General features: G+C 66.7%; 56 protein-coding genes, 2 pseudogenes and 1 other annotated feature (1 of these 59 running past the window's edge). Of the genes and pseudogenes, 21 read left to right on the forward strand and 37 right to left on the reverse strand.

All coding sequences use genetic code 11. The features are described 5' to 3' along the window. Positions 1–1,342 precede the first annotated feature (1,342 nt). A pseudogene (locus JUB11_RS23240) lies at positions 1,343–1,852 on the forward strand (transposase); the annotation flags it as partial. Positions 1,853–1,894: 42 nt separating this feature from the next. Here the strand turns inward: JUB11_RS23240 and JUB11_RS23245 are convergent. The 6 genes from JUB11_RS23245 to JUB11_RS23270 form a co-directional block, all read right to left on the reverse strand. Then, positions 1,895–2,206 carry a hypothetical protein gene (locus tag JUB11_RS23245; RefSeq protein ID WP_207461167.1) on the reverse strand — a complete coding sequence of 104 codons (312 nt, stop codon included), beginning with the start codon at positions 2,204–2,206 and terminating at the stop codon, positions 1,895–1,897. A 54-nt stretch (positions 2,207–2,260) separates the two neighbouring features. Further along, a complete protein-coding gene (locus JUB11_RS23250; protein WP_207461168.1) occupies positions 2,261–3,052 on the reverse strand; it encodes a DUF3891 family protein in 792 nt (263 codons plus the stop codon). Between the two features lie 2 nt (positions 3,053–3,054). Next, positions 3,055–3,246 (reverse strand): DUF3008 family protein, encoded by a 192-nt coding sequence (locus tag JUB11_RS23255; RefSeq protein ID WP_207461169.1) that lies wholly within the window; start codon positions 3,244–3,246, stop codon positions 3,055–3,057. A 59-nt stretch (positions 3,247–3,305) separates the two neighbouring features. After that, a complete protein-coding gene (locus JUB11_RS23260; protein ID WP_207461170.1) occupies positions 3,306–4,520 on the reverse strand; it encodes a zinc-dependent alcohol dehydrogenase in 1,215 nt (404 codons plus the stop codon). Positions 4,521–4,650: 130 nt separating this feature from the next. Next, on the reverse strand, positions 4,651–5,655 hold the full coding sequence (locus JUB11_RS23265) for an SMP-30/gluconolactonase/LRE family protein (RefSeq protein ID WP_207461171.1): 1,005 nt from the start codon (positions 5,653–5,655) through the stop codon (positions 4,651–4,653). A gap of 130 nt (positions 5,656–5,785) precedes the next feature. Further along, the gene (locus JUB11_RS23270; RefSeq protein WP_207461172.1) at positions 5,786–6,688 is read right to left on the reverse strand and encodes a BON domain-containing protein; all 903 of its coding nucleotides are present in this window, start codon (positions 6,686–6,688) and stop codon (positions 5,786–5,788) included. Between the two features lie 184 nt (positions 6,689–6,872). On the opposite strand from JUB11_RS23270, the gene JUB11_RS23275 reads away from it, so the two are divergent. Beyond that, positions 6,873–8,348 (forward strand): FAD-dependent oxidoreductase, encoded by a 1,476-nt coding sequence (locus tag JUB11_RS23275; protein ID WP_207461173.1) that lies wholly within the window; start codon positions 6,873–6,875, stop codon positions 8,346–8,348. A 117-nt stretch (positions 8,349–8,465) separates the two neighbouring features. Here the strand turns inward: JUB11_RS23275 and JUB11_RS23280 are convergent, their stop codons facing one another. Together JUB11_RS23280 and JUB11_RS23285 are read right to left on the reverse strand one after the other, a co-directional pair. Then, positions 8,466–8,966, reverse strand: a complete 501-nt coding sequence (locus JUB11_RS23280) for a YetF domain-containing protein (RefSeq protein ID WP_207461174.1) — start codon at positions 8,964–8,966, stop codon at positions 8,466–8,468. A 506-nt stretch (positions 8,967–9,472) separates the two neighbouring features. Beyond that, positions 9,473–10,597 carry an alpha/beta hydrolase gene (locus JUB11_RS23285; RefSeq protein WP_207461175.1) on the reverse strand — a complete coding sequence of 375 codons (1,125 nt, stop codon included), beginning with the start codon at positions 10,595–10,597 and terminating at the stop codon, positions 9,473–9,475. 297 nt (positions 10,598–10,894) lie between these two features. Between JUB11_RS23285 and JUB11_RS23290 the strand changes: the two genes are divergently transcribed. Continuing rightward, on the forward strand, positions 10,895–11,353 hold the full coding sequence (locus tag JUB11_RS23290) for a BLUF domain-containing protein (protein WP_207461176.1): 459 nt from the start codon (positions 10,895–10,897) through the stop codon (positions 11,351–11,353). 296 nt (positions 11,354–11,649) lie between these two features. Continuing rightward, positions 11,650–12,657, forward strand: a complete 1,008-nt coding sequence (locus JUB11_RS23295; protein ID WP_207461177.1) for an SDR family oxidoreductase — start codon at positions 11,650–11,652, stop codon at positions 12,655–12,657. A gap of 110 nt (positions 12,658–12,767) precedes the next feature. On the opposite strand, the gene JUB11_RS23300 is transcribed toward JUB11_RS23295, so the two are convergent. Together JUB11_RS23300 and JUB11_RS23305 are read right to left on the reverse strand one after the other, a co-directional pair. Beyond that, positions 12,768–12,950, reverse strand: coding sequence for a CsbD family protein (locus tag JUB11_RS23300; protein WP_207461178.1), 183 nt, complete (start codon positions 12,948–12,950; stop codon positions 12,768–12,770). Positions 12,951–13,080: 130 nt separating this feature from the next. Then, the gene (locus tag JUB11_RS23305) at positions 13,081–13,884 is read right to left on the reverse strand and encodes an SDR family NAD(P)-dependent oxidoreductase (protein WP_207461179.1); all 804 of its coding nucleotides are present in this window, start codon (positions 13,882–13,884) and stop codon (positions 13,081–13,083) included. Between the two features lie 217 nt (positions 13,885–14,101). On the opposite strand from JUB11_RS23305, the gene JUB11_RS23310 reads away from it, so the two are divergent. Genes JUB11_RS23310 through JUB11_RS23330 form a run of 5 tightly spaced genes read left to right on the forward strand, consistent with a single transcriptional unit; the run spans position 14,102 to position 20,186 of the window. Beyond that, positions 14,102–15,214, forward strand: a complete 1,113-nt coding sequence (locus JUB11_RS23310) for an L-dopachrome tautomerase-related protein (RefSeq protein ID WP_207461180.1) — start codon at positions 14,102–14,104, stop codon at positions 15,212–15,214. Between the two features lie 34 nt (positions 15,215–15,248). Next, on the forward strand, positions 15,249–16,364 hold the full coding sequence (locus JUB11_RS23315) for an NAD(P)-dependent alcohol dehydrogenase (protein ID WP_207461181.1): 1,116 nt from the start codon (positions 15,249–15,251) through the stop codon (positions 16,362–16,364). Between the two features lie 23 nt (positions 16,365–16,387). After that, complete coding sequence (locus JUB11_RS23320; protein WP_207461182.1) at positions 16,388–16,870, forward strand: (2Fe-2S)-binding protein; 483 nt, start codon at positions 16,388–16,390, stop codon at positions 16,868–16,870. After that, positions 16,870–17,895, forward strand: coding sequence for a xanthine dehydrogenase family protein subunit M (locus JUB11_RS23325; RefSeq protein WP_207461183.1), 1,026 nt, complete (start codon positions 16,870–16,872; stop codon positions 17,893–17,895). Before JUB11_RS23320 ends, JUB11_RS23325 begins: the two co-directional genes overlap by 1 nt. A 14-nt stretch (positions 17,896–17,909) precedes the next feature. Further along, complete coding sequence (locus JUB11_RS23330; RefSeq protein ID WP_207461184.1) at positions 17,910–20,186, forward strand: xanthine dehydrogenase family protein molybdopterin-binding subunit; 2,277 nt, start codon at positions 17,910–17,912, stop codon at positions 20,184–20,186. A 247-nt stretch (positions 20,187–20,433) separates the two neighbouring features. Here JUB11_RS23330 and JUB11_RS33420 read toward each other — a convergent pair whose 3' ends face one another. Next, positions 20,434–20,607, reverse strand: a complete 174-nt coding sequence (locus JUB11_RS33420) for a hypothetical protein (protein ID WP_348771495.1) — start codon at positions 20,605–20,607, stop codon at positions 20,434–20,436. Next, positions 20,535–21,713: a Gfo/Idh/MocA family oxidoreductase gene (locus tag JUB11_RS23335; protein ID WP_247887274.1), complete on the reverse strand. Its 1,179-nt coding sequence runs from the start codon at positions 21,711–21,713 to the stop codon at positions 20,535–20,537. Before JUB11_RS23335 ends, JUB11_RS33420 begins: the two co-directional genes overlap by 73 nt. Positions 21,714–22,045: 332 nt before the next feature. On the opposite strand from JUB11_RS23335, the gene JUB11_RS23340 reads away from it, so the two are divergent. Further along, positions 22,046–22,570: a sigma-70 family RNA polymerase sigma factor gene (locus JUB11_RS23340; RefSeq protein WP_207461185.1), complete on the forward strand. Its 525-nt coding sequence runs from the start codon at positions 22,046–22,048 to the stop codon at positions 22,568–22,570. Positions 22,571–22,914: 344 nt separating this feature from the next. Here the strand turns inward: JUB11_RS23340 and JUB11_RS23345 are convergent, their stop codons facing one another. From JUB11_RS23345 to JUB11_RS23370, 6 genes are all read right to left on the reverse strand, one after another. Continuing rightward, positions 22,915–23,379 (reverse strand): PRC-barrel domain-containing protein, encoded by a 465-nt coding sequence (locus JUB11_RS23345; protein ID WP_207461186.1) that lies wholly within the window; start codon positions 23,377–23,379, stop codon positions 22,915–22,917. Positions 23,380–23,592: 213 nt separating this feature from the next. Beyond that, positions 23,593–25,872 carry a xanthine dehydrogenase family protein molybdopterin-binding subunit gene (locus tag JUB11_RS23350; protein WP_207461187.1) on the reverse strand — a complete coding sequence of 760 codons (2,280 nt, stop codon included), beginning with the start codon at positions 25,870–25,872 and terminating at the stop codon, positions 23,593–23,595. Position 25,873: 1 nt separating this feature from the next. Then, positions 25,874–26,896 (reverse strand): xanthine dehydrogenase family protein subunit M, encoded by a 1,023-nt coding sequence (locus JUB11_RS23355; RefSeq protein ID WP_207461188.1) that lies wholly within the window; start codon positions 26,894–26,896, stop codon positions 25,874–25,876. A 1-nt stretch (position 26,897) separates the two neighbouring features. Further along, entirely contained in the window at positions 26,898–27,530 is a 633-nt protein-coding gene (locus tag JUB11_RS23360) for a (2Fe-2S)-binding protein (protein WP_207461189.1), read from the reverse strand. 253 nt (positions 27,531–27,783) lie between these two features. After that, entirely contained in the window at positions 27,784–28,395 is a 612-nt protein-coding gene (locus JUB11_RS23365; protein WP_207461190.1) for a vitamin K epoxide reductase family protein, read from the reverse strand. 66 nt (positions 28,396–28,461) lie between these two features. Further along, positions 28,462–28,803 (reverse strand): cupin domain-containing protein, encoded by a 342-nt coding sequence (locus JUB11_RS23370; protein ID WP_207461191.1) that lies wholly within the window; start codon positions 28,801–28,803, stop codon positions 28,462–28,464. 872 nt (positions 28,804–29,675) lie between these two features. Here JUB11_RS23370 and JUB11_RS23380 point away from each other — a divergent pair. Further along, the gene (locus tag JUB11_RS23380) at positions 29,676–30,365 is read left to right on the forward strand and encodes a phosphoribosyltransferase (RefSeq protein ID WP_207461192.1); all 690 of its coding nucleotides are present in this window, start codon (positions 29,676–29,678) and stop codon (positions 30,363–30,365) included. After that, complete coding sequence (locus tag JUB11_RS23385) at positions 30,362–30,694, forward strand: cation transporter (RefSeq protein WP_247887275.1); 333 nt, start codon at positions 30,362–30,364, stop codon at positions 30,692–30,694. Before JUB11_RS23380 ends, JUB11_RS23385 begins: the two co-directional genes overlap by 4 nt. Positions 30,695–30,840: 146 nt before the next feature. On the opposite strand, the gene JUB11_RS33275 is transcribed toward JUB11_RS23385, so the two are convergent. Beyond that, positions 30,841–30,972: a hypothetical protein gene (locus tag JUB11_RS33275; RefSeq protein WP_282189149.1), complete on the reverse strand. Its 132-nt coding sequence runs from the start codon at positions 30,970–30,972 to the stop codon at positions 30,841–30,843. A 348-nt stretch (positions 30,973–31,320) separates the two neighbouring features. Here JUB11_RS33275 and JUB11_RS23390 point away from each other — a divergent pair, with 348 nt between their 5' ends. From JUB11_RS23390 to JUB11_RS23405, 4 genes are all read left to right on the forward strand, one after another. Continuing rightward, positions 31,321–31,803 carry a hypothetical protein gene (locus tag JUB11_RS23390; RefSeq protein WP_207461193.1) on the forward strand — a complete coding sequence of 161 codons (483 nt, stop codon included), beginning with the start codon at positions 31,321–31,323 and terminating at the stop codon, positions 31,801–31,803. A gap of 12 nt (positions 31,804–31,815) precedes the next feature. Then, positions 31,816–32,406, forward strand: coding sequence for a hypothetical protein (locus tag JUB11_RS23395; RefSeq protein ID WP_207461194.1), 591 nt, complete (start codon positions 31,816–31,818; stop codon positions 32,404–32,406). Beyond that, complete coding sequence (locus JUB11_RS23400) at positions 32,388–32,741, forward strand: hypothetical protein (RefSeq protein WP_207461195.1); 354 nt, start codon at positions 32,388–32,390, stop codon at positions 32,739–32,741. Before JUB11_RS23395 ends, JUB11_RS23400 begins: the two co-directional genes overlap by 19 nt. A 100-nt stretch (positions 32,742–32,841) precedes the next feature. Next, on the forward strand, positions 32,842–33,273 hold the full coding sequence (locus JUB11_RS23405; protein ID WP_207461196.1) for a septal ring lytic transglycosylase RlpA family protein: 432 nt from the start codon (positions 32,842–32,844) through the stop codon (positions 33,271–33,273). An 85-nt stretch (positions 33,274–33,358) separates the two neighbouring features. Here the strand turns inward: JUB11_RS23405 and egtD are convergent, their stop codons facing one another. The 4 genes and pseudogenes from egtD to JUB11_RS23425 form a co-directional block, all read right to left on the reverse strand. Further along, a complete protein-coding gene (gene egtD / locus JUB11_RS23410; RefSeq protein WP_207461197.1) occupies positions 33,359–34,327 on the reverse strand; it encodes an L-histidine N(alpha)-methyltransferase in 969 nt (322 codons plus the stop codon). Next, positions 34,327–35,607: an ergothioneine biosynthesis protein EgtB gene (gene egtB / locus JUB11_RS23415; protein WP_207461198.1), complete on the reverse strand. Its 1,281-nt coding sequence runs from the start codon at positions 35,605–35,607 to the stop codon at positions 34,327–34,329. Before egtB ends, egtD begins: the two co-directional genes overlap by 1 nt. Positions 35,608–35,857: 250 nt before the next feature. Then, a pseudogene (locus tag JUB11_RS23420) lies at positions 35,858–37,110 on the reverse strand (IS3 family transposase). Further along, positions 36,711–36,827: a sequence feature (AL1L pseudoknot), on the reverse strand. (Overlaps the previous pseudogene by 117 nt.) Before the next feature lie 171 nt (positions 37,111–37,281). Continuing rightward, positions 37,282–37,749, reverse strand: a complete 468-nt coding sequence (locus JUB11_RS23425) for a DUF305 domain-containing protein (RefSeq protein ID WP_207461199.1) — start codon at positions 37,747–37,749, stop codon at positions 37,282–37,284. 22 nt (positions 37,750–37,771) lie between these two features. Here JUB11_RS23425 and JUB11_RS23430 point away from each other — a divergent pair, with 22 nt between their 5' ends. Beyond that, the gene (locus JUB11_RS23430) at positions 37,772–38,578 is read left to right on the forward strand and encodes an IS5 family transposase (RefSeq protein WP_207461200.1); all 807 of its coding nucleotides are present in this window, start codon (positions 37,772–37,774) and stop codon (positions 38,576–38,578) included. A 215-nt stretch (positions 38,579–38,793) separates the two neighbouring features. On the opposite strand, the gene JUB11_RS23435 is transcribed toward JUB11_RS23430, so the two are convergent. The 4 genes from JUB11_RS23435 to JUB11_RS23450 all read right to left on the reverse strand — a co-directional run bounded on the left by JUB11_RS23435 (position 38,794) and on the right by JUB11_RS23450 (position 42,893). After that, on the reverse strand, positions 38,794–40,011 hold the full coding sequence (locus tag JUB11_RS23435; RefSeq protein ID WP_207461201.1) for a hypothetical protein: 1,218 nt from the start codon (positions 40,009–40,011) through the stop codon (positions 38,794–38,796). A gap of 210 nt (positions 40,012–40,221) precedes the next feature. Continuing rightward, positions 40,222–41,022: a VacJ family lipoprotein gene (locus tag JUB11_RS23440; protein WP_207461202.1), complete on the reverse strand. Its 801-nt coding sequence runs from the start codon at positions 41,020–41,022 to the stop codon at positions 40,222–40,224. Positions 41,023–41,058: 36 nt separating this feature from the next. Then, complete coding sequence (locus JUB11_RS23445; RefSeq protein ID WP_207461203.1) at positions 41,059–41,376, reverse strand: hypothetical protein; 318 nt, start codon at positions 41,374–41,376, stop codon at positions 41,059–41,061. 65 nt (positions 41,377–41,441) lie between these two features. Then, positions 41,442–42,893 carry an HlyD family secretion protein gene (locus JUB11_RS23450; protein WP_207461204.1) on the reverse strand — a complete coding sequence of 484 codons (1,452 nt, stop codon included), beginning with the start codon at positions 42,891–42,893 and terminating at the stop codon, positions 41,442–41,444. Here JUB11_RS23450 and JUB11_RS33280 point away from each other — a divergent pair. After that, positions 42,892–43,020: a hypothetical protein gene (locus JUB11_RS33280; RefSeq protein WP_282189150.1), complete on the forward strand. Its 129-nt coding sequence runs from the start codon at positions 42,892–42,894 to the stop codon at positions 43,018–43,020. The genes JUB11_RS23450 and JUB11_RS33280 overlap by 2 nt on opposite strands. Before the next feature lie 36 nt (positions 43,021–43,056). Continuing rightward, positions 43,057–43,575: a hypothetical protein gene (locus tag JUB11_RS23455; RefSeq protein ID WP_207461205.1), complete on the forward strand. Its 519-nt coding sequence runs from the start codon at positions 43,057–43,059 to the stop codon at positions 43,573–43,575. A gap of 37 nt (positions 43,576–43,612) precedes the next feature. Here JUB11_RS23455 and JUB11_RS23460 read toward each other — a convergent pair whose 3' ends face one another. The 4 genes from JUB11_RS23460 to JUB11_RS23475 form a co-directional block, all read right to left on the reverse strand. Then, complete coding sequence (locus JUB11_RS23460) at positions 43,613–44,053, reverse strand: hypothetical protein (RefSeq protein WP_207461206.1); 441 nt, start codon at positions 44,051–44,053, stop codon at positions 43,613–43,615. A gap of 163 nt (positions 44,054–44,216) precedes the next feature. Next, entirely contained in the window at positions 44,217–44,693 is a 477-nt protein-coding gene (locus JUB11_RS23465; protein ID WP_207461207.1) for a hypothetical protein, read from the reverse strand. Between the two features lie 57 nt (positions 44,694–44,750). Then, positions 44,751–46,292: an ATP-binding cassette domain-containing protein gene (locus tag JUB11_RS23470; protein ID WP_207461208.1), complete on the reverse strand. Its 1,542-nt coding sequence runs from the start codon at positions 46,290–46,292 to the stop codon at positions 44,751–44,753. Continuing rightward, positions 46,289–47,443 carry a hypothetical protein gene (locus JUB11_RS23475; protein ID WP_207461209.1) on the reverse strand — a complete coding sequence of 385 codons (1,155 nt, stop codon included), beginning with the start codon at positions 47,441–47,443 and terminating at the stop codon, positions 46,289–46,291. The genes JUB11_RS23470 and JUB11_RS23475 overlap by 4 nt, the downstream gene beginning before the upstream one ends. Before the next feature lie 102 nt (positions 47,444–47,545). Here JUB11_RS23475 and JUB11_RS23480 point away from each other — a divergent pair, with 102 nt between their 5' ends. Then, entirely contained in the window at positions 47,546–47,977 is a 432-nt protein-coding gene (locus tag JUB11_RS23480; protein WP_207461210.1) for a DUF6524 family protein, read from the forward strand. A gap of 25 nt (positions 47,978–48,002) precedes the next feature. On the opposite strand, the gene JUB11_RS23485 is transcribed toward JUB11_RS23480, so the two are convergent. Next, positions 48,003–48,512, reverse strand: coding sequence for a hypothetical protein (locus tag JUB11_RS23485; protein ID WP_207461211.1), 510 nt, complete (start codon positions 48,510–48,512; stop codon positions 48,003–48,005). 111 nt (positions 48,513–48,623) lie between these two features. After that, positions 48,624–49,085, reverse strand: coding sequence for a hypothetical protein (locus JUB11_RS23490; protein ID WP_207461212.1), 462 nt, complete (start codon positions 49,083–49,085; stop codon positions 48,624–48,626). A gap of 85 nt (positions 49,086–49,170) precedes the next feature. Between JUB11_RS23490 and JUB11_RS23495 the strand changes: the two genes are divergently transcribed. Continuing rightward, complete coding sequence (locus JUB11_RS23495) at positions 49,171–49,365, forward strand: hypothetical protein (RefSeq protein ID WP_207461213.1); 195 nt, start codon at positions 49,171–49,173, stop codon at positions 49,363–49,365. Between the two features lie 50 nt (positions 49,366–49,415). Here the strand turns inward: JUB11_RS23495 and JUB11_RS23500 are convergent, their stop codons facing one another. The 4 genes in view from JUB11_RS23500 to JUB11_RS23515 are tightly spaced (at most 16 nt apart) and all read right to left on the reverse strand, a layout consistent with a single transcriptional unit that may run on beyond the window. Next, a complete protein-coding gene (locus JUB11_RS23500; RefSeq protein WP_207461214.1) occupies positions 49,416–50,498 on the reverse strand; it encodes a hypothetical protein in 1,083 nt (360 codons plus the stop codon). Positions 50,499–50,514: 16 nt separating this feature from the next. Continuing rightward, complete coding sequence (locus JUB11_RS23505; RefSeq protein WP_207461215.1) at positions 50,515–53,628, reverse strand: efflux RND transporter permease subunit; 3,114 nt, start codon at positions 53,626–53,628, stop codon at positions 50,515–50,517. Positions 53,629–53,640: 12 nt separating this feature from the next. Continuing rightward, complete coding sequence (locus tag JUB11_RS23510; protein ID WP_207461216.1) at positions 53,641–54,471, reverse strand: metal ABC transporter permease; 831 nt, start codon at positions 54,469–54,471, stop codon at positions 53,641–53,643. Further along, positions 54,458–54,953, reverse strand: partial view of a metal ABC transporter substrate-binding protein gene (locus tag JUB11_RS23515; RefSeq protein WP_207461217.1) — the 3' portion only. Its footprint extends 413 nt past the window's final position; the window shows 496 of its 909 coding nt (coding positions 414–909); its start codon lies beyond the right edge, outside the window — the gene reads right to left on this strand; its stop codon occupies positions 54,458–54,460. Before JUB11_RS23515 ends, JUB11_RS23510 begins: the two co-directional genes overlap by 14 nt.

Below are 54,953 nucleotides of genomic sequence, written 5' to 3' on the forward strand. Positions count from 1 at the left end.
ACGCTATGACAAGCTCGCCAGAAACTATGTGTCAGCCATAACCATTGCAACCATTGTAGCGTACTGGCTCTGATTGAGTCTGGAGCCTAAGGGGCGAAAACCTGTTACCTAAGGTGAATTGTGGCGTCATATTCCGAGACGGCATTGAGGTTACCGATGCCTTGTCGCAGAAAGCCTCCTAACCAAACCGTCGCCCCTCTCGCCGCATATCTCTCTTTTTTGCAAAACTTTATTGCCACCCGATAAGTACTCCACAGAGGGAGTATGCTAACTGTTAATGCTCTATTGCCTAGGTTGTGCGCACGAAAGACCCGGCACAAAATGCATCAATATGTGCCGATCACAATGCCAAGTCCCAGAGAGCATACGAGAGAGGCCGAGTATGACACCGAGAGCGCATTTCACGTACGTCGTGGAGCAGAAGGGGAAACACTGGACCGTCGGCTTCGGACCGGGCACTCATATTGGACAGTTCCCGTCGCGCCGTCAGGCGCTGGAATCGGCGGTTCGCGATGCCGTTCGCGTCCGAGTCCTTGGGGCTCAAGTCGACGTTCTTGCCCGCCGAAAGGACGGCTCGTTACGAAAGATACCGGAGGGGATTTCGCTCCAGTGACCGATTGCGAACGACAGATTGCTCGATCTGGGCCATGTATGCCCCCTTACTGCAGCGGGAACACACGTCTCTCATTCGCCCACAGCCAGGATTATGGTGGGCGATAGGAATCACTTATAGCCTCGGGCCGCCGCCTGCAATCCGCCATTAGGGAGAGCAGAAGCTCGACAGAGCCTTTCGGCCTGTGGGCAATGCCTATCGAACCAAGCGACCTATCCCCGGCCAGAGCTCCCCTTTTGCTGGCGGTGCTCGCAAGGGAGTTCCACATCCTTCCTGGCTGCGCCAAGATCCCATTGAAGGCTTTTTGGCCCACTACGCGTCAGCCCGTCAGTAAATTGATAGCATCCTTGACGATTTCCCTGACGGCGCTCGAAGGCAAGGTAGCCCGTGAGAAATTTCCTCTTGGGCTGTTGAATGGGAAGGAGAGTCACTTAGAGGAGGTTTGCCATGTTCAAATGGATTGCGCGTTACGCGATGCTGAAAGGTGTATGGAAGATGTTTCGCCGAAACCGCCAGCATCCGTAACAAACCATGGGCAGGGTTCCTGGTCCAGTATGATCCGGTGCCCGTTGTTCAACCAATGCACAAAGGCTAATGTTAACTGAGGCGCGCGCCATTACCGGCGCGCCCCTTCCTGCCTGCCAAATTTTTCACTTGGTAGCGGGCTCTCGGGGACTATCCGGAATTTCGTGCTCGGCGGGGGTATGCTGAGAACGGAAGGAGCCCTCGATGGCACGACGCAAAGAACCGATTATCCCCGATGCGATCCTCGACCAGCTGCTGGCCGGAGCGGACGCCAAGACGGCGTTTGATCAGAACGGGCTGCTCGACCAGCTGAAGAATGCGCTGACGGAACGAGCCCTGCGCGCGGAGCTGGATCATCACCTGGCCAGCGACGAGAGCGGCAACCGCCGCAACGGCTATGGCCGCAAGACGGTGCTGATCGGCAAGTACCAGCGGCGTTTCCCCGGCTTCGACGAGAAGATCATCTCGATGTACGCGCGGGGCATGTCGACGCGGGAGATCACGGGGCATTTGCGGGAGTTCTACGGCATCGAGGTGTCGGCCGACCTGATCTCGACGGTGACGGATGCGGTGATCGAGGAGGTGGTGGCCTGGCAGAACCGGCCTCTGGAGGCTGTCTACCCGCTGGTGTTCCTGGATGCCATCCGGGTCAAGATCCGTAACGAGGGCTTCGTGCGCAACAAGGCCATCCACGTGGCCATCGGCGTGCGGGCCGGTATCCCTGCACCACGCTGGCTGATAGGAACAACGGGCTTTTCAGCCACGCTGCCAATGACGGCGCAAGGCCACCCACTTCTGCTCCAGCCAAATCATGAACCGGCCAACCGGTCGCCGTAGGAATGGCACATCCTGCGCAATGAGCAGCAAACCCAATGGCAGCATCTCAATCCCGACCACCGGCAGGAACCACAGCATGCTGGCGATGATGAACAGCACCCCCAGCGGTATGCGGATCCAGCGCGCCTTCGGGTCGCGGAGCCAGCGGATGGCGCGCGCCACGCGGTCGGGCGCCTCCTTCTCCAGCCCCTCATAGGCTCGATCGAGCGTTTTCTGCCCCTCGTCCGTCATGGCAATTCAACACTCCCTTCGTGATCCGGCGCGCTGCGGGATGGCCAATGCGAACTACCGCGGCGATAGGACGGTCAGGATCGTGACGGGCTCCGCCTCCTCGAGCGCTCGGCGCATTGCGGATTCCTCAGTGAAGCGTCCGCGCAGGCGGCGCCCCTCGCAGACCACCTCGATGCATGCCGCCTGGAAAGGCCAGGGCTCGACGCGCAAATCGGCCGGGTTTCCGCCTGTCGCGCTGAGACGAAGTTCGGCGTTGTCCTTGCCGTCGGTCGGCACGTCGGGGATTACCGCCTCCTTTCCGACGCCCCAGCCGATCTCCAGCGACATGCGGTCGACGGCGGCAATGAGCAGCCGGTTGCGCTCGAGCGCGTCCGGCGTCAGGTCCGCCGCATAGCGGGGATTGGCCGCCAAGGCCGCGACGCAGTCGCGCTGGAAACGGTGCTGCCCCTCCAGGAAGCGCCGGACGAGCGCCGCGTCCTCCCGCGACGCCTTGTCGAAGTCGAAGAAGGTTCCGTAGATCGTGTCGGCGTGCAGGGAAACCATGAGGGCTGGGTAGCGCCCGAAGGCGAGCGCGCGGCGCACGCCCTGCGTCCATATTCCGGTGTGCGTCCCTGCATCGAGTTCCTGAAAGCCGTGCGGGCGGCCGGTTCGCGGGTTCAGCGTCGGCTCGGATTCCCAGGACAGCCAGCCGATGTCGTGCTGCTCCGCTCCCAGGCAGACCTCCTCGCGGGGCGACGGCGGGTGGAAGGCATCGTTTCCCCAAACCCGCATCAGTTGGCCCGACAGCCAGGCATGACTCGGCTGCGGGATGGCGATCACGCCGTCGCCGTCGTCCCGGAACAGCATGGCTAATCCTTCGACTCGCGCATCGGGAGATCCTTGCGTTTGGTGGCGGCCAGGTCGTGGAGTTCCTTCTCGCTCATCGACTTGGCCATCTCCTTCGACGCGCCTTTGAGGCTGGACGCCGGCTTGTCACCACGCTTTGCGGCGAGCGCGGCACCGGCCGCCATCTGCTGCTTCTTCGACTCCGCCTTGGGCATGTCCGTTCTCCGTGAAGGTTCAGGCATCGTCCACAACAGGGCAGCCGTGGCCGCCGGCACTACCGGCCGGGGACCAGTTCCACCTTCACCCACCCCGGCTTGCGCAGGTCGAACTGCTTGTAGGCCTCGATGACGTCGCTCATCGGTTCGACGTGCGACAGGATCCTGGCCGGATCGACGGTGCCGGCCTCGACCATCGAGACGAGACGGGGAATGTATTTGCGGTGGTTGCAATTGCCCATATTGATGGTGACGTTCTTGTTCATCGCCATCCCGATGGGGAAGAACTTGTCGGTCTGCGGATAGACGCCGATGATCGAGAGCGTTCCCGCCTTCGCCAGCGAATCCAGGGCCCAGGTCACCGCCTGGGACGGACCGTCGCCGGGCTTCCACTGGTCGCCCCGCGGGTTGGCGTCCGGCGCGATCTGCTGGACCTCCTGTGCGAACTGTCCAGCCTGCTGGTTTGCCTGCTCCGCCGCCGGGCCGGTCTTGGGCCGTTCGGAATCCACACCCACCGCGTCGATGGCCCGGTCGGGGCCGGCGCCGCCGGTCAGGTCACGGATCGCCTGGACCGGGTCTTCCTGATTGTAGTTCACCGTCTCGGCGCCGAGATCGCGGGCGCGGTCCAGCCGGCCTTCGATCCCGTCCACCGCGATGACCCGGCTGGCGCCGAGTTGGAAGGCACTGAGGATTGCGAACAGGCCGACCGGGCCGCAGCCCCAGACCGCGACGATGTCGCCCGCCTTGATCTCGGCCAGTTCGGCGCCGAAATAGCCGGTCGGGTAGATGTCGGAGATCAGGATGGCCTGATCGTCGGTGACTTGGTCCGGCAGCTTCACAAGTCCGACGTTGGCGTAGGGAACGCGAGCGTATTCGGCCTGAAGCCCGTCGAAGGGACCGGTCATCTCCGGACCGCCGAAAAAGGCGGTGCCGGCTGCCGGGCCGTTCGGGTTGGCCTCGTCGCACTGCGCGAAATAGCCGGAGCGGCAGTAATTGCACGAGCCGCAGCCGATCGTGGACGGAATCACCACGCGGTCGCCCCGCTTCAGGTTGCGCACCATGGGCCCGACCTCCTCGACCACGCCCACTCCTTCGTGCCCAAGGATGGTGCCGGGCTTCATGCCGGGCAGCGTGCCGCGGATCATGTGCAGGTCGGTACCGCAGATGGCGCTCGCCGTGATGCGGACGATCGCGTCGTGCGGGTCCTTGATCTTGGGCTGGGGCACTTCGTCGACGCGGATGTCGCCCACGCCATGGAAAACGACGGCTTTCATGAACATCTCCCGGAAAAGAGGAAGCCGGCCGCGGGAACATCGGGAAGCCGGCCGAGGATCTCCGCACTCCAACCCCTCGCCTTCCAAACTGTTGCGCGATCCCTTCTCCACCTGTTCCGGGACGGCGGAATCAAATGATCGCCGCACCTCGGGTCGCCAGTTCCATGGAGTAGACCGTGTCCATGGCGCATATGAGCAGCGTGGAGCCGTGAACGCCGCCGAAAGCGAGGTTCGCAGCGGTGCGAGGGGTGGGGATTCGCCCCAGTTCCTCGCCCTCGGGGGAAAGGATATGCACCCCGTCGCCGGCCGAGGTGAACAGGTTCCCCTTCACGTCGAGGGCAAAGCCGTCCGGAACCCCCGGATCGATTTCGGCAAAGACCCGGCGCCCCGAAAGTTTGCCGTCGGCCCCGACGTCGTAGGCGAGGATCGCGTGCCCGTTCGAGCCCTGCTCCAGCGACCGCGCCGTATCCGACACATAGAGCACGGACTCGTCCGGCGAAAAGGCGATCCCGTTCGGCTGCCCGGCTTCTTTGGCAACGGCGTCGATGCCGCCGGTCGCAGGGTCGAACCTGTAGACGAAGGCGCCCGGCAGTTCCATCCTGCCCCCGCCCCCCTCCGCCGGGCTTTTGAGGCCGAAGACCGGATCGGTGAACCAGATCGTCCCGTCGGATTTCACGGCCACGTCGTTCGGCGAGTTGAAGCGCCGCCCCTGATAGCTCTCCACCAGCATCCGGTTCACCCCATCCTTTCCGGTCAGGCTGACGCGGCGGCCGCCATGCTCGCAGACGACGAGCCGGCCCGCCCGGTCCACGGCATGGCCATTGGCGAAGCCGCTCGGCTCACGCAATGTCCGGACCGTGCCGGTGGCGGGATCGATGACGTGTTCCCGGTTCGCCTTGACGTCGCTGAACACGAAGCCGCCGAAGGCGGGCGCCCAGACCGGTCCCTCGCACCAGGCATACCCGCCCGCAAGGCGCCGCAGCCGTGCGCCGCGGGGCACCAGGGCATCGAACCGCTCGACCCGTCCAGCCGCTGGCTTGGGCGGCGCCAAGCCGTCCTGGCCAGCCTGGGATGGGGTGAGAGGACAGCCCACCGCGGCGAGGCCTGCCATTACGGCGCGACGCGACAGTTCCATGATCTTTCCCATCGGTGGCAGGGCGCGACCCGCAGCCCTTCCCAGATTCCTGTCGCCCGGGCAGGGTATCGGGAACCGGGATATCCCCCGCGTGCCGACGCGGGGGATATCCCTGGAGGACCGTTCAGGATCAGCCCTGGCTGGTGACCTTGCTGTTGCTGTTGCCGCTGGGCATGAAACCGCTTCCGGTTCCCGTACCGCCGCCCATGCCGGCCATGGCCGAAGCACCGGCATTCGTGCCGCCCGTGCCAAAAGCGCCCTGCTGGACGCGCAGGTTGTTCTGCACGTGGCGGACGCCGGAAACGGATTCCGCGACATCCTCGGCACGGCGCTTGGCGTCGCGGTGGTCGACCGTGCCGGACAGCGTGATTTCACCGCCGCTGACGCTGACCTCGATCTCGCTCGCGTCGATGTAGGGGTCGTCGGTCAGCCGGTCGTTGACGTCCTCGCGGATGCGGTCATCGGAACGGGTGTAGCCGCGCGGCCCGCGCCCGCGATGGTGCTGGGCGCCGGAATCACCACGCATCGCGTCCATGCGGCGGCGGCGCTCCGCGTCTTCGCTGCCGAACCAGGTCGCCATCTCGTCGCCGGCCCGCTCGAAGAAGCCGCGCTCCTCATCGCCACGCTGGCGCCCCGAGCGGTCGCCATAGCCCGAGCGGTCGCCGTAGTTCGCGAACCCGCCACGCTGGCTGCCGAAGACGCGATCCTCGCCGAAGCGCCCCTGGCCGCCACGTCCGCCGGAGCGCTGGTCACCCGGCCACGCGCCAGCCATGCCGGAGAGGCTCCTCTCCCCATAAATGCGGGCGCCGTGGTCCTCGCGCCCCTGATCGCCACGATCATAGCCACCCCGGCCGTAATCGTCGCGTCCGTATCCAAAGGCGCTCCGGTCCTGGAATTCATCGCGGAAATGGTTGCCACGCAGCGGGCCGTCATACTCACGTTCTTCGAAACGGTTGTCGCGGCCTTCGTCGCGCCAGTTCCGGTTCTCATTCCTCCAACGGTCTTGCCTCCAACGGTCTTGATCGTACGCCATGGTCTGAACTCCCGGTCGTTTGTTGACGCGCCGTTCGGGATGCTTCGCCGAAGACGCACCTAGGGAACAGCCCTCGGCAGGGTGCGTCCCGCCCCCGGCCCTGAATGGCACGGTTGCGTGGCCGGAACCTCCCTTGTGTTCCCATGGTTGCCTGGGTGTCCTCGCCCCGATCTGGAGTCGCCTCATGCGGATCTTCCCCGGCACTGCCGAATCCTGCTGGATCGCCGACGCGCCAAGCACGGCCTACCCGGCCCTGCCGGGGGATGTGGTCGTGGATGTCGCGGTGATCGGCGGCGGCATCGTGGGCCTGACCGCAGCGTTGCTGCTGAAAAGGGCGGGCAAACGGGTGGCGGTGCTGGAAATGCGGCGTGTCGGCCGTCAGGTCACCGGTCGTTCAACGGCCAAGATCACCTCCCTGCACGCGCTGATTTACCGCCACCTGACCGACTGCTTCGGCGCGGAGACGGCACGCCTGTACGGCGAGGCGAACCAGGCCGGGCTGGCACTGATCCGCGATCTCGCGCGCGAGTTGCGCATCGACTGCAACCTGGAGACCAAGAACGCCTACACCTACGCCACCGGGAAGGACGGGCTCGACGCGTTGCGCGACGAGGCCGAGTTGGCCCGGCGGCTCGGGCTGCCCGCCGACTTCACCGCGGAGGTGCCCTTGCCCTTCCCCACCGCAGGCGCGGTGCGCTTCTCCGATCAGGCGCAATTCAATCCGGCGACGTATCTTGTGGCGCTCGCCGCCGCCATCGAGGGCGACGGATGCTCGGTGTTCGAGGACACGCTGGTGACAAAGGCGGAGGAGGGAGAGCCCTGTACCGTCGAGACGAGCCGAGGCACCGTCCTCGCGCGCGACGTGATCGTGGCGAGCCACACTCCCATCGCCGGGCACGGGCATTTCCACAGCAAGACCCGTCCGCGCGGCCATATGGCCATCGCCGCCCGGATCGCCGCCGCCGACCTGCCCGACGGCATGTTCCTCTCAGCCGAGCAGCCGACCCACTCCATCCGCGGCGGCCGCGACGCGGATGGTCCGCTTCTGGTGGTGCTCGGTCCGCGTTTTCCGCAAGGGCAGCATCCCAACACCCTGGCTGGCCTGCGTGAGCTGGAGGCTTGGACTCGGGAGCGCTTCCCGATTGGGGAGATCGCGTACCGCTGGACCAACGAGGATTATGAGACCCCGGACCGGGTGCCGCTGGTCGGCCGCGCGAACCCCGACAGTCGTCACCTTTATGTGGGCGTCGCCTTCAACGCCTGGGGCATCAGCAACGGCACCGCCGCCAGCCTCATCCTTGCCGATCTGATTCTGAACAGACCGAACGCATGGGCCCGCGTTTTCGACGCGACGCGTGACCTGCCGCGCGACTTCAACCCCGGCGGCGACACGGCGACGCGGATCGCGTCGCTCGCCGACCTGGCGCCGGGTGACGGTGGTGTTCTGGACATCGACGGAACAGCGGTCGCCGCCTGGAAGGACGATCAAGGGCAAGTCCACACCTTTTCCGCCGCCTGCACGCACAAGGGCTGCTCCGTCACATGGAACCATGCCGACCGCACATGGGACTGTCCCTGCCACGGCTCGGTCTTCACCGCCGGCGGCGCCGTCGTCCATGGTCCGGCGCGCAAGCCATTGGAGCCCTGGAAGCAGGAGTGAGCCTGCCGGCGAAACGGGACAGCACACGCATCCCAACCCTAGCCAAGCGCAGGCCTGCTGTTCGGCGCACCCAGCGCGCCGCACTGGGTGGAACGGCAACACGACTTGCGCAACAGGCTACTCGCCTTTCTTCACGAGGCTGACACGGCCGTCCCCCTCGATGTAGGCGGCCTTCACATCCCCAAGGCTGGACAAGCCGTGCTGGCGGATCTGGGACATCAGCTCCTCCTCGGTGACGAACTCCTTGCGCATGTTGCGGCGGTTCAGCCGACCGTCCCGTACCAGGAGGAGCGGCTGCGGCCGGGTCAGCCAGCGAAGGCGAGGGAAGGTATAGCCCAGCCAGTCCACGGCCATGTTCCAGAAGATGATGGTGCCAACCAGCACGATGCCCTCGGTCACCGACTTGTATTCCGCCGCCATGGCGTTCTGCGCTGCGTCGGCAATCAGGACGATGACCAGGAAATCCGCGATCCCGACCTCTCCGGTCTGCCGCTTGAGGAAGAACCGCAGCATCAAGAAGAGGGACAGGTACATGAAGGTTCCCCGGATCGCGATGTCCAGGAGGGAATGACTCGGCAGGAACATCTCCGCCCAATCAACGGTGAACAGCTGGTCCATGGTCTGCCTGCGCTCCCTCTCAGACGCCGGTCGCATCCTTCACCCGGTCCGCCGTCAAGAGCGGTTCCCGGATCCGCACGCCGCGGGACCCTGCGCGACCGGCCCGTTCTCAGGAATGGTGCGTTGGTCGGGTCGATCACTTGGACCTCGACAATGTCCGGCGCAGACGAAAAGCGCAGGACCTGTCCTTTCAGGACATGGCTTGAGAAGCTGTGCGTTGGAATAGAGGTGGAGCGGAATGGCGCTTCGGTCGGCGCAATCACCGGCTGGCGGACACGGGCGAAAAAGCCGGCGGAGGACTCCCCCGGCGATCATCCCGCCGATCGCATGCCATGCCGTCACGACCACCGCCTAAACCCTGCCGAACTCCTCCGGTCCAACTGCAATGGACGGATCTGGTTCCAGGTCATGAAGGCGAAAGGGACCGTGGCGACCGACTGCGTTCTCTGGCCCGAAGGGGCGGCACGGCAATCCTGCCGCACCGCGCCCTTCGAGGATCGTTCGCCTCAACTCCGGGGAGTGGAGCCGAAGGACTGCCGAAGACGGCTGCCGGCAAAAGCCTGGGCGTCCTTGGCCTTGGCAACGGCGGCGCCCATGCCGAAGAACTCGTGCGTGACGTCGTCGTAGTTTCGGGATTCGACCGGCACGCCCGCCATGCGCAGCCGCTCGGCCAACATCTGGCCCTCGGAACGCAGAGGATCGATCTCGTCCATGATGATGGTCGTCGGCGGCAGGCCGGCCAGATCCGGCGCGTTTACGACGTCGATCAGCGGGTCCTTCCGATCCTGCTGGTTGCGCAGGTACTTGTCGAAGAACCACGCCATCATTGCCCTGTTCAGGGGCTTGGCGGTCGCGTTCTCCTGGTAGGAGGGCGTGTTGAGGTCCGATCCCGCGATGGGATAGACCAGGAGCTGGTGGACCGGAAGCGCCAGGCCCTGCTGGCGCGCCAGCCGAGATACGCCAATCGCAAGGCTGCCGCCCGCGCTCTCGCCGGCCACCGCGACGCGCGCCGGGTCGCCGCCGAGCTGGCCGGCGTTCCGCAGAGCCCAACGGTAAGCGGCCAGCGCGTCCTGGTGAGCCGCTGGGAACTTCGCTTCCGGTCCCTTGCGGTATTCGACGGAGACGACAATGGCACCGGACTGGTTCGCCAGGGCGCGCGCCGAAGAATCATAGGTGTCGTTTGTGGCGATCACCCAGCCGCCGCCATGGAAGTAGACGATCACCGGAAGCCGACCGCTCGCCCCGTGCGGCTTATAGACCCGCGCCGTAAGGGCGCTCGCCGGACCGGGAATGGTGATGTTGCGGACGCTGGCGACCGGTTCCGGCGCGGCGTTCATGCCACGGTCCTGGAGGTACTTCTTCACAGCATCGGCGGGCGTCGGCTGTTGCCGCGCCTCGCCGGCGGTGAGCGTCTCGATCGGCTTCGGCCCCAAGGCCTGGAAGGCCAGCAGCACCCCGGCCATGTCCGTGTCCGCGTCGGCGAGCGTCGGCGTGCCCTTCGCCGCTTCCACCGGTGCGTTCACCGTGGCGGTGCCGAGATCCTTCGCCGACTGGCAGGCGGATAACAGGAGGAGCGCCGCAGCACCCGCCATCCATGGGGCGCGACGCCCCTGTCCCGATTGTCCGGTCATTTTGCCCTTCTTGTGGAGTTCGTGAGGGCAGGCAGGGGTCTCCCTACCCGTCCGGTAGGCCTTAACCGGACAGGGGAATAGCAGTTCCTGCCTGCCCGGCAATTCCCAAAGCCAGGGCCGCCCACTTCGCACGGTTGTGGTGCCGCGCCGGCAGCAAACGCCGAACGCGATCGCTTCGCGGCAGAGCAGGCCGCACGCGATAGTCGTGACAATGATCAACAGACCGATAGACGGCCTAGCGCTGCAATGGGGCCGCCTTTAGAGTGTTCTCACCATGCGGCAGAGGGGTATCCGCTGATGTACGCTCGCCTCGCCTACTATAGCGAAATCACGTCCGAGTTCAGCGCCGAGATGATGCACGACATCGTCCGGAAGAGCCAAATGAACAATGCCTGTCACGGCGTCACCGGCTGCCTGGTGCAGCATGGAAAATATTTCATCCAGCTGCTGGAAGGGCCGAGATCGGTCCTGACCCGCCTGTTTTGTGCGATCGCGAAAGACAGCCGTCACACGAACGTGGTGTTGGTCGAATTGCGGGACATCAGCGCCGCCCGCTTTCCTGGCTGGAACATGCTGAACATCAGCAACCAATTCATGCCGGCCATTCAAGGTGTCCTGTTCGACCCAGACGCCTTCACCGGCAGCGCCTTGGGCCATACCATGGAAAAGGCGGCTCGTTATCTTGAGGAGCTGAGATCCGCCGATCCGAAGGCGGCCGCCGTCGATGCCGGCCTGGCACCGTCGGTCCACGCATAGTCACACAGCTGATTGCATTGCCCCATTCCCGGAAGACGATGCAGCCGGGAGGAGAATGACGCCGTGCCGGCGGGGCGATCGGCCGATCCGGAAGCAGGATCGCGGGACATGGCGTTCCTGAAGAGAACGCCGCACAGGCATGAATGAAATCGACGACCGGTCGGTTGTCGACGCAACTGATCCATGCCGGCGAGGGAACCCCCGCCCGGCATGAAGGTTGAGCTGCCTATGCCCGAGCCCCCGGTGCGGCAGAAGGGCCGTGCCACCGGAGAAAGCGGATCGGCACGGAGACGGACATGAAACCTGAAGGCATCGACAGCTCGCGTCGCCTCGTCGTCGGCGGCATCGCCACCGGCATGGTGGCGGCCCTGGGCACGCCCGCGCTGGCGCAGCAGGGAAACGTTGCGGCCCCCGCCGGCGCGCCGGCCATGCGGAACCCGGCCACCGAGTACCCGCGTCCGCCCTTCCCCCGCCAGGAGCAGGAATGGCCGGGCCTCGCCAGCCAGATGACGCCCCGTCCCGATCATGGCGAAACGAGCTACAAAGGGTCGGGCCGTCTCGCCGGGCGCAAGGCGCTCATCACCGGCGGCGATTCCGGCATCGGCCGGGCCGCCGCGATCGCCTTCGCACGCGAGGGCGCCGACGTCGCCTTCAACTACCTGCCGGCCGAGGAACCGGACGCGCGGGAGGTGGTCGAACTGATCCGGGCGGAAGGCCGGAAGGCCATCCCCCTGCCCGGCGACATCCGGGACGAAGCCTTCTGCAACAGGCTGGTCGCCGACGCCCTGCGGGAACTCGGCGGCCTCGACATCCTCGTCAACAACGCCGCGAGGCAGCACTCCGTGCCGTCCATCCTGGAGCTGACCACGGAGCAGCTCGACGAAACCTTCAAGACCAACGTCTACGCGATGTTCTGGATCACCAAGGCTGCCATGCGGCACCTGGGTCCGGGCTCCGCCATCATCAACACCAGTTCGGTCACGGCTTACGATCCCTCCGCCAATCTGCTGGACTATTCGGCGACCAAGGCGGCGATCATGAATTTCACGAAGAGCCTCGCGAAGCAGGTCGCGCAGAAGGGCATCCGCGTCAACGCTGTGGCGCCGGGGCCGTTCTGGACGCCCCTGCAGCCGAGCGGGGGCCAGCCGCCGGACCAGCTCACGAGCTTCGGCGGCGACACGCCGATGGGCCGCCCCGGCCAGCCAGCCGAACTCGCCCCGATCTACGTCCTTCTCGCGTCCCAGGAATCCAGCTACGCGACGGGTCAGGTGTACGGCGCCGTCGGCGGGCGCGGCGGGCCATAACTCCAGGCGGCATAACTCCAGGTGCAGGAGAGCGCGATGACATGCCATGACGTCGCGCTCCAAGTCATCCGGCCTTTACGGACCTAGCGGTCAGGGGCGATCAGGGGCGGTCAAGGGTTGCCCTTGCCGGTCAGGGCGTCCTTGATGCCGCCGATGGCGTTCTGGATCTTGCCCTCGGCCTTGTCGGCCTTGCCCTCGGACTGGAGCTTGCTGTCCCCGGTCAGGTTGCCGGCGCCTTCCTTGAGGTCGCCCTTCATCTTCTTCATCGAACCTTCGGTGCGGTCGTCGTTCATCGCTCGATCCTCTCCATGACATGTCGGCGTCGCCGCCGGATGGAACATCCAAACCAACACCCCCCGGCCGGAAATGTCCCCGATCAGGACAGCGGCGTGCCGATGGCCGAGGCGAAGGGATGCCTGCCGGCTACTTCCGCGCCGAACCCGGCTCGGACAGCTTGCGGTGCTGCTCGGCCTTGGCGTTCTCTGTCAGGAACTTGGCGGCGGTGGTGTGGAGCGTGTTCGTGATCGAGCCGGCGACGATGTGGTCCTTGCCGGCCATCAGGGCCTCGAAACCCTGCCGGGCGACCTCGGCCGGGTCGTCCTTCTTGCCGGCCCCGACCCTGGTGTCGTCCATGCCGGCGCGGTGGAAGAAGTTGGTGTCCGTCGGGCCGGGCATCAGCGCCGTGACGGTCACCTTCGTCTCCTTCAGCTCGTTGCGGAGCGCCTCGGCGAAGGACAGGATGAAGGCCTTGGAGGCGCCATACACCGCCTCGAAGGGTGCCGGGGTGGTGGAGGCGATGGAGGCGGTGAACAGAACGCGGCCCCGGTCGCGCGCCACCATGTCCGGCAGCACCCGTTTGGCGAGGTGGACCGAGGAGGTGACGTTCAGGCTGATGAGGTTCAGTTCGTCCTCCAGCCGGGTCTCGCGGGTGAAGTCTCCGCCAACCCCGACGCCGGCGTTGATGGCGATGGCCTCCACCGGCCGTCCGGCGGCCTTGATCGCAGCGTGGAGCTGCTCGACGCCCTCATAGCTGGTCAGGTCGGCCTGCACCGCGTCCGCTCGGCCTCCGAGCGCCGCGACGTCGCGCGCGGCGTCCACGATGCCCGGGCTCGCGGCGGTGACCAGCACGTCGAAACCATTCCGGGCGAATTGCTTGGCGAGTTCGTAACCGATGCCGCTCGACGCGCCGGTCACGACGGCCAACGGCCGTACTGCGTCTGTGGCCATGGGCTTGTTCCTTCCGTTCCAGGGATTTCAGTAGCGCCAACCGGGCGCCGCGCCCGCGGGTTCCGGCTGGCGGACGGCCGGGATCCCTGTCCGGGAAGCATGCCCGCCAGGACCGGAACGGCTTCTCCCCTTCCTTGTTGGTTCCAGATCGGCGGCTTGCCCATGGGGCCGGACGTCACGGCGCCGACCAAAGGCCAGCCAGGGGAAAACAACGGGAATGTCCATCCAGCCGCAGGACCTGCCGAGCGACGAGCCCGTAGGCGCGCTCGAACCGGTCGTCCAGTTCGACGGCCCGATGCCGACGGGCGTGACGGTCTCCCACCGGGGCCGCATTTTCGTCAACTTCCCGAAATGGGGCGACGAGGTCGCCTTCACGGTGGCGGAGATCCGCGACGGCCGGCCCGTCGCCTATCCGGACGAGGCGATCAACCGCACCGACCCCGACGATCATGCGGCGGCGCTGGTGTCCGTGCAGAGCGTGGTGGTCGATCCCGCCGACCGGCTGTGGATCCTCGACACCGGCAGCCCGATGTTCAAGCCGACGAAATTCGGCGGCCCGAAACTCCTCTGCGTGGACCTGAGGAGCGACAGGGTGGTCCGAAAAATCCTCTTCCCCCAGGACGTGGCGCTGCCGACCACCTACCTCAACGACGTGCGGTTCGACCTGCGGCGCGGCGCCGGGGGCATGGCCTTCATTACCGATTCCTCCGACCAGGGGCCGAACGGCATCATCGTGGTGGACCTCGCCTCGGGCGAGAGCTGGCGCCGGCTCCACGAGCATCCCTCGACCAAGGCGGAGACCCCGCCGGGCTTCCTCCCCATCGTCGAGGGACGCCCCCTGATGCAGCGCCAGCCGGACGGCACGGCCAAGCCGGTCACCATGGGCGCCGACGGCATCGCCATCTCGGCGGACGGGCAGCGGCTCTTCTACTGCCCGCTGGCGAGCCGCCGCCTCTACAGCGTGTCGGTGGACGCCCTGACCGACCGGTCGCTCGACGGCGCAGCCGTGGCCGCCACGGTCCTCGACGAAGGCGACAAGGGCGGCGGGGCCGACGGGCTGGAGACCGACGACGCGGGCAATCTCTACGCCACGAGCTACGAGCACAACGCGGTGCTACGCCGCAGGCCGGACGGCGCCTGGGAGACGGTGATCCACGACGCGCGGCTGCTGTGGCCCGACACCCTGTCGGTCGCGGCGGACGGCCACCTCTACGTCACCGCGAATCAGCTCCACCGGCAGGCGCAGTACCAGCAGGGCCAGGATCTGCGCCGCAAGCCCTATTCGCTCTTCCGCACCCGCATCGGCACGGGTCCCGTCCAGCTCCGGTGACGCGGCCGCCGGCATCCAGCCAACGGAGGAACCCATGAGAATCCAAGCGGCCGTGCTCGAAAGGCCGGACGGAGCCCTCACGAGCCATCGGGTCAGGATCGAAACGGCGGAACTGGACGGCCCTCGCGACGAGGAGGTGCTCGTCCGGGTGACGAGTTGCGGCGTCTGCGGCACCGACCGAGGCTGCCTGCACGGGCAGGAGCCCTACCCGACGCCCGGCGTACTCGGCCACGAGGGAGCGGGCATCGTCGAGGCGGTCGGGCGGAACGTGACGCTGGTCAAGCCGGGCGACCGTGTGGTCATGGGCTTTCCCTTCTGCGGCGTTTGCAGGAACTGCCGCGCCGGCCAGCCGCGCTATTGCGAACACGGCAAGGAGTTGATGTTCGGCGGCTACCGGCTGGACGGCTCGACCCCGCTCCGCCGCGGGGACGGCGAGCCCCTCGCCGGGCGCTTCTTCCAGCAATCCTCCTGGGCAACCCACGCCGTGGCGCTGGAGCGCCAACTCGCGAAGGTGCCGGACCACATCGACCACGACCTGATGGGACCGCTCGGCTGCAGCATCACGACCGGGGCCGGAGCGGTGCTGAACGAGCTGCGGCCGACGCCGGGGTCCAGCATCGCGGTCTTCGGCGCCGGCAGCGTCGGCCTATCGGCCGTCATGGCAGCTCGCCTGACCGGCGCCACCACCATCATCGCCATCGACAAGGATGAACGCCGCCTCGCGCTCGCCCTTGAACTCGGTGCCACCCATGTGATCCACGGGACCGGAGACCTGGACGCTCAGGTCAAGGAACTCTCGGGCGGCGGGGTGGACCGGGCGGTGGAAGCGACCAACGGCGCCAACCTCGTCGCGGAGGCCTGCAAGTCGCTCGCGATGCTGGGCGTCTGCGCCATGGTGGGCGGTGCGAAACCCACGGCCGAGATTTCGCTCAACCATCCCGACATGCTGCTGAACGGCAAGCGGCTGATCGGGGTCATGGGCGGCGGCGGGCAGACCCCCGCCTTTCACCTGAGCTTGATGGAATTGCAGGCCCAAGGCCGCTTCCCTCTGGAGAAGCTCGTCCGCTTCTACGATTTCGCCGACATCAACCAGGCGATCGAGGACAGCGACTCGGGCGCCGTGGTCAAGCCGATTCTGCGCATGCGCTAACCTACAGCCGGAAGGATCGCGGAATGGATGTCTTGTTGACGGTCAACGGCCAGCAGCACCGGCTTGATCTGGACATTCGAGTGACCCTGCTCGACGCCCTGCGCGAGCGGCTCGGCCTCACCGGCACGAAGAAGGGCTGTGACCAGGGCCAGTGCGGCGCCTGCACGGTGCTGGTGGGTGGCCGGCGTGTGCTGTCCTGCTTCATCCTCGCCGCTACCGTCGACGGCGAGGTCACCACGATCGAGGGGCTCGCCGGGGAGGGCGATCCTCTGCACCCCATGCAGCAGGCCTTCCTGGACTGCGACGCCTTCCAGTGCGGATACTGCACCCCCGGCCAGATCCTCAGCGCGATTGCCTGCGTCCAGGAAGGACATGCCGAAAGCGAGGACGAGATCCACGAATACATGAGCGGCAATCTCTGCCGCTGCGCCGCTTACCCGAAGATCGTCGAGGCGGTGCAGCGCGCCAAGCCGCTGATGCAGGTTCAGGCGAAGGAGTCCGACTGATGCGGCCCTTCAGCCTTGAAACAGCGGACGACCTTGCCGAAGCGCTCCGCCTCGGCGCGCAGGAAAACGCGGCGGGCGCGCACGTCCGGGCTCCCATGCAGTATCTCGCCGGCGGCACGAACCTGCTCGACCTCATGAAGCTCGACGTGATGCGGCCGGAACGGCTGGTCAACATCAACGGGCTGCAGCGGCAGTACGGCATGATCGAGGCCGACGGGGCCGGGCTGACGCTCGGGGCGCTCGCGCGCATGTCCGCGGTCGCCGACGACCCGGTGGTCCGGCGCGACTACCGTGTGCTGTCCGACGCCCTGCGGCTGGCGGCGAGCCAGCAGCTGCGCAACATGGCGAGCCTGGCCGGCAATGTGCTCCAGCGTACGCGCTGCAACTACTTCCGCGACACGAGCTGGGGCGCCTGCAACAAGCGCGAGCCCGGTTCCGGCTGCGCCGCCATGGAGGGAGTGAACCGCCGCCTCGCCGTGCTGGGGGTGAGCGATCGCTGCATCGCCAACTATCCCGGCGACTTCGCCAACGCGCTCGCTGCGCTCGGGGCGGAGGTGACCGTGCTGGACGGCGCCGGCGGAACCCGCACCCTGCCCTTCGAGGAGCTGCACCGGCTGCCCGGCGACACGCCGCACATCGAAACGAACCTGAAGCCGGGCGAATTGATCACTGGCTTCCGGGTGCCGGCGGGCCCCTGGACCCGACGGTCGCTGTATTTGAAGATCCGCGACCGGGAGTCGTTCGACTTCGCCCTGACCTCGGCCGCCGTGGCACTGGACCTTGGGGATGACGGCACGGTCCGGGAAGCGCGCATCGGCATCGGCGGGCTGGTCGCCAAACCTTGGCGCTCGCATGAGGCCGAAGCCGCGTTGCGTGGGCGCCGCCTGGACGAGGCGAGCGCGGCCGAGGCGGCGGAAGCCGCCTTCGCCGACGCGGTCGTGCACAGCGAAACAGCCTTCAAGCCGGAACTGGGCCGGCGGACCCTGGTCCGCGCCCTTCTCGAAGCCGCGCGCCTGACGATCTGAGGAAGGGACAGGAGATGGCCGAAGATCCTAAAACTGCGACCGCCGGCAGCCCGTTCGGAAAGCCGCAGGTCCGCATCGACGGCCGCGCCAAGGTGACCGGGCGCGCGCTCTATCCCTCCGACGAGCCTGTGGGGAACCCGGCTTACGCCTTCCTTTTGACCAGCGCCATCGCCCGCGGCCGGATCAGGCGGTTCGACCTCGGCGAGGCCCGCGCGGTCGAGGGCGTCCTCGACATCCTGACCCACGAGACCGCCGGTGGCGAGGCCAAGCCGCCGGAAATGCAGAGCGGCGGCAAGACGACCACCACCCTGGAAAGCGACCGGGTCTGGCACGACGGGCAGATCATCGGCGTGGTCGTCGCCAACAGCTATGAGATCGCGCGCGAGGCCGCCTTCCGGGTGCGTGTCCATTACGAAAAGGAGGCTCCCTCGGCCAGCTTCGGCAGTCCTGGCGCCGAGGAGGAGGTTCGCGAGCCGGGCGAACACAAGGATTACCGCGTGGGGAACGCCGACGCGGAACTCGCCTCAGCGGAAGTGACGGTGGATGGCTGGTACGGGACCCCGACCCAGCATCACAATCCGATCGAGCTGTTCACCACGACCTGCGCCTGGGAGAACGGCAAGCTGACGATCTGGGAGCCCAGCCAGTTCGTCTACGGCCTGCGCGGCAATGTGGCGGGGCAGCTGGGGATCGATCCGGAGGATGTCCGCGTCGTCTCCAGGTTCGTGGGCGGCGCCTTCGGGTCGAAGGGCGGCGCCACGGCGCGGACCGCCTGGATCGCCGTGGCGGCCCGGCGGGTGAACCGCCCGGTGAAGCTGGTCGCCACGCGGGATCAGGGCTTCACCATCGTGACCTACCGAGCGGAGACCCGCCACCACCTCCAGCTCGCCGCGACCCGCGACGGCCGGCTTACGGCGCTCCGCCACGAGGGGTGGGAGTTGACCAGCCGGCCCAGCGACTACAACGTGTCGGGCACGGAAACGACGGCACGCATGTACGCCTGCCCGAACATCCTCACCAAGGTGAACATCGTCCACGCTGACCGGAACACCCCGGGCTTCATGCGCGCCCCGCCCGACACGCCCTACATGTTCCCGCTGGAATGCGCGATGGACGAACTTGCGGCCAGGCTCGGCATCGATCCCATCGAGCTGCGCCGGATCAACGACACACAGACGGACCCGACGAACGGCCAGACCTTCTCCAGCCGCCATCTGATGGACTGCTTCGACCGGGGGGCCGAGCGCTTCGGCTGGTCGCGGCGTGACCCGCGCCCGGGATCGATGAGCAACGGCGATTGGCTCGTCGGCTTGGGCTGCGCGAGCGCCGCCTACCCGTCGAACATCGCCGCCACGGCCGCCCGCGTCTCGTTGCGGCCGGATGGGCACGCGCGGGTGCAGATCGCGGCGCATGACATCGGCACGGGCGCCTATACGGTGGTCGCCATTATGGCGGCTGACCAGCTCGGGCTGGCGCCGGAGCAGGTGACGGTCGAGATGGGGGACTCCTCCCTTCCGCCGGCCTCGCTCGCCGCCGGCTCCAGCCACACCGCCACGATCACTCATGCCGTCGCGAAGGCCTGCGGGGAGTTGCGCGACCGGATCGCGCGCGCCGCCACGACGAGCAACAACGGTCCGCTCGCCGGGCGTGACCCGGCCACGCTCGTCCTGTCCGCCGGCCGGCTGACCGCGCCCGACGGTGCGGCCGAACCGCTGGTCGACGCCGTGAAGCGCCTCACTCCCGGCGCGCTGGAAGTCTATGCGGAAAACATCCCCAAGGGCCTGTCCCCGGAGGCGATGGAGACGCTGTACAAGGGCAAGCCGCCGATGTCGCGCGGCCAAAACCGAGAAGACGTGACCGCCTACGCTTTCGGGGCACAGTTCGTGGAGGTACGCGTGCACAGCCGCACGCGCGAGATCCGCGTGCCCCGCATGGTCGGGGCCTTTGCGTCGGGACGGATCGTTAACCCGCTGACCGCCCACAGCCAGTACATGGGCGGGATGATCTGGGGCTTGGGAGCGGCGCTGCTGGAGAAAACAGAGATCGACCCGCGCCACGCGCGCTACGTAAACGATAATATCTCCGAATACCACATCCCGGTGAACGCCGATGTCCGGCGCGTCGAGGTGATCATGATCCCGGAGACCGACCGCGACGTGAACCCGCTCGGCGTGAAGGGCATCGGGGAGATCGGCATCGTCGGGGTCAACGCCGCGATCGCCAACGCGGTCTTCCACGCCACCGGCAAGCGGATCCGGCAGCTTCCCATTCGGATCGAGGATCTGCTGTGAGCCGATGGGCCGGTCCGGGGAGCGGCGGCGCCACCGGTGCCACGGGCGACGGATCGGACCGGAACCCGTCCGGGATGGCCGGGAGTTCCGGCCGGCCGGCTCGGAAACCGGATCGGGTTCGGACGTGGTCTCGGCGGCCCGCATGACGGGCGACAAGCCGCAGCAGGGGTGACGGCCTTCGACCGGAAGTGATCGGAAGATGCGGGCCGGGAGCCACGCTCTCCCGGCCCGTTCCGTTTCCCAACGGTCAGCTCTGGTCCGGCGCGGGGCCGCGGGTGGCGTCCCGCGCCGGGGCGGGGGCGAGCGCGACCGGCGCGCCCGTTTCGGCCGACTTGTAGAGCGCTTCCATCAGCAGATGGTCCTGCACCCCCTCCTGCCCCGGCGTGTGCGGCGTCCGGTTCTGCGCGACGCAGCTCGCCATATGGTCGATCTCCAGGGCGAACTGGTTCTCCTGCGACAGGCGGATCGTCTCGACCGCCTCGTTCTTCCCTTCCCGGTGGGCGACGCGCAGCCGCTGGCCCTCGTAGGCGAAGGCGTTCTCCAGGTTGATCCAGCCCTTTTCCAGCCGCACCCGCAGGTCCTTGCTCTCATGCGCGCCGTAGCTCGTCGCGCAGTTGGCGATGGTGCCGGACGGGAAGCGCAGCATAAGGAGACGGCCTCCTCCACCTCGCTGTAGCGCGGGTCGCCCTCGGGGTTGAAGACGCGGGCGAAGACCTCCACCGGCTCCTCGCCGAGAATGGCGCGGGCGGTGTTCAGGCAGTAGAGCCCGATGTCGGGAAGCGCCCCGCCGCCGGCCAGCGCCTTCCTGAAGCGCCACTGGTCGCCGGTGCCCATGGTCTGGGTGTTGGTCGCCTCGATGAAGCGCGGGGCACCCATGGCGCCGGAGCGCACCAGCCGGATCACCTCGCGGTTGTTGGGCTCGTATTGGCAGCGGTAGGCGATCATCAGCTTCACGCCGGCGGCGTCGCAGGCCACGGTCATCTCGCGCGCCTCGGCGGAGTTGTTCGCCATGGGCTTCTCGCACATCACATGCTTGCCCGCCTTCGCGGCGCGCAGCACGTATTCCCGGTGCAGGCCGTTGGGCAGCACGACATAGACGGCCTGCACCTCCGGGTTTTCGGCGATGCGGTCGAAGTCCGCGTAGGAATAGACCGACGACGGCTTGATCCCGTGCTGCGCCGCGACCAGCGCCGCCTTCTCGGGGCTGCCCGACACCAGCGCCACCGGCCGCGCCCGCTTGCATTCGCCGAAGGCGGGGAGGAGTTCCTCCAGGGACAGGCGGCCGAGCCCGACGATGGCGAAGCCGACGCGCTCGGACGGCGGCAGGGGTGCGGGCGGCGGCGCGGAGGGCCGGTCGGCCTCGCCCCGCCAGTTCGGGAAGGCGACGCGCCCGCCCTGGACGGAGCCGGTATCCACGGGCGACGGCCCCGGCATCGCGAGGGACGGGCCGGCGGCGGCGGTCAGAAGCCCGGCCGATCCCGTCGCGATCAGGCCGCGGCGGGTCAGGCGGGGAAACTCGAACGGCATGGCGGGTGGCCTTTCGGTGTCGTTCCCGGAACGGTTGATCCAGTCTCGAATATCCATGCAGGCTGTTCGTCTCGCTCCTTCTCCAGCCTCACAAAGGGCTGCATTTCGCAGTCAACCAGCCGATTTCCGTCACCCAACATCGGCGGCCCGCCACTATGACTGTCGTCGTAACGCCCTCTGTTCGGTTGGCCGCACTGTCGGCTTCTGCGAGGATTGTCGTCTGGTCCAACACACTCACTTTACCCGCGGACACCATGCAAGTAGGCGCCCCTTCAAACAGGCCAAGCACCGTCGCTCGGAGTGCGGCCATCAAGGCAGAGACGACGGAGTCCTTGCTGGTTGCGATCGGTGGCCGCCGGGATCGGACAGCCTTTGCTTCTCTGTACTCGCGGGTGGCACCCCGGCTGAAAGCCTATTTTTTGCAATGGACCGACGATTCCGATTTTGCGGAGGAACTGGCGCGGAAGGTCATGCTGGTCGTGTGGCATCAGGCGAACGTCTTTGATGCATCCAGTATAGCCGCCTCGACTTGGATTTTTGCCATAGCCCGCGACAAAATGATTGAAGCAGTGCGGCACCAACGGCGATTGGTGCTCGATCCCGATGATTCCGCTCTTTTCAATATCCCGGAGCAGGCCATCGCAGCCGGCATGCCTGCAGATCCAGCACGCAGCGAACTCACCACGGCCTTGAACAGCCTGTTGCCTGGACAAGAGAAGATACTGCGGCTGGCCTATTTTGAAGGCAAGGATCAGCAAGGCATCGCCGAAGCGCTCGCCATCGATTCCAGCGCCGTCGATTGGCGCCTGCGTGCTGCCCTGGACAGCCTGCGCAACGCATTGCGGAACGCCGCGTAAGATCTTCGGCCCGGCAGCAATTTTCGGGCCACGCTCAATCAGGTCTTTGCTGCCCGAACCCTAGGCCCTGGCATCGCCACGGCCCTTACCGAAGTCGCCAGCAAGGCTCTCGCCAACGCGGATGGCTTGGCATTCTCCCCAAACTGACAAATCCAGACCCTTGCGGATGCCCGCCCTCGCCAAGCCGGTAAGAGTGCGGCTTCATGATCGCTGACGCCCAGAGAAAGATCTTATGGGAACGAGGGTCTACGATTACCTGTGCAGGTCGTCGCGAGAGACGGCTGTGCCGTTCGATGAAGGCTCGATTACCGGCACAGCCTATCCGCTTCGCCCGCCGACCGTTCTTATTTGGAGTCCTGCTGCCGTTCCAGCGACGTCATGGTGTCCGTGTACTGAAATTCCGGCATGTTTCCAACATCCTGCTGGGCGATGCTCGAGGCCTGGAGGCGTTCATTGCCCGCGTCCCAGTCCACGTCATCATAGGCGATCCCGATCTGTTTCTCGCCAATGCCGAGGAAGCCGCCCGAAGAGACCACGATCTGTTCGGGCTGCCCGTCGGATCCGAGGATCACGTCCTCGACCTCGCCGATCTCCTCATTGTTCCGCCCATAGACGGTCTTCCCGAGCATCGCCTCCGCACCCTGCGCCTGGACGGACATGTTCGCGCTGTCCGTGCCCGGGGGCTTGGTCTCCCCCATGGTCGTGTTGTTCTGCACGCTACCGTTGTCGCTCGGCATCGTGGTCTGAGCGAGCGTGGCGCCCGACATCAACATCAACGCGGATGCCACCGTGACGATTCCCTTGCGCATTCCTGCACTCCCTTCGATGATTGCGGCCCGGCCCCTGCCACGGGACACGGCAGGCATTCCGTTTCCCGTCGCCGTCACCTTTCAACCGTCCCCTCGGGCGGCTGTTGCGGCCGCAAATCCTGGTTTCAGCTCCGCGTTTCAGCTCCGGGTTTTCGTGGTCCGGAGCGCCGCCGGCCTTCAAAGCCTGCGCGCCCTCCGTCACCCTATCCGGTTTCAGGTCGACAGCAGGTTCTCAAGCCGGATCGGCAGGTCCCGGATGCGCTTGCCCGTCGCATGGTAAACCGCGGCGGCGATGGCGGCCGCCGTGCCGACGTTGCCGAGTTCGCCCAGACCCTTGATGCCTGCCGGGTTCACCTCCCTGTCCTCCTCCGGCACCAGAATGACCTCCAGCTGCTGAATGTCCGCGTTCACCGGAATGAGGTATTCGGAGATGTTCTTGTTGAGATAGCGCGCCGCGCGCGGGTCGATTTCGGTCTTCTCGTGTAGGGCTGAGCCGATGCCCCAGATCATTCCGCCCATGAGCTGGCTCCGCGCCGTCCGCGTGTTCATGATGCGCCCGCCGGCGAAAGCGCCGACGATGCGCGGCACGCGGATCTCCCGCGTGCGGGCGTGGATCCGCACCTCCACGAATTCGGCGCCGAAGGCATACATCATTTTGTCGCCCTTGGAGCCGCCCTTCAGCGTGCTTGTGCCGTTGTAGAGCTTCTGGATGGACTCCGGCGCGAAACCGGCCGGCATCCATTCCGCGTATTCCTCGATCGCACCCGACCCCATGCGCGCGAAAAGGTCCGACAGCTTTTCCGACGCCCCGCCGGCCTGAACGGTTCCCCCCCGCAACTCCAACTGCGCCGGATCGCGCCCGGCCAGAGGGCTGTCCTTGGCGGCGACGGCGGCCCGGAACAGCTTGTCCCGGATGGCGTCACAGGCCTTCAGCACGGTGGAGCAGACCGTGGCCGTCGTGTTCGAACCGCCCGCCACCGGAGCCGGCGGCAGGGCCGTGTCGCCCAGCTCGACGTTAACGGCCTCGATGCCGACGCCCAACCGCTCGGCGGCCATCTGGCCGATGACGGTGTAGGCGCCGGTGCCGATCTCGTGGGCGGCGGTCTGGACCCGCACGCTGCCGTCCGACGACAGCCGCACCCGGGCCGCAGCCGCACCCATGTTCGTGGGATAGACCGCCGTGGCGCACCCCCAACCGATGAGCCAGTCATCCTCGCGCATGGACCCGACGGCCGGGTTGCGCTTCGACCAGCCGAAGGAGGCCGCCGCCTCGTCGTAGCATTGCATCAACGGCCGGCTTGTGTAGGGCAGGCCCTTGATCGGCTCCTTCATCGTGTCGTTCACCCGGCGCAGTTCCACCGGGTCCATCTTCAAGGCGACGGCCAACTCGTCCATCGCGCTTTCCAACGCGTAGTTGTAGGGCAGCTCCGGAGGCGAACGCATGTAGCCGGGCGTGTTCCGGTCGGCCTTGACCATGTTGACCCTGGTCCAAACGGCTCCGTAACCGTAGAGGCGCGAGGTGGTGTCGGTGCCGGCCACGACATAGGCGTCCGGCCGCGAGGTGATTTCCCAGCCCTCATGGCTGAAGCCGGTGATCTTTCCGTCCGGCGTGGCACCGATGCGGATGCGGTGGCGGGTTTCCGCCCGGTAGGTCGTGGTTGTGAAGCCCTGTTGGCGCGTCACCACGCAACGGACCGGGCGATTGATCCGCTTGGCCGCCAACGCGACGATGCCGGTCCGCGGGGTCATCGGGCCCTTCGACCCGAAAGCTCCGCCGATGTACTGGCTGATCACCCGCACGTTGCGCGGATCGATGCCGAGCTGCTTGGCGACAGCGTGCTTGTAACCGTAGACGAACTGGCTCGGCTCGTAGACGGTGAGTTGGTCGCCGGCCCAGGCGCAGGTCGTCGAGAAGAGTTCAATCGGGTTGTGGTGCTGCGTTGGCGTCGAATATTCGACGTCGATGGTCACGGCGGCCGAGCGCAGCGCCGCCTCGACGTCGCCGACGGCCGGATCTTCCTTGTGAGTCTCCGTGACGTCCTTGGCGAGAACCGTCTCCGTGCCGGCCGAACCGAAGCCGGCGCTCGGCGGCTCCGTGTCGTATTCAGCCTTCACCCGGTAGGCGGCTTCCCGCGCCGCCTCGTATGTGTCGGCCAGCACCAGCGCGATGATCTGCCCGTCATGCCAGATCCTCGGTTCGGCCAGTGGCGAAATGGAGGTGGCGACGGCATTGCCAAACGCAAGCGGTTTCAGTTCCCGGGCGTTCTCGTGGGTGAGGATCTCGATCACGCCCTGCACGGCTTTCGCCTCGGCAAGATCGAGGCGTTTGATGCGGCCGCGCGCGATGTCGCTGGTGACCAGCACCCCGTGCGCAAGATTGTTCAGGGGCACATCGGCCGGGTAACGGGCTTCGCCCGTCACCTTCAGCCGTGCATCGACACGCGGCACGGGCTGGCCCATGTTCCGTTTCGGTTCGGGAGCGGTAACGCTCATCTCAGGCCTCCATCCGCTTGGCGTCGAGCAGGGCGCGCACGATCGTCTGCTTGGCGAGCGGCACCTTGAAGGCGTTGTGTTCCCTGGGTGCGGCTTGGGCGAGAGCAACCTCGGCCGCGGCCATGGCCGTCTTCTCATCCAGCGGCTTGCCCCGCAACGCCTCCTCGGCCTCCCGCGCGCGCCAGGGCACGGTTGCGACGCCGCCCAGCGCGATGCGCGCCTCGCGCACCCTGTCCCCCTCCATGTCAAGCGCCACGGCCGCCGAGGCAAGCGCGAAGGCGTAGGACTCGCGGTCGCGGATCTTCAGATACAGCGAACGCCGGGTCCAGGGACCGGCCGGCACGGTGATGGCGGTGATGAGTTCCGCCGCTTCCAGAGCCGTCTCCACATGCGGCGTGTCCCCCGGCGGGCGATGCAGGTCGGCGAAGCGGAGCCGCCGGACGCCGCCGGGGCCCATCGTCTCGACCATGGCGTCCAGCGCGATCAGCGCCTGGGCGAAATCTCCGGGGTAGGTCGCGATGCAGTTCCGGCTGGAACCCAACACGGCATGCTGCCGGTTGATGCCCTCGAGCGCCGAGCAGCCGCTGCCGGGAACACGCTTGTTGCAAGGCCAGGAGACCTCCCGGAAATATTCGCAGCGCGTCCGCTGCAAAAGGTTTCCGCCAAGGCTCGCCATGTTCCGAAGCTGTTGAGTGGCGGCGAGCTTCAATGTCTGCGCGATGACCGGATAGCGCTCCTTCACCGCCGGATGCTCCTCCGCCTGCGCCATGCGCACCAGGGCGCCGAAGCGGATGCCGGTGTCGCTCACCTCAATCCGGCCAGCCGGCGTACCGCCGACAGGGTTGATGTCGACCAGCTTTTCGGGCCGCATCACGTCGATTTTCATGAGGTCGCTGAGGTTGGTTCCGCCGGCGATGAACTGGCTGGCCGCCTGGACATGCGCCGGATTGCCGGACAGGCCCGAGGCCGCCGCCTGAACCGCGCGTTCAGGACTGTCGGCGCGCTCGTAGAGGAAGGGTCGCATCTCAGGCTCCCTGCATCTTGGACTTGGCCTGGTTCACGGCGGCCACGATGTTCGGGTAGGCGGCGCAGCGGCAGAGATTGCCGCTCATGTACTCGCGAATGTCAGCATCGCTTCCGGCATGACCTTCGTGGACGCAGCCGATGGCCGACATGATCTGGCCCGGCGTGCAGTAGCCGCATTGGAAGGCGTCCTGATCGATGAAAGCCTGCTGCATCGGGTGCAGTTCGCCGCCCGGCCTCGCCAGCCCTTCTATGGTCGTGACCTCGTGGCCTTCCGCCATGACGGCGAAGGTCATGCAGGACAGGATGCGGCTGCCGTCCATCAGCACGGTGCAGGCGCCGCACTGGCCCTGATCGCATCCCTTCTTGGTCCCAGTCAGCCCGGCATGGTCGCGCAGGGCGTCCAGGAGAGACGTGCGTGGATCGAGCGCCAGCCGGTGGTCCTGGCCGTTGATGCGCAAGGTGACGTTCGCCGCCTCGCGCGGGTCCGAAGCCGGCGCCGGCGCCGCTTCGGCGGAACCCGCGCCGCCAAGGAGCGGCAGCGCCGCGGCTCCGGAGGCGGTGGCGCCGAGAAAGCCACGGCGGTTGATGCCGGCGCGTGCCTTCCGGCCGCTCGGTTCCTGCTCGGATGTCATGATGCTCCCCTTGGCCTGGTCCAGACGCCGCATCGGGCACCGCCGCAACGGCTCACGATACGGGCAAACAGCAAAGCGTCCGCGCTTGTTACCTGCCCATCGGGTGTATGCCGCTGCGCTGCAACACGACCTTCGCGAACTTCGGCGAGAGACCGGGGCCGACCGGGCCGTCATTGCCGCGCCATGATAAGGATCTGTTTGACGACCGCCGCTCCCGGCCGCGCGTCCGGATGGAAGACGGCCCAGCCAACGGCTAGGCGCTTTCCGCAGGGAGGTCGGCGGGCACCAAGGCTCGCTGGCGGCTTGAGGGAAGCCGTCCGGATTCAGGCTCCTCGTCGGCGGGCCGGCGGTCTGACGCCATGGCACGCACGGCCTCGGTCGCCTCCGGCAGCGCCAATACGGCCGTGGCCAGGGAGGCAACAGTGGCCGTCTGGCAATAGGCGCAGAGGGCCTTGTTGTCGTTCCACTCCTCCCGGCCGAGCTTGAGCGTCACGCCCGCATCGTAGAGCGCCTTCGCCGCCATGGCGATGGGAAGCCAGGGCATTTGTTGCGCCCGGTCACGGCCGCCGGCGCCGGCCAGCAGGGCGGTCGTGGCATAAGTCGCCACCATCATCAGGCCGTCCGGCGTCTGATGTCGCTTGTAGGCATAATCGGAGGCATCAACCCTGCTGGAGTCGAACAGGTCCAGCGGCGGGTCCGGAAGGCGGCGCAGCACACCGAGTTGGTAGAGCGCCACAATCTGCCCCATGGTCGCGCCCATGTAAGATAGCCCGACGATCCAGCGCCGCCGCCGCAGATGGGGACTGTTCGCCTTGCGAAGCTCGTGGCTGAGTTGGCTTGGGGTTGGTCTCCGTAACGGCATCATCGCACACTCCTCCTGAAGCCTCATGGAGCCGGTACCGTCGGCTGTCCAGTCGCAAAGCCGCGGCGCTCAGGCCTTCTCGCGGCCGTGGAACTCGGCCGGCGGGGAGGTGGCCTCGACGGCGGTGAAGGGCTCCAGGATGCGATATGTGTGCTCGGCCCCGGCCGGCACGGTCCAGGAGTCGCCGGGCTCAAGCGTCACCATCTGACCTTCCAGGTGCAGTTCGGCCCGGCCGGAGATGACGTAACCGACCACCTCGTAGTCATGCTTGTGGGGCGGCTTGTTGTCGGTCGGCGCTTCCTTGTCCCACAGCCGCATCGACAGGCTCTTGCCGACGGCCAGGTATTTTTGTCCTTGCGGTCCCTGGGGTGAGGTCGCGGATTGGATCTTGGTCACGGTGGTGTCGCCCATGATGTCCTCGAAATGGATAGGATGGTTGTTTCCGCCACCAACAGGCTCCGCACGGGATCGGCACGAAAACACGACAGCCCCGGCGATCCTGTATTCCTATCCGCGGAATCGTGCGAAGGAATCCGCCCCAATGGAGGCCAGAGGACCGACCCGCAAATTGCTCTGGACATGCTGGACACGGAAGCCCTCCGCGATGTCCTCGGCTCCGCGCTTGGCCCTGCGGCTGTCCACCATGCCCTCAAGCGAGACTTCGCCTCTGTTTACGCCGACTTCGATCTCAGGGGCACCGTTGTAGGCGTTCCTCGGTCAGGCGGTCACCAGTATCCTCAAGAATGCGGCTGTCGGAGCGCGTGTACGAACGCGGCCCAAGACCACAATACGGACCGGAGCGCAGTCCACTGTCCCGAGGGCACTGCCGCGCCTTGTCGTGCTCATCATCGTGCCATTCAAAGCTGCCATATCCCTCAATCCCGAAGTCCGACGTCGCGCGGCCGAGTTGCCGTTCATGGTGCCGGCCAGCACCAATAGTCGCGCCCGTAATCATAGCCTTCTCTCCCAAAATCCTCGCGCCCGTAGTTAGGCAACCGCTACGCGGTTCGGCATCGTTGTCTTCGGCAACTGGGCTACGTTCCGCGTCGGGATGATGGGCTGGATTGGTTCTCCTCCGGTTCAGGCGTGTTCAGCGCCTTGGCCTGCGGTCGACGCCGCCAACATACGGCGGCGGGAACGGTTCCTGGCGGCGGCGCCGAAGCTCCTGTGCGGCCCAGCCACGGACCTGACCTGCCGGCGTGAGATGCACTGTGGAACCGCCGCTTCCGGCCTCCGGTTTGATGAAGCGTTGGTCCCTTACGACGCGCATGAGAAAACGGGCCATGTTCCATCATTCGAGTCAGTTCAAAACCTTCCACGACCGACGCGAGGCCGGCCGCCTGCTGGCACGGAGGCTGCTCTCCTATCGGGATGCCTCGCCGGTCGTGCTGGCGTTGCCGCGTGGCGGGGTACCGGTCGCCTATGAGATCGCGCTGGCGCTTAGCGCATCGCTCGACCTCGTGATGGTCCGCAAGATCGGCGCTCCGGGCAATCCGGAGTTCGGCATCGGAGCGGTGGTGGACGGGCACGCGCCGATAACGGTTATGGACGAGGAGCTGGTTCGCCATACCGGTGCAAGCGACGACTACATCACCCAGACAACGCAGCTCGAGCTGGCAGAGATCGAGCGTCGCCGGACCCTGTATCTGAAGGGCCGTTCGCCGGTTGACGTTAAGGGACGCACACTGATTGTCGTCGACGACGGGGTCGCCACCGGCTCGACGATGCGCGTGGCCTTGCATGCCTTGCGCCGGGCAGGGCCGGAGCGGCTGGTGATGGCTGTCCCGGTGGTGCCGGCGGACACGTTGGAAGCGATAAAAGTCGATTGTGATGCGGCCGTTTGCGTGCTGGTGGCCGAGAACTTTCCGGCGGTCGGCTTCTTCTACCGCAATTTCGCCCAACTGGAGGACCGGGAGGTGATCGATCTGCTGAGCCGCGTTCCGGACCGGAACGCGCGAGGTCCTAAGGCATGAGCAGGCTGGGTGCAGCCATGGATCAAGATCAGGATGAACAGGGTAGCGACAGTGGAAAAGGCAAACGCCTTCTCATCGCGCTTGCGCTCAACGTCGGCATCACGGTCGCGCAGATCGTCGGGGGTCTGCTCTCCGGCAGCCTCTCCGTGCTGGCGGACGCGGCACACAATGCCAGCGACGCCACGTCCTGTAACCGCTCGGGAAGCCACGCAGCATGGAGCGAGGGGATGGGCGGGTACCAAGCGACGCAGAGGTTCGGGGTGCCCGGCACGTTCGCCTCCATGTCGCCGGCGTGCCCTGCGCCATCGCAACGGCGCTGGCCGTCCTAGTTGTTTGCTGGCGTCGATACGTCGCCATGTCGTTAGCCGAACTGGTTTGCAGAAAACGCAAGCATGAAACGTCGTGGCGGCGGCACTGCAGCCGCACCGCGTCAGCGGCCTATAATCGTTGGACTCGAGTGCTTACAGCCCTTGCGTCAGACCGGGTGTCCAGCATTGGGCTCTCTCTCCTGTTTTCCGCCCTGCGCTGCGCGATTATTCTCTTCCTTGGCACGCTCCGCACTTTCCTGCCGCGTGGCGTCGGCATCTTCTTTCCGTTCTTCGGCCATGGGTGCCTCTCCTTGTTATCCTCGCTGTAGGCTCTAACTGCGCTTCTGTGCCGAGGTTCCCCCCTCATATCCCCGCGCAGTACGGATCACCCTGCTTGAATGCAGGCCGTTTCGGCCTTTACGGGATAAGATGGTGCTGATCCTTCGGTCGAGCGGATGAAGCCGCGTGTGCCATTTCGGCGGAGCAAGGGAAAGAGTCCGCCAGGAACCCGCACCCAGCTTCCCTGTTCCTTCTGACCAGCGAGGGCGGCGAGAGGTGATCCGGTTCGTGGGACGGCATTGATAATTCTCATGGGGCCAGTGCTCCATTTTCGCGGCGCGGAGACCGGAGCTTGGCGGCTATCGGCCTTGCTGGTCGCCAAAGGCGAGCCCCCGCCATTGCTGGCCGGCACGTGTCGCACAACGCCACGGCGCCTCGCCCAATGGCACGGCTGGAGCGTCTGGCGCTACGACTTCGCATTTCCGCTGGGCGAGCCACCGAACTTCCGAAAGTATCAAATCGGAGATCGAAGCTGGCAGGTTCATCTGCCAGCCGACAGCTCCCTTCGCATGGCCTATACGGCCTGCAATGGGAACGAAGGGCCGCAGGCCTGGGCTTGCGGGCAGGAGCGCAATGAGCGCTGGCTGCATTTGGCGGCGGAGCATGCCGCGCGTCCTTTCCACCTGCTGCTCCAAGGCGGCGACCAACCCTACGCCGACGCGCTCTGGCGAATTCCGATTTTCGCCGAGTGGCGGCACCAGCCCTGGCGTCAGCGCCGGAACGCGCCTTTCACGCCCGCGATGGCCGAGGCAGCGCGCGGCTTCTTCTTCGACAGCTATTGCCGCCTGTGAAGCCATCTGGAATTGGCGCCGGTCCTGGCGGCTGTTCTGTCATTGATGATGTGGGACGACCACGACATCATTGACGGCTGGGGCAGTTACGACCTGGAGTGGCAGGAAAGCCCGGTGTTCCAGGGGCTGTGGTCCGTGGCACGGGAGCATTTCGCCCTTTTCCAACTCGCCACCAGCGCTGGCGATCTGCCCGATGGCCTCTCCGATCGTTCGGGCCATCAGTTCGGCTGGGCTTACCGCCTGGGCCGCATCGGCATACTGGCTCCAGACCTGCGCTCCGAACGCAGCCGTGAACGGGTCATGGGCGAGGCAGGCTGGCGCGCCCTCGAAACCAGCCTCGAGCGCATGGCGGACTGCCGCCATATCCTGCTTCTTTCCAGCGTACCGCTGGTGAATGTGCAGCTTCACACGCTTGAGCGGCTGTTCAGCCTCATTCCCGGGCACGAGGAATGGCAAGACGACCTCATCGATCAATGGCCGAGCCTTGCGCACTGGGACGAATGGACCCGTCTTCTGGGCAGGCTTGTCCGCTTTTCAGCCGAGCCCGACAGGTCCAGATCTCGTCTTTTTCGGGTGAAATCCACATGGGGTCATGGGGCCTGATCGAGAGCGGCTCGACTGTGATCCACCAGCTCACCGGCATCGTTCATCCGCCGCCACCAGCCTCCGTAGTCGCCCTGCTCGAGCTTATTGCCGCTAAGCCGATCCGTCCTGCACCCGGTCTCGTAGCAAAGCTTTTGTCCATGCCTGGGCTGGGCCGGCGCTTTCTGCGTGCCCGCAACTGGATGCAGATCGACGACGCCAGTGGCGCGCTCGCCGCAACCTGGCACAGCGCGGAAGCGATGAGCCGCTTGACCATTCCCGGGCCGGCGGACGAGCCTTCCCCCCGATCTGCCAAGAAGCAGAGGCGACTGAGAAGACATTCCAGGATAGGCTGAAAGCCTACTCTACTTTTGACACTGTCCCCAATCGTCAGGAACCAGGATCCGGCGGTGTGGATTGTTTAGGCACCTTCCATCGTGTGAAAAGGATGCCGCCATGCGCACAATTCTTGCCGTATTCGCCGTTTTGTTCGCAACGTTCCAACCGAGCGTCGCACAAGAAAGCCAAAGTGGAACCGTGCAGCAGCAGGGAGAAGCCTCCTACTTCCGAGGCGGCCAGGATGGTAACACCAAGACCGCCACCGGGGAAGGCGTTGACCCCAATGGCAATACCGCCGCGTCCCGGGACTTGCCCTTGGGCACCGAAGCCACCGTGACGAACAAAGAAACCGGGCAGTCCACCGATGTCCGGATCAATGATCGTGGTCCGTCACGTGATGACCGAGTCATTGACCTTTCGAAAAAGGCCGCCGAGGATATCGGCATGGAGAAAACCGGCACTGCTCCAGTGACAGTCGAGGCAGACCCAGCCAAGCAGAAAGATCCGCGGACCCGTGAAGCCCTTGAGCAGCTTGGAGAAAAGCGATAGGCCAGAGCCAACACATTCGGAAGTCGAGGAACCGAGCGGCCAACCTTGATACCGGAGAAAATTGCGATAATCCCACCAACGTCCCTTAGCCCCGTTTCGTCCAGACCATCCAATGCAGGCTGAACAGCCGGTCGGGATCCGTCCAGCTTCGGTCGCAGCCCCATCCGGCGCGTGCGGCCAAGCGGCGGAATCCGGGAACGGAATATTTATAAGAGTTCTCGGTGTGGATGCTCTCCCCCTCCTCAAAGAGGAACGCGCGTCCCGCGACCCGGACGGTCTGCCGCGCTAGACTGACCAGATGCATTTCGATCCGTCCTCGCGCCGCGTCATAGCGCGCGCGGTGGGCAAAGCCGTCGAGGTCGAAGTCGCCGTCCAGCTCCCGATTGATGCGGACGAGCAGATTGAGGTTGAAGGCGGCAGTCACGCCGCGTGCGTCGTCATAGGCCGCCTCCAGCACCTCTGGGTCCTTTCGGAGATCGACGCCGACCAGCAGCCGGCTGCCGGAACCAAGCCGGCGTCCAAGCTGATTCAGAAAGCCTATCGCCTCCGCCGGGCGGAAATTGCCGATCGTCGAGCCCGGGAAGAAAGCCAAGACTCGCTCCGTCGGGATGCCTGGCGGCAGCGGGAATTCCCGCACATAATCAGCTACCACCGGGGCCACGGCAAGCCCGGGATAGTCACTCGACAGGCGGGCCGCTGCCATTATCAGATGGTCCTGCGAGATATCGACTGGCACATACATCGCCGGCACTTCTAACGCGTCCAGCAGAATACGCACCTTCACGCTCGAACCGCTGCCGAGTTCAACAAGGCTAATTCCCGGACCGGCAAGCCCAGCAATCTCCCCAGCCGTATCGCGCAGCAGGGCAGTTTCGGTTCGCGTCGGGTAATATTCCTCAAGCGTGCAGATCTCGTCGAAGAGCTGTGACCCGATCCGATCGTAGAAATACTTGCAAGGCAGGCTCTTGCGCGCAGCCGAGAGCCCCTCGGTCACATCCGATAGGAAATCCTCCGTCTCCGGCGCGAGCATGCGCGTGAGCATCGAACCGTCCATCACGCATCCTCCGCAAGCCGCAGCCCGGCGAACATCCAACGCTGGTGCGGATAAAAGAAATTCCGGTAAGTGGCGCGCACATGCCTTTCCGGCGTAGCACAGCAGCCCCCGCGCAGAACGAACTGGTTGGCCATGAACTTGCCGTTGTACTCGCCGACCGCGCCGGTTGCCGGGCGAAAGCCGGGATAGGCGGCATAGGCGCTCGACGTCCATTCCCAGACGTCCCCAAACATCTGCCCGGGCGCGTCGAGAGCGGGTTCCCCCGTCACGGGGCGCAGCAGTCCGCTCCCTATCATGTTGCCCACTGCCGGGAGCCCGCGCGCGGCGACTTCCCACTCGAACTCGGTCGGCAGGCGTTTGCCGGCCCAGCGGGCAAAGGCATCGGCCTCGTAATAGCTGACGTGGCAGACGGGGGCAGTATCGTCGAGCGGCACCTCCCCCATTAGGGTGAATTGCGTCCAGCCCTGATCGCGCTGCCGCCAATAGCCTGGCGCTTCCCATCCCTGCGCGTTCACTGCGGCCCAGCCGTCGGCCAGCCACAACGTCGGCGTCCGGTAGCCACCTTCGGCGATGAAAATTCGCCATTCGCCATTAGTCACCGGGCGTGAGAACAGGCGGAAGGGCCGAACCAGCGCGTCGTGCCGGGGGCCTTCATTGTCAAAGGCAAATCCCTTTCCGTCATGACCGATCCCGACGATACCCCCGTCGAAAGCGATCCAGCGCCCCGCGTCAGGATCAGGTTGCAACCTCGTTCGGACGGGCCGGTAGGCCGGAGCTAAGGGGTTGCACGAGAACAGGTGGAGCAGGTCCATCAAAATCAGTTCTTGATGCTGCTCCTCATGGGCGAGGCCCAGCGTCACGAGGGGCTTGAGAGTGTCCGCGGCGGCGCCCGCCAGCAGCCGCAACATTTCCGTGTCCACATGCTCGCGGTACGCCATCACCTCAGCGATGCCGGGCCGGGTCACCAAACCGCGCGCCGCGCGCGGATGCCGCGTGCCTACCGCCTCATAGTAGGAATTGAACAAGTAGCCGAAGCTGGAGTCGAACGGCTCGTAAGACGGCAGGTTTGGCTTCAGCAGAAAGGTTTCAAAGAACCAAGTCGTGTGCGCCAGGTGCCATTTGACCGGGCTGGAGTCCGGCATGGACTGCACCACTTGGTCCTCCGGCGACAATCCCTGCGCCAGGGCCGTTGATCCCGAGCGCACGCGCTCGAAGTGCTCATCAAGCCGGTCGTCGCCGCGATCTATGATGGCCGATTGCGCCGCAGATCGCTGCTGCATGTGCATTCCCCTTGACCCAGCTTGCTCAGCTAAAGGTGGCGCCCATTGCTCGCCCGGCAATTGACTAGGATGAGTAAGCCTCCTGGGGCGGGTTTCGGTATGCATTGACAAGCACCGTCAGTTCGGAAGCCGGGTCGAGCTGATGGGCACGGGTCAGCGAGTCCAGCCGGCGCAGATGGTCCAGCCACGTGGCCTCATCGGCGAAGCGGCGTGAACCGCGCCGGGTTTCCCGGAGGCCGTTTGTGTTGAGTCACGCCGCCCTGGCGACGTCCTCCGCTTGGGCATAGTAGCGTGCTTCGGCCTCGGCGGGAGGAATGTTGCCGATGGGCTCGAGGAGACGCCGGTGGTTGAACCAGTCGACCCATTCCAGGGTGGCGAACTCCACGGCTTCCAGGGTGCGCCACGGCCCGCGGCGCCGGATCAGCTCGGTCTTGTAGAGGCCGTTGATCGTCTCGGCCAAGGCGTTGTCGTACGAATCGCCGACGCTGCCCACGGAGGGTTCGACGCCGGCCTCGGTAAGACGCTCGGTGTACTTTATAGCGACATACTGCGATCCACGGTCGCTGTGGTGAATGAGGCCGCCGCCCTTGGCTGGCCGGCGGTCGTGAAGCGCCTGCTCCAGGGCATCCAGGACAAAGCCGGCGTGAGCTGTGCGCGACACCCGCCAGCCGAGCCCGAAGGGCCAGCGCAGCTACGATCCGGCGGGCGAAGGTGTCGATGACGAAGGCCACGTAGACGAAGCCCTGCCAAGTGGCGACGTAGGTGAAGTCCACGACCCACAAGGCATTCGGGCGCGGCGCCTGGAACTGACGGTTCACCCGGTCAGCTGAGCATGGCGCTGCCTTATCGCTGATCGTGGTCCGGGCCGCCTTGCCGCGCATCGCACCCTTCAGGCCCATCTGCCGCATCAGGCGGGCCACCGTGCAGCGCGCCACCTCCAGGCCCTCCCGCCGCAACTGCCGCCAGACCTTCCGCACCCCATAGACCTGGAAGTTCTCATCCCAGACCCGTCGGAGAGCCACACTCAGCTCCGCGTCGCTACGCGAACGGGCTGGTGCCTTTGACGGATCGGCCCGGCGGGCGGCATGGGCGCGGTAGGTCGACGGGGCGATCGGCAGCACTTTGCAGATCGGCTCGACCCCGTGGACGGCGCGGTGCTCATCGATGAAGGCGATCATTTCCTGAACGGGCGGTCGAGCTCCGCCTGGGCGAAATACGCCGAGGCCTTGCGAAGGATCTCATTCGCCTGGCGCAGTTCCCGGTTCTCCCGCTCCAGTGCCTTGATCCGCTCCTGCTCGTCCGTCGTCGGGCCAGGCCGTTTGCCCTGGTCGCGCTCGGCCTGCCGGCCCAGCCCCGCAGCGTCTCGGGATTGCAGCCGATCTTCGACGCGATCGAACTGATCGCCGCCCACTGCGAGGCGTGCTCGCCTTCGTGCTCGAACACCATCCGAACCGCGCGCTCGCGGACTTCAGGGGCGTATTTGGGTGATGCCTGTTTCGTCATGATGACCCCACTCTCTCCGCCTCCCGCGGGATCGATCACGGAAACGGTGTTGCTGTTCTGGTCGGCCGTGTAGACGCGGTCGCCGGTGGCGGGCGCCGCTTGTGCCGCCGTGGCGGCGCCGAGGCCGAGCACCGCGAGCAGGAGCAGGGAGCGTTTCATGGGACCGCCCTTTCAGGATTTCGGGTGGTGGGAGTGTTCGGCCGGAAGCGCCGGCGGTGCTAGCGGCTGATCGAGCCAGGCGCGCATCAGATCGATTTCGTTCTGCTGTTCGGCGATGATCGACAGGGCGAGGTTGCGGATGCGCGGGTCCTGCGTGCTCAGCAGCATGACGCGCGCCGTGTCCACGGCGGCCCGGTGGTGCGGGATCATCATGCGCAGGAAGTCGCGTTCGGCGTTGCCCGTGGCAGGCAGGGCGTCCATCTCCGCGTGCATGCGGTCCATGATCCCGGCCATCTGCTCCGCGAAGGAGCGCGTGCTGCTCACCACGGCCGGCGCGCCCTGTGCCGCGCCGGCGGAATGATCATGGGCGAAGGCCGGAAGCGGCCCGGCGGCGGCGGCCAGGAGAAAGGCGGTCAGCGGGCCGGCGGACGGGAAGGGCAAGCGGGGCCGGCGCAGGTCCGGTGTCGGCGTGTGTTTCAAGGGGCGGTCTCCGTGGCGTTCGATGCGCCATGGACGCCGGGACGGCCCCGATCTCGCGGTCGAGACGACGCTTGTTCTGCGGACGGTGTTCCGCCAACCGTTGCGCCAGACGGAGGGGCTGGTCGGCTCCTTGCTCGCACTGATGGGGCTGGATCTGCCGGTGCCGGACCATACGACCTTGAGCCGGCGGGCCAGGACATTGGCAATGCCCCCTCACGCCCGGACGGCGATCGGACCGGTGCACCTTCTGGTCGATAGCACCGGCGTGAAGCTCAGCGGCCCGGGCGAACGGCTGGTCGAAAAACATGACGCCCAACGCCGCTGGGCCTGGCGCAAGCTGCATCTGGGCGTTGATGCCGAGACCGGCACGATCGTGGCATCAACCCTGACCGGCAAGGAGGTTGACGATGCCGCCGAGCTCGGTCTCCTGCTCGAGCAGATCGACGCGCCGCATACTGCGGTCATTGCCGACGGAGCCTACGACCAGGACCATGTCTACGACACCGTCGCGCAACACTCCGCTGGGGCTGCGGTTGTCGTGCCGCCGAGGGCGACGGCGGTGCCCAGCTCCCTGGCCGAAACCCATCCAACGCAGCGCGACCGGCATCTCCAGGCCATCGCCGAGCGTGGCCGCATGGGCTGGCAACGAGCCTCGGGTTACAACGCCAGGGCCGGTGCCGAGGGAGCGATGAGCCGGTACAAGCGCATCATCGGCGACACCTTGCGCTCCCATGCCCGCTCAGCGCAGAAGGTGGAGGCCCGGATCGCCGTAAATGTCCTCAATCGCATGTTCGACCTCGGACGCCCGGAGTCTGTCCGCGCCGCCTGAGGAACGAAACATCAAGCCAACACCGTGATCTCCTCCCTCCATGCACCAGAGCAACGATCCGCGGCAGCGGGCGGCGCTGCGAGGAGAGCAATGAAAAAGGCGAAAGGCACGAGGCGGCTTGGCATGATGATCAGCCTAATGGATTTCAGGCAACCTCAAGCTTATTAGATTCCATGCGCTCGACTCCACTTTCCTGTGCCTTCCGCTTTATGAGTTCACCGCGATACCGCGGACAATCGTAGCTTTTCACTGATCTGGCCGACGGCTGTGCGCAATTGGTCCGAGGCAAAGCTGCGCAATGGCGGCAACTCCAGCCGCATCAGCTCTGCGAAGCCATCGTCGGTCTGCCGCATCACAGCCAGAATATCGCCTTGAATGGCGACCGTCCGGTAGGTGTTCACGGCAATCCGGTGCTGGCGATGCAACTCACTCCAACGAGCAGCCACCTCGCGCTCCTGGGCACGCAAATGGTCGCCGTAGAGATCGGCAGCCTCAATCGACAGCGCATTCGCAGACAAGTTAGCGGTCAAGCGGCGGCGGAGACCCTCATCTTTTTCAGATTTTAGCAGACGCTCGCTGTCGAAGCGTGCGGCGATGGCTTCGTTCCTCAACGCGGACAGGCGAGGGATCCACTGTCCTTCCAGCTCGTCGAGAAAGGTCTCATGGAGATGGAGGGCGACCTCGACCAGCGCGACGTGAAAACCATAATAGCGCTTCAAAACTTCGATGTCGCCCTGAGTGGCTTCGGCCGCACGGATCAGGGCTGCGTTCACCTGCATGAGGCCCTCGTAAGCCGCATAAGCTTCGATCAAGCGGTCGGCACTGACGAGAAGGAGCAGCCCGTTCAGGTCGGAGGACGTCAGCTCGATCCCGATCTCGCGCAGCCCCTGCGCGAGCGCCCCCAGCTGCCGGCTGCGTTCATTCTCCAGCTCAGCGAGTTGCCGTTCGTTGCGCTCAATGTCGGCCATCACGACAGCTTGGCCGCTGGGCATCACGGAGCAGCTCACGGTCTGGAGCAGGGAGCGTTGCGAATCGTCGCAGGGCGACGTCGGCGTGTTTGCCGCCTTGGCACGCAATTGAGCCAATTCCGTTTGCCGCGAACGGATTGAACTGTCGAGGTCGCTCAAACTCTGACGCGCCTGCATCGCCGTATTGGCCGCCAGCACGTCCACGGAGGCGCCCAGAAGACGCTTCAACCGTTCGCTTCGTCTCTGTTGCCGCATGTAACTGTCGCCGTCCCGCGACTGCCACAGGGCTTGGCGCTGCTCCAGAAGGTCGGCAAGGTGGGTTTCGATCGCCTGATAACGGTCGATCGGACTTTCGTAGACTTTCGGCGCGGGGACGGACCATTGAGCGATGTCGGCAATGCCCTGCGAGGCCAGCGGAAGAGCGATGACCGCTCCGGCCAGGATGATGCAGCCTTCCTTGAACATGCCCCCCCCTTACGGGGCGCCCTTCGGTCCGGCGCCCCCGCATTGAAGCTAGTACGGGCAGGCCGGGAATGCCGGAGGTCAAACAGGTAGCAGCAGCTTGCTCCTTCCCCTCCCCCGATCAGCGTTAAACCTTTCCTGTTCCCCCTCGCCATTGGGGCGAAGCGCCGGAAAAAGGGTAACAAGATGGAGGCTGCCGGCGCTTCAACGCCCTCAGATGGGCTGGGAAGGCATGGCGGCGGGCCGTTCGGGAGGCAGAGGCGTGGGGGTCGGGCGGGCCGCGGCGGGGCCGGGCGCCGCCTTTTCGCCGCAGAGGGAATCCCGCTGGCGGAGGTAACTCTTCCTCTGTTCCTGGTAGTGGTCGTCCGCGGGAGCCTCCGTCTTCCGGCGCAGCATGGAAACGGCACGGTCGGCGATAACGTAGGCCGGGTAGACAGGAGCGAGGTCGTCGCCCAGCAACCCATAACCCAACCCGTAGACAGCGGCGAGGCCGATCGCGTCGCGAAGGGTCGAGGGTCCGAGAAAGGGAAGAACAACGTAAGGGCCGCTCGGCGCGCCATAGTGGCACAGGAACGTTCCCGCATCCTCCCGCCGGGCGACCCAGCCCATGCCCGTCGCGACGTCGTATAGCCCGCCGATGCCGGCCGTGCTGTTGATGGCGAAGCGCCCGGCCGAGGTGCGGGCATTCGCCAGGTCTCCCTGAAGCAGGCTGGAGACCGCCGTCGCCGGCTCCCGCAGATTGGCGAACAGATTGCCGACGCCGGCCTGAACCGCGGTCGGCACGGTCTGTTCGTACGCCGATGCGGCCGGGCCGGCGACCCAGTCGGTCAGGAGCATGTTGAAGCCGTGAACGGCCCGGTTGACGCTCTCCCACGGGTCCGCGGCGGCAGGCTGAGCGGGCTGGATCACTTCCGGCACGGCCTGCGCCCGGGCGGACCCGCCGCCTGGCGCCGCCGCGAGGGTGGCGGCGAGCAGGACCGCTGCCGGAAGACATCTCACGCTTGTTCCGATCATGGCGATGTCCCGTTCGAACCGAGGGTCAAGAGGCGTTCAGGGCATAAAGCTGTAGGCGACCGCAGCAGCGGCAGCGGCACTGACGCCCGTCACCAGCGAACCGCCGGCCGCGATCCCCAGGACGAAGGCGCCGCCAAGGACGACCGCTCCCGTCGCCACCGGGCTCACGAAATCGGACAGCGCCGGGGCGGCCATCGGCACCGCGCCCCCCTCCGGCTTCGGGGCCTCCGCAGGGAGTTGGCTTGCCGACAACGGTGGCCGTCCGGTCTCCTCCGCCTGGGCGGCGCCGCCGCTGAACGGTGCCGCCAGCCAGACGAGCGCGGTCAAAATCGGCAGGATCTTGCGCAGTTTCATGTTTCCCTCCCCTGCTCCGCCCACCCTGTTCCGGCGGGCCGGCACATTCGTTCGGCGCACTCGCCTCATCGCACCTGGTTCAGCACCGACGCGCCCTCGGACACGATCCGCGCACCGCTTGCCAAGCCGGTGCGGACCAGCATCACGTCGCCGGCGAGCTTCTCCGCCCGGACATGGTGCGCGACGAAGGTCTCGCCGGCCGTCCGTTCCCACACGACGGTGCGGCCGTCGCCGTCCCGGACGACGCTGGCCGCCGCGACCGGCACGCCGGTGATCTCCTTCCGGCCTCGCACGAAGACGGTGACCGGCTGCCCCACGGCGAGGCTCCTGGCCGCGCCGACGACACGGAAGCGCAGCGGGATTGCCTGGTTGCTGAGGGTCAAGCCGCCGCCGACGAACTCCAGATCGACCGCTTGGCCGTCCGGGGTAAGGGCAGCCGCGTCCTGAATGTCGGCGGCGATGGCGGGATCGTAGGCGGCCGCCTCGACCCAAAGGGCTTTCGGATCGACGATCTCGAACAGGATCTGGTTGGCGTCGACATGGCCGCCGGCCACGGTGCCAACGCGCGAGATCACCCCATCGGCCGAGGCCCGCAGTTCCTCCCGGCCGTTGAGGGCGTCCTGAAGCGTGGCCAGTTCGCGCCGGTACCCCTCCGCCTCGACCCGCAAGGCCTCGATCTTGTTTTCACGGTAGCGGACGAACAGCACTTCCTTCAGCCGCACGATCTGCTGGTTCGTCAGGGCGATCTGGTTGCCGAGCTGCTGGATGCGGGCGTCGATCTGCGCCCGCTCTGACACGCTCATGACCGGCCGCATGACGCCCAGCAGATCGCCCCGGCGGACCAGCATGCCGAGATAAGGGAAGCGCCCGTCCAGCGGCTCGATCACGCCGGTGCGCGAGGACTGCACCAGCGTGCCGGTGCCGGGATTGGTGATGACCTGCCCCGGTATCTCACGCGTCACCGGTACCGTCGTCTCGCGCGTCACCTGCCAGCGCATCGAGAAGAGGCGCTGCGTGGTCACCGGCAGGAAGACCGCGCCGTCGGAGCGGCGATGCGGCGTGTCCCGCACCATACCGAGCACCGCCTGCGCCTCCGCGCTGTCGAAGGAGGATGCCGGCCGGGCGTCAAGGGGTGCCGCCGGCTGCACGGGAAGCCAGGCGGGACGCTTGGCCGGCCGCGCGTCGCCGGAGGCGGTGTCCGGCGCCGCGACCGCGTTGGCGACGGTGGCGGGGCTGGCGGCGGCTTGCAAGCCGCTCGACGCCAGGATGGGGATGACCTCCTCCCTCGCCGTCCGTTCGGCGGCCGGCTCAGGGGCGAATTCGGAGGCCGGCTCGGTGGAAACGGGCGGCACCGCCGCTTGGGACGCGGCAGCCGTAGCCGGCGCGAGGCTGGCCCCAAGATCCTGGCTTTCGTTCTCGATGACGTAACGCGCCAGATACTTGGTGCTGGTTTCCGTCGCGATGGCCGCCAAAGCAAGGCTGACCGCAACCGCAAGCGTCGAAAGAAGATAACCCATGTTCACCCGCACTCCGGCCAAAACACATCACTTGGAGAACGCCACCATATTGGAGCATCCAGAAGACTTCACGCTCGACAGATCAGGATCTGATGCGAAAAACCTAAAACTATTCCTTGACGAATGACCCCGTCGCACTCAAAAGTACGAGCACATTTTGACGATGTGGTCCATTCCCATGAAGCCCGCCGCCCTTGCTCTCGCGATCGGCCTTGCCATCGCCCTCCCCGCCCCGATGGCCGCCGCGGAGGATGCGAGCGACATGGACTTCCGCGGGGTTGCCGGGGTCCGGGTCACCGCGAGCCCCCTGTCGCCCGCCGCCGCGGACTGCAACCTCACGGCCGAGCCACTGGTGCGGGACATGCAGCAGCATCTGACGGACAAGGGACTGAAGGCGGCCGCGAACTCCGACGTGGTCGCCACCATCACCGTCCTTTCCAGCTACGAACCGAACCACGGGATGTGCAGTTCGGCCGTCATGCTCGGCACCTACAAGAAAGCATCCTTCTTCGACCGCGACGCCGGATGGCTGCGGACCGGCTATGTCGTCGTCTGGCAGAGCGGCCTCGTGACCCTGTCCCCGCCCGAACAGCACCTGGCCGAGGTGCGGGATGCCGCGCGCCGGCTCGGCACCGCCATGGCGGAGGAATGGCGGAAGGCCAACCTCGCCACGACGAACTGAGGCCACGCGCACGGGCACGCTCCCTGCCCGCTCCGGCTTACCGGCCGGCCGTCTGCTGGCCGTAGAGCCAGTTCCCGACGTAGCCGCCACCAACGGCGCCGATGGCGGAGACGAGGGCCTGCGAGGTCATGGCGAGATAACCGCCGCCCATCATCCCGCCTTCGAGGGCGCCCGCCGTCAGCACCGGCGTCATAATGCCGCCCGTCGCCGCGTTGGCGACGATGACGCCCGCCACGGCGCCGGCCGCGATGGCCGCCGTGGTGTAGTCATGCCCCTGTTCCATCTCATCGCGCGGCATGGGCAGAGGGTCGGCGGCCGATGCATGGGGCACCGCGCCGGCGGCGGGTGCAGGTGCAGGCGCGGGCATGGCTTCCACCGCCAACGCGGGCATTTCGGCGGGCTTTCCGGCGGGGGCTTCCTGCGCGAACGCCGTCGTCGAGAGGGTGGCGATCACGACCGCCAGGACCAAACTGCGCATATCACCACCTCTTCGTCATCGTTCCTGCTGGAACCGGGTTCAGGGCATCCCGCCGGGCGAGCCCTGTCTTCAGGATCTCGGGTTGTTCATCGTGCTGCGATCAAGATCTTTACGTGCGCAAAACTGAAAACCAGAATAACAATTCACAAACCCAAGAGCAAGTTCAGGCTCCGCGCGTGGGCGCGGACTGGCCGAGCGCCTCCGGGTCGCCCTTCCTGCCGATCTTTCCATACCAACGGCGCGACAGGAAAAGACCGGCACGGCGCGCCCGGAACTCGTTCTCCTCCATCACCCGCTTGACGCGGATCCGCGCCGCCTCTTCGTCCAGCGTGCCGCCGGCGAGCCCGTTGTAAATCGCGGCGGCCTCCATGAACTTCTTCTTGCTGATCTTGCGCCCCTTGCCGCCGAACCGGTCCAGGATGGCCCGCATGCGGGCGTCGATGTCACGTTCGACCCGGAGGTCCTTGCGCTGCGCCACGCTGAGGAGAATGCCGCGCGCAACCTCCGGATCCAGGCCGAAACGCGCGATGCCGTCCTCCAGCAGGCGGCGTTCCTCGGACTTGGACAGGAAGGGACGGTCCAGGGCGGCCAGTTCGACATAGCCGCTGAACCGCTGCTGGGCGTTATTCTCGTTCGACATTCAATCCTCTCCGGGCGGAAAGCAGCGACGGCATTGTCATTGGAAGTGCTGAAGGAATCATTTCCAGAACTGGAAGATGGCGACCAGCGCGTGGGCCCCCAACGTCAGCGAGACGCCGGCGACGATGGCTTCCGCGATGGCCGTGTTGATGGACATCACCGAGGTCTTGCGGCGCAGCCCGATCGCCACGGCCGTGATGCCGCCGAGCAGGGAGCTGAGCAGGATCTTGGCCCCGATCCAGCCGGCCTCGGTGATCAGGCCGGGACCGGCCTCGGCGAGGCGGCGGAAATAGTTCTCCTGCCAGAACTCCAGCGGCTGGTCGGGGAAGAACAGCCACCATGTCTGCAAGGCCGACCAGGAGGCGGAAATCAGCGCCACGAGCGTCAGCATCACCAGCGCAAGCGTGTTCGCGAGTAGGATGGACACCACCAGGTACCACAGCGCGGGAATGTTCAGGTTCCGCATCGCCCGCAGCTGCGAGGAGAGCACCCGGTTGCTGAGGTCGGCGGCGATGATGGCGCTGTTGCGCGCGACGACCAGGATCGAGGCGATCAGCGGCACGGCGACGGTGGTCTGCACGAAGCCGATCCCCGCCAGCGTCTCGTCGTGCAGGATCGACTTCAGGTAGCCGCCGAAGGAGTGATAGTTGAAACCGAACCAGATCGACACGAAGCCGAGGATCACGCCGCCCAGCGCCACATAGGCCAACATGGAGGGCGCGGCGCAGAGCAGCCAGAGATACTCGGCGAAATAGCGGACGAACCATTTCGCCGGGGAGCCCCGGTGCAGGCGCCGCCGCCAGGCGGTCTCGGCGCCGCCCCCGGCCGCGGCGGCCTCCACCCGCGTGTCCGGCGCCATGTCCAGCGCCATCAGCTCCCGTTCGACCGTCTCCATGTCCGGCTCGATCTGCCGGACCGTGCGGGCTCCGGGATCGAGCAGCAGCACCTTGTCGGCCAGCGGCAGAAGGTCTTCCACATGGTGGGCGACAACGATCGCCGGCCGGCCGCTTTCCCGGCAGATGCCCTTGATGATCCCGGCGAGCCGCCGGGACGAGCGCAGGTCGAGCCCGGAGTTCGGCTCGTCCAGGATCAGCAGCGGGCGGTCGGCGAGCAGGGTCCGTGCGATGGCGACCCTCTGCTTCTGCCCGCCGCTGCACGCCGCGACGGCCTTGGCCGGGTGGATGTCCGGCAGCAGCGACAGGAGCGTTTCGCCCCGCGCGGCGTCGAAGTCGTCGGCGTGATCGGCGGCGATGCGGAGGTTCTCGCCGACGGTCAGGTCGTCGAACAGTGCGTTGCCCTGGAACACGAGGCCGCCGAGATCGCTCTGCTCAAGGGCGAGATCGATGTCGAAGCCGTCGAAACCGAGCGTTCCGCCGATCTCCCACCGCCCGGTGTCGTCGAGGAGCCCGCACAGCACGTTGACAATGCTCGTCTTGCCGCTGCCGCTCGGACCGACAAGCAGGACGAACTCGCCGCGGCCCAGGTCGAACGAGACGTCCTCGACCAGGCTGGTGCCCGCCGGGGTGCGGATGGAAAGCCCCTCGACCCGCAGGATCGGATCCCCGTTCTCCGCGGCGGCAGGCAGGCTGGCCTCTGTCATGTCGCTCTCCGCTCGGCGGGCGGTTTCAGCGCGTGGAGCGGCACCGCGGCCTCCGGGTCCAGTTTCAGGATGCGCGCGCGGTCCTGCGGAGACACGAAGAGGATCACCTTGCCGCTGCGGTTCAGCGCCAGCGCCTTGAAGACCTGGGCGGCGAGCGGGTTCAGGTTGCTTTCGCTGCCCAGTCCGCCGAGGTGCTTGGGCAAGGCCCGGACCACGTCCATGAGCACGTCGCTCGCCGGGTGGATCTGTTCGTGCAGCCGGACGTCGTGGACCATCTCCTCGGCAAGGCCGGGAAGGCGCGCATCGCGGGCGAGCGCGCTGGCGGTCGCGATCACCACGCGCTCGCACAGGCGGCGCGCCTCCGGCGTCTCCAGCAGCGCGGCGCCGAGCTTGCCGAAGCTCTCCTGCAGCTTGGGGTCCCGCATCGTGGCGGCGACGGCTTCGTTCAGCGGCATGTAGTCCAGATCATAGCCGACCAGCACGCCGACATTCGTCCAGTTGGCCGCCGCCATGTCCCACAGGGCCTGCTGGAAGCGGGGCCGCAGCACATCCCCGATATCGGTGCGGACGGCCTGCCCGACCATCGGGGAGGCACGCTCCATCAGGGCGCGCAGGGCAGACTGCGTGAGGGGAGCCTCCCAGGCGGTGGTGATCGCGCCGGTCAGGATCGCGCGCAGCCGGGGCCGGTACTCCTCCGTGAAGACCCTGGAGGTGACGACCTGCTCCAGTGATCGGGCGCCCTGGTCCTGAAGGGCGCCGAACCGGGCACGCAGTTCATCTTGCGATTCCTCCGACGCGGTCATCCACAAGACCGTCAGGCCGGCATCGAACAGCAGTGGCTCGGTGGCTCCGAAGCCCCCGGCCGCGTCGCCGTCGAAGAAGGTCATGCGCAGCACGCCGTCCGGCCCCGGCGTGGCGATGGCGTTGCGGACGACGCTCCGGTCCGGGCGCATCGCGAAGACCGGGATGGGCTCGTCCGCCGCGGCGGGAGTCCGGTAGTAGCGGACCTCCTCGTCACCCTCGGTCCGCGGCAGCACCGAGAGGCCGGCCGCCAGGATCAGCGCCGCGAAACCGGCCGAGGCCGCGCATTCCAGCAACCGGCCGAGATGGCCGTTGCGCGCCAGCATCATGAGGGGAGCCGGCGCCTTCACGCGTCGGCTCCGACAGGGAGAGGCCGCTCCCGGCCCCGTATACAGAAAGGCCGGACGGCGGTAGAGTGGCGCCCCTGCACGCCACGGCTTGGGATCGCCGCCATGCGGATCAGTCGGACCACCCGCGGTTTCGGATTGTCGGCGCTGCTGCTGCGCCTCAGCGGAACGCTGTTCATTATGCTGTCCACCTACAATCCGACCGGCTGGTCCCTGTATCACTGGCTTTGGCTGGAATGGCCGGCGGAATGGCTTCTGCAGGCGCCGCTCGCCCTTCTCTACGCATTGGCCTACATCCTCATGCTCAGGGCGACCCTCAGGTCCTTGCGCCTCGTCGGGATCGCCCTCACGACCGCCCTGATGGGGACGGTCGCTTGGTTGCTGATCGACGCCGGCATGCTGGCGCTCGACGATGCGGCGGATCTGGTCATCATCCTTCTGTACATGCTGGGCGGGCTCTTGGCGGCCGGCATGTCCTGGGTGCCGATCTGGACGTCCTTGACCGGGCAGCGCAGCGTCGACGATCTGACGGGCTGAAGAGACGGGCGGAGGCGCTCCATGGTCACGCGACCCGGACCCGCCGGATCAGCAGCGCGTTGACCCCGAGAAAGAGACCGGCGGCAATCAGCACGAGGAGGAACCCCGGCAGCGCGCCCGAAGGCGCTGCCGCGGCGGCAGCGGGCGCGGTACCGCCGGCGCCTCCGGGCAGCAGCAGCGGCAGGGTCGCGGTGCCGGACTCCTCTCCGATCGTGTAGGCGATCTCGAGATCGTTGCGCCCGCCCGCGAGCATCAACTCCCCGCTGCCGTAGATGCCCGGAGCGATCTCCGTCAGATCGGAGGGCATGAAGTCGGCCGTGACCGAAAGCTCCGCTCCGCTCGTCGGGGTGCCGTCCACGTAGCGCTGCAGGAACAGCACCAGCTTGCTCCCGGCGTAGGTCACGATGACTTCCTGGTTTCCCAGGCGGGCTTCGGTCCGCGGTGCCATGGTGATGGAACGCTGGGCGGCGCCATGGTCGTGGCCGTCCCCGGCAATCGCCGGCACGCCCGGTGCCGCGGCCAGGACGAGCAGCACGCTGGCCGACATCCAACGGGAAATACACCCCTTCACCATAGCGAACCCCCCGCCACACCTACCATAAGGCGTACCCTTTTTTAGTTAACCACGTCAACGGCGGCATTGCCGTCACCGCTTCTTGTCCCTGCGACGGCGCTTGCGCGCTGGAGCGCGCCGGGGGCCGGCGAAGCGGAACCAGTCGAGCCGCACCCGGTCGAGCCGCACCCGGTCGAGCCGCAGCCTGCCGAAACGCGCCCTGACGCTGGCTGCCCAGACCCCCAGCCAGGGCAGCAGCGCTGGCAGCAGCCCTTCCCGCAGCTGCCCGTCCAGCCGCGCCGCCCATTCCCGCCGTTCGGACCGGAAATCGTCGATCAGCCAGCGCCAGAACCGCATGGCCGCCCGCTCGCGCGAGGGAGGGGTGCCCAGGACCGGGCCAAGTGCGAGCAGCAACTCGCGGTCCCGCTCGATGATCCCGCGGTACCAGCGCTCCCGCTCCAGCGCGTCCCGGTACATCTCCCGATCCGGCATCAGGGCCGGCTCCCCGCCCGCCTCGTTTCCGGTGCCATCGATGTCACGGCCGTCAGCGCGCATTCCACGCGCTCCCCGAGGATCCGGCTTCCCGCAGAAGTGGAAACCGCATAAAATGCCGCCCATCAACTCGCTTCGGAGCCCTACGATGGGTTATCTCACCTACGCCGTTCCCATCGTCATCATGCTGCTGGGCCTCGCGGCGGAAACCATCATCGAGGTTTCCGCCGAACTCTCCACCGCCACGCTCATCGACGCCGACGCGGGCGTGCCCCTCGGCGGCCCGGTTGTCGCGGCGGGCGGCATCATCGACATGCGCCCGGAGGCGTCGCTGCCGCGCTGACCGGCGGCTCGCCGCCCTTTCCTTTTCTGCCGCCGGAGGGACCCGCGCCTTCATCGGGGATCGCTCTTCATGGTCCGGCGCAACGCGTCCGCGTTCAGTTCCGTCAGTTCCCGGACGGCCTCATCCACGGACACACGGTCGCGGGCCGCGGCGAACCAGGGAGCCAGCGCCTCGGTAACGCCGGAGTCCAGCGCCGCCAGGCTGGCCATCGAGCCGGAAACGTCGCCCTCGCGCAGCATCGCGTCCGCCATGCGCAAGGCGTTCAGCGCTGCCTCCACCTCGTGCGACCGCCCCGAGAACCCCACATACTGGCTGACCGCGCTCAGGCCGAGTTCGTAATAGCTCTGATCGCCTATCGGAAGGCCGGCCGCCGCCGCCAGGCGCATCAGGTCGCGCCGCAGGGCCTCCACCGAGGGAACCCCCTGCCGCGCCATGCCGGCCAGCCGCTCAAGCAGGGGCAGAACCGCCGGATCGTCGCCGGCGAGCGTGTAGAGCGTGACCAGTTCCGTGTCGAACCCGGCGCCCGCGTCGGCCGCCGCCCTGAGCTGGGCCGCGGCGACGCCGAAATAGGGGGAGCCGAGCCCGATGGCCTGCGCCCGTTCCCCGACGAGTTCGGCGGCACGCTTTTCCAGGGCGGCGATGCCCTCCTCCTGAGTGTCGAACCGTTCGGTGACGCTTTTGTCGAACTCGATGGCCTGGGCCATCTCGTTGTTCAGAACGCCCTGCGCGCCTTCCACCCGCAGCAGCTTCGCCTCGATCGCCGCCATCCGTTCGGAAAGCGGGCCGACCCGCTTGTCGAGGGGCGGGTTGATCGCGGCGAGGGCGAGCATCCCGGCGACGCCGGCAACCGCCCCGACGAGCCCACCCCCCAGCGCGGCCAGCCAGACCGGCGCCGGTTTCGCCAGCCGGAAGGGAGCGCCCGCCGTTGCGGCGCCTCCGATGGCGGCGTTCACGGCGGCACTCACGGCTCTGTTCCCGGCCGCGTCCTCCGGCTTGCCTGGAAGGGGCTGTGGAGAGCCGTCCCCTTCCGCCGCCATCCCGCCCTCCAGGTCCGGGCTGGCCGTCTTCAAATCCTCCGAGGGGGGATTCGGCGCGTCCGTCCGGCTGCGGCTGGCGAGTTCGGCAACACTCATGACTTTCTCCTCGATCTCAATAGGCTTCCGCCGGTCGGCCCTCCGCCTGTGCTGCCATGAGGCGCTCAAGCGGCTTCAGGCCGAAGCGGTTGAACAGAAGGGGCGTCAGCAGCGCGTCGAGCGCCGTCGCGCTCACAAGCCCGCCGAACACGACGACCGCCACCGGGTGAAGGATCTCCTTGCCCGCCTCGCCGGCCCCGAGGATCAGCGGAACGAGCGCCACCCCCGCCGAGGTCGCGGTCATCAGCACGGGGACGAGACGCTCGTTGCTGCCGCGCAGGATGAGTGCCCGGCCGAAGGTCTCGCCCTCGTGCAGCACGAGGTTGATGTAATGGCTGACCTTCAGGATCCCGTTGCGCGTGCTGATGCCCGTCAGGGTGATGAAACCGATGATGCTGGCGATCGACAGGGGCAGCCCGGTGATCTTAAGCGCGATGACGCTGCCGATCAGCGCCAGCGGAACGTTGGCCATGATGATGCACGCCAGCACCACCGAGCGGTAACGGGTGTAGAGAATGGCGAAGATCAGCGACAGCGACACCAGCGCCATCAGTCCGAGCCGCAGGGTGGAGCGGGTCTGCTCCGCGTAGATCCCCTCGAAGGCGATGTAGTAGCCGGTGGGGATCCTGATCTGCTCCAGCATCTCATGGATCTCGCGGGCGATCAGGTTGCCGTTCGACCCGTCGCCATTCGCGGTCACAAGGATCCGGCGCTGGCCGTTTTCCCGCAGCACCTCGTTCGGTCCCGTTCCCTCGATTACCCGGGCGACCAGCGAGACCGGGACGTAGCCGGACGGCGTGTCGATCAGCAGGGCGCCCAGCCCCTGGGCGGAGCGGGCGTGGTCGGGCAGCATGACGTTCACCTCGAAACGCCGGATCCCGTCGATCACCTCGGAGACGACGCTGCCGTTGGTCAGATGGGCGAGCCTCCGCGCGAGGTCGGCCGGCTGGACGCCGTACAGCAGGGCCCGCTCCGGATCGACCTGGATCTGAATCTGCGGGATGGGCACCTGCTTCTCTATGGCCACGTCGGTCAGACCCGGAACGGTCCTCATCCAGCCCTCGACGTCGCGTGCGACGTTGCGCAGCGTGTCCAGGTCCTGGCCGTAGATCTTCATGACGACCTCGGCCGCGGCGCCGGTCAGGATGTGGTCGATCAGCCGGTGCGAGATCGGCTGCCCGATGTTGAAGGTCGCCGGCAGGCCGGACAACCGGGCGCGCGCGTCCTTCAGGACCGCTTCGATACGCCGCCCCGACCAGTCGAGCCCGACCTCAATTTCGCTGACATGGACGCCCAGCGCGTGCTCGTCCGCTTCCGAGCGGCCGGTACGCCGGCCGACCCGCGTCACCTCCGGGATTTCCATCAGGATGTGCTCGGCCGCCTTGGCGATGCGCGCGGACTCCCGCAGGGCGATGCCCGGGTCGAGCGTCATCGTCATGACCAGCGTGCCTTCGTTGAAGGAGGGCAGGAAGGCGCGCGGCAGCGTCGGGACCATGGCGAGCGCCGTGATGACGGCAACGCCCACGCCGGCCATTGTCGCCCTGGGCCGGTCGAGCACCCAGCAGACCGCCCTCGTGTTCAGCCGCTTCAAATGGCGGACGGCGCCACTCTCGTGGTGGCCGAGCGCCTTCATCCGTGGCAGCAGATAGGAGCACAGCACCGGCGTCAGCGTGATCGAGGTGATCAGGCTGGCGAGGATCGACACGATGTAGGCGATGCCCAGCGGGGCGAACAGCTTGCCTTCGATGCCCGGAATGGCGAAGAGCGGAACAAAGACCAGCACGATGATCATCGTGGAATAGACGATGCCCGAGCGCACCTCCTGCGAGGCGTCCATGATCACCGCCAGCGACGCGCGGGGGGACGCCAACCGCCGGTTTTCACGCAGCCGCCGGAAGATGTTCTCCACGTCCACCACGGCGTCGTCGACGAGTTCGCCGATGGCGATGGCGAGGCCGCCGAGCGTCATCGTGTTGATGGTGAGCCCGAGCCAGCGGAACACGACGAAGGTCATCAGGACTGACACCGGGATGGCCGTCAGCGAAATCAGCGTCGTCCGCGCGTTGAGCAGGAAGAGGAACAGGATGACGGCGACCACGGCGACGGCCTCGAACAGCGCCTGCTTGACGTTGCTGACCGAGGCTTCGATGAAGTCCGCCTGGCGGAACAGGATCTCGTCGGCGCGCACCCCCTCGGGCATGGTCCTCTGCAGGCCGGCCAGCACGGCCTCCACCTCGGCCGTCAACGCCACCGTATCCACGTCCGGCTGCTTCTGCACGGACACCACCACGGCGTCCGCACCCATGTAGCCGGCGTCGCCGCGGCGCTGCTTGGGCTCGAAGGACACCGAGGCGACTTGGCGCAGCAGCACCGGCTGGCCGGCGCGATGATCGACCACGAGGTTGCGCAGGTCCTCCAAACTCTGTGTCCGCGTCAGGTTGCGGATCAGGAACTCCTGCGACTGCTGCTCGACGAAACCGCCGGCCGTGTTGCTGCCGAACCTGGACAGCACGCGTTCGATGTCATCGACGGAGACCTCCAGGCGAGCCATCTGGAGAATGTCCGGAGTGATGCGGTACTGCTTCACCAGTCCGCCGATCGGCACGACGCGGCTGACGCCCGGCACGGCCTTCAGCCGGGGCGCCACCACCCAGTCGGCGATCTCCCGCAAGGCCATGGGATCGACGCTGTCGCTCGACAGGGCGACGAGCATGATCTCGCCCATGTAGGAGGACAGCGGAGCCATGAGCGGCTGCACGCCCGCCGGAAGGGAGGCCTGAACCGGCGCCAGACGCTCGGCGACGATCTGGCGGTTTCGGTACAGGTCGGTGTCCCAGTCGAACTCGACATAGACGACCGACAGGCCGGTGCTGGAGACGCTGCGCACCCGCGTCGCGCCACTCGCCCCGTTCATCGCGGATTCGATGGGATAGGAGACGAGGACCTCGACCTCCTCGGGAGCAAGGCCCGGCGCCTCGGTCAGGATGGTGACGAGACCCTTGTTCAGATCGGGCAGGACGTCGATCCGCAGCCCGTTGACGATCACCCCTCCATAGGCCATCAGCACCGCGACGGCGGCGAGCACGAGGATCCGGTTCCGGAGGCTGGCGCCGACGAGGAATGCGAACATGCGGCGTCCCGATCAGTCCAGTGAATGGCCGAGGCCGTGCCCCGTGCCGTGCCCCGCGGGATGGCGCGGCGGCGCTGCTTCTTCCGACCGCCCGGCGTAGCGCCCGATCGCCCAGGCGGAGGCGGCCGCGATCGGCACGATGGTGCAGACGATGGCGGCTCCCGTCGATATGTCCAGCAGCGCGGACAGGACTAGGCCGCCAGCATAGCCCGCCACGCCGATGTTGAAGGCCGCCGTCAGCCGCCAGCGTGCAGGCGCGTGCTGCGTCGCCAGCGCCGGCACGATCAGCGAGGCGAAGACGAGAAGGACGCCGACGATCTGCACGGAGGCCGTGATCACGACCGCGAAGCCGGCGTAGAACAGCAGCCGCTCCTTCGCGAGGTCGCGGAAGTACCACAGCGCCATCACCGCGCCATAGAGCAGCCCGACGACAAGGATCTGGAGCGGCGTGACCCAGAGAATCTGCCCCACCAGCAGCGCCTTCAGATGCTCCGACCCGTTCGTGCTGTAGGACAGCAGAATGATCTGGACCGCCGCCGCCACGACATACAGAACGCCGATGATGGCCTCCTGCATGTCCGGAAACCGCTTGTCCGTCCAGGTCAGCATCGCGGAGCAGCCGAGCGCGGCGGCAACCGCGCTCAGCTGCACCACCCAGCCGCTCACATCCCCCCACACCACCGTGCCGAACACGACCCCCAGTGCGGCGACCTGCGCCAGAGCGATGTCGATGAAGATGATGCCCCGGGCGAGCACGATGGAGCCCAGCGGCACGTGCGTCGCCAAGATCAGAAGTCCGGCCACCAGCGGCAGGCCGAGGATGTCGAGACTAAGAGCGTTCACGTCCGCTCAGCCCGTCGAGAAGCCGCGTGACCGAATCCTCGTAGAAGCCGAAGAAGTCCTTCGCCTCGGGCGTTCCGCCCACGGTGAAGGGCAGCTTGACCAGCGGGATGCCGGACTTCTCGCCGACGAACTTGGAGGGGCTCGGGTCCTCGTAGGCGGCGTGGACGACGAACTTCATCTTCTGCTTCGCGACGGAGTCGATGATCTTTGTCAGATGCTGCGGACCGGGGGGAATGCCGGGTTCCGGCTCGACCGTGGCCGCGGCCTCGATGCCGAGCCATTCGAGCAGGTACAGCGAATGCTCGTGCTGGACCGCGATGTGGACACCCTTGAGCGGCGCCGCCTTCTTCGCGAGGTCCTTGGTCAGCTTGTCCAGATCGCGGATGAAGGTCTTCGCGTTCTCGGCGTAGACGGCCTTGTTGGCGGCGTCGATGGCGGAGAGGCGCTTGGCGAGCTGGGCGGCGACCTTCTGCACGTTGCGC

The organism is Azospirillum sp. SYSU D00513, from assembly GCF_017356015.1.
In the GTDB taxonomy this organism is placed as follows: Bacteria; Pseudomonadota; Alphaproteobacteria; order Azospirillales; family Azospirillaceae; genus Azospirillum.

Excerpts from the sequence above, each read along its gene's own strand:
- JUB11_RS23245 (WP_207461167.1), bottom strand. The coding sequence starts at position 2,206 with ATGACGGACGAGGGGCAGAAAACGCTCGATCGAGCCTATGAGGGGCTG.
- JUB11_RS23250 (WP_207461168.1), bottom strand. The coding sequence starts at position 3,052 with ATGCTGTTCCGGGACGACGGCGACGGCGTGATCGCCATCCCGCAGCCG.
- JUB11_RS23255 (WP_207461169.1), bottom strand. The coding sequence starts at position 3,246 with ATGCCCAAGGCGGAGTCGAAGAAGCAGCAGATGGCGGCCGGTGCCGCG.
- JUB11_RS23260 (WP_207461170.1), bottom strand. The coding sequence starts at position 4,520 with ATGAAAGCCGTCGTTTTCCATGGCGTGGGCGACATCCGCGTCGACGAA.
- JUB11_RS23265 (WP_207461171.1), bottom strand. The coding sequence starts at position 5,655 with ATGGAACTGTCGCGTCGCGCCGTAATGGCAGGCCTCGCCGCGGTGGGC.
- JUB11_RS23270 (WP_207461172.1), bottom strand. The coding sequence starts at position 6,688 with ATGGCGTACGATCAAGACCGTTGGAGGCAAGACCGTTGGAGGAATGAG.
- JUB11_RS23275 (WP_207461173.1), top strand. The coding sequence starts at position 6,873 with ATGCGGATCTTCCCCGGCACTGCCGAATCCTGCTGGATCGCCGACGCG.
- JUB11_RS23280 (WP_207461174.1), bottom strand. The coding sequence starts at position 8,966 with ATGGACCAGCTGTTCACCGTTGATTGGGCGGAGATGTTCCTGCCGAGT.
- JUB11_RS23285 (WP_207461175.1), bottom strand. The coding sequence starts at position 10,597 with ATGACCGGACAATCGGGACAGGGGCGTCGCGCCCCATGGATGGCGGGT.
- JUB11_RS23290 (WP_207461176.1), top strand. The coding sequence starts at position 10,895 with ATGTACGCTCGCCTCGCCTACTATAGCGAAATCACGTCCGAGTTCAGC.
- JUB11_RS23295 (WP_207461177.1), top strand. The coding sequence starts at position 11,650 with ATGAAACCTGAAGGCATCGACAGCTCGCGTCGCCTCGTCGTCGGCGGC.
- JUB11_RS23300 (WP_207461178.1), bottom strand. The coding sequence starts at position 12,950 with ATGAACGACGACCGCACCGAAGGTTCGATGAAGAAGATGAAGGGCGAC.
- JUB11_RS23305 (WP_207461179.1), bottom strand. The coding sequence starts at position 13,884 with ATGGCCACAGACGCAGTACGGCCGTTGGCCGTCGTGACCGGCGCGTCG.
- JUB11_RS23310 (WP_207461180.1), top strand. The coding sequence starts at position 14,102 with ATGTCCATCCAGCCGCAGGACCTGCCGAGCGACGAGCCCGTAGGCGCG.
- JUB11_RS23315 (WP_207461181.1), top strand. The coding sequence starts at position 15,249 with ATGAGAATCCAAGCGGCCGTGCTCGAAAGGCCGGACGGAGCCCTCACG.
- JUB11_RS23320 (WP_207461182.1), top strand. The coding sequence starts at position 16,388 with ATGGATGTCTTGTTGACGGTCAACGGCCAGCAGCACCGGCTTGATCTG.
- JUB11_RS23325 (WP_207461183.1), top strand. The coding sequence starts at position 16,870 with ATGCGGCCCTTCAGCCTTGAAACAGCGGACGACCTTGCCGAAGCGCTC.
- JUB11_RS23330 (WP_207461184.1), top strand. The coding sequence starts at position 17,910 with ATGGCCGAAGATCCTAAAACTGCGACCGCCGGCAGCCCGTTCGGAAAG.
- JUB11_RS33420 (WP_348771495.1), bottom strand. The coding sequence starts at position 20,607 with ATGGCGAGCTGCGTCGCGCAGAACCGGACGCCGCACACGCCGGGGCAG.
- JUB11_RS23335 (WP_247887274.1), bottom strand. The coding sequence starts at position 21,713 with ATGCCGTTCGAGTTTCCCCGCCTGACCCGCCGCGGCCTGATCGCGACG.
- JUB11_RS23345 (WP_207461186.1), bottom strand. The coding sequence starts at position 23,379 with ATGCGCAAGGGAATCGTCACGGTGGCATCCGCGTTGATGTTGATGTCG.
- JUB11_RS23350 (WP_207461187.1), bottom strand. The coding sequence starts at position 25,872 with ATGAGCGTTACCGCTCCCGAACCGAAACGGAACATGGGCCAGCCCGTG.
- JUB11_RS23355 (WP_207461188.1), bottom strand. The coding sequence starts at position 26,896 with ATGCGACCCTTCCTCTACGAGCGCGCCGACAGTCCTGAACGCGCGGTT.
- JUB11_RS23360 (WP_207461189.1), bottom strand. The coding sequence starts at position 27,530 with ATGACATCCGAGCAGGAACCGAGCGGCCGGAAGGCACGCGCCGGCATC.
- JUB11_RS23365 (WP_207461190.1), bottom strand. The coding sequence starts at position 28,395 with ATGATGCCGTTACGGAGACCAACCCCAAGCCAACTCAGCCACGAGCTT.
- JUB11_RS23370 (WP_207461191.1), bottom strand. The coding sequence starts at position 28,803 with ATGGGCGACACCACCGTGACCAAGATCCAATCCGCGACCTCACCCCAG.
- JUB11_RS23380 (WP_207461192.1), top strand. The coding sequence starts at position 29,676 with ATGTTCCATCATTCGAGTCAGTTCAAAACCTTCCACGACCGACGCGAG.
- JUB11_RS23385 (WP_247887275.1), top strand. The coding sequence starts at position 30,362 with ATGAGCAGGCTGGGTGCAGCCATGGATCAAGATCAGGATGAACAGGGT.
- JUB11_RS33275 (WP_282189149.1), bottom strand. The coding sequence starts at position 30,972 with ATGGCCGAAGAACGGAAAGAAGATGCCGACGCCACGCGGCAGGAAAGT.
- JUB11_RS23400 (WP_207461195.1), top strand. The coding sequence starts at position 32,388 with ATGGGGTCATGGGGCCTGATCGAGAGCGGCTCGACTGTGATCCACCAG.
- JUB11_RS23405 (WP_207461196.1), top strand. The coding sequence starts at position 32,842 with ATGCGCACAATTCTTGCCGTATTCGCCGTTTTGTTCGCAACGTTCCAA.
- egtD (WP_207461197.1), bottom strand. The coding sequence starts at position 34,327 with ATGGACGGTTCGATGCTCACGCGCATGCTCGCGCCGGAGACGGAGGAT.
- egtB (WP_207461198.1), bottom strand. The coding sequence starts at position 35,607 with ATGCAGCAGCGATCTGCGGCGCAATCGGCCATCATAGATCGCGGCGAC.
- JUB11_RS23430 (WP_207461200.1), top strand. The coding sequence starts at position 37,772 with ATGCGCCATGGACGCCGGGACGGCCCCGATCTCGCGGTCGAGACGACG.
- JUB11_RS23435 (WP_207461201.1), bottom strand. The coding sequence starts at position 40,011 with ATGTTCAAGGAAGGCTGCATCATCCTGGCCGGAGCGGTCATCGCTCTT.
- JUB11_RS23440 (WP_207461202.1), bottom strand. The coding sequence starts at position 41,022 with ATGATCGGAACAAGCGTGAGATGTCTTCCGGCAGCGGTCCTGCTCGCC.
- JUB11_RS23445 (WP_207461203.1), bottom strand. The coding sequence starts at position 41,376 with ATGAAACTGCGCAAGATCCTGCCGATTTTGACCGCGCTCGTCTGGCTG.
- JUB11_RS33280 (WP_282189150.1), top strand. The coding sequence starts at position 42,892 with ATGTTCACCCGCACTCCGGCCAAAACACATCACTTGGAGAACGCCACC.
- JUB11_RS23450 (WP_207461204.1), bottom strand. The coding sequence starts at position 42,893 with ATGGGTTATCTTCTTTCGACGCTTGCGGTTGCGGTCAGCCTTGCTTTG.
- JUB11_RS23455 (WP_207461205.1), top strand. The coding sequence starts at position 43,057 with ATGTGGTCCATTCCCATGAAGCCCGCCGCCCTTGCTCTCGCGATCGGC.
- JUB11_RS23460 (WP_207461206.1), bottom strand. The coding sequence starts at position 44,053 with ATGCGCAGTTTGGTCCTGGCGGTCGTGATCGCCACCCTCTCGACGACG.
- JUB11_RS23465 (WP_207461207.1), bottom strand. The coding sequence starts at position 44,693 with ATGTCGAACGAGAATAACGCCCAGCAGCGGTTCAGCGGCTATGTCGAA.
- JUB11_RS23470 (WP_207461208.1), bottom strand. The coding sequence starts at position 46,292 with ATGACAGAGGCCAGCCTGCCTGCCGCCGCGGAGAACGGGGATCCGATC.
- JUB11_RS23480 (WP_207461210.1), top strand. The coding sequence starts at position 47,546 with ATGCGGATCAGTCGGACCACCCGCGGTTTCGGATTGTCGGCGCTGCTG.
- JUB11_RS23490 (WP_207461212.1), bottom strand. The coding sequence starts at position 49,085 with ATGCGCGCTGACGGCCGTGACATCGATGGCACCGGAAACGAGGCGGGC.
- JUB11_RS23495 (WP_207461213.1), top strand. The coding sequence starts at position 49,171 with ATGGGTTATCTCACCTACGCCGTTCCCATCGTCATCATGCTGCTGGGC.
- JUB11_RS23500 (WP_207461214.1), bottom strand. The coding sequence starts at position 50,498 with ATGAGTGTTGCCGAACTCGCCAGCCGCAGCCGGACGGACGCGCCGAAT.
- JUB11_RS23505 (WP_207461215.1), bottom strand. The coding sequence starts at position 53,628 with ATGTTCGCATTCCTCGTCGGCGCCAGCCTCCGGAACCGGATCCTCGTG.